The 57,671-nt window shown below is 62.4% G+C and carries 52 protein-coding genes (2 of these 52 cut by a window edge); 33 read left to right on the forward strand and 19 right to left on the reverse strand.

Annotated features, from left to right (window positions below):
* The 6 genes from lptE to HDE77_RS15285 form a co-directional block, all read right to left on the reverse strand.
* A protein-coding gene (gene lptE, locus HDE77_RS15260; protein WP_184418641.1) for an LPS assembly lipoprotein LptE crosses the window boundary here: on the reverse strand, positions 1–282 show its 5' end (the start). It extends 330 nt beyond the left edge of the window; only the first 282 of its 612 coding nucleotides appear in the window; the start codon lies at positions 280–282; its stop codon lies off the left edge, out of view.
* Between the two features lie 5 nt (positions 283–287).
* The gene (leuS, locus tag HDE77_RS15265) at positions 288–3,056 is read right to left on the reverse strand and encodes a leucine--tRNA ligase (protein ID WP_184418643.1); all 2,769 of its coding nucleotides are present in this window, start codon (positions 3,054–3,056) and stop codon (positions 288–290) included.
* A gap of 100 nt (positions 3,057–3,156) precedes the next feature.
* The gene (locus HDE77_RS15270) at positions 3,157–3,807 is read right to left on the reverse strand and encodes a PqiC family protein (protein ID WP_184418645.1); all 651 of its coding nucleotides are present in this window, start codon (positions 3,805–3,807) and stop codon (positions 3,157–3,159) included.
* Positions 3,804–5,498, reverse strand: coding sequence for an MlaD family protein (locus tag HDE77_RS15275; RefSeq protein WP_184418647.1), 1,695 nt, complete (start codon positions 5,496–5,498; stop codon positions 3,804–3,806). Before HDE77_RS15275 ends, HDE77_RS15270 begins: the two co-directional genes overlap by 4 nt.
* Positions 5,491–6,129, reverse strand: coding sequence for a paraquat-inducible protein A (locus HDE77_RS15280; RefSeq protein ID WP_184418649.1), 639 nt, complete (start codon positions 6,127–6,129; stop codon positions 5,491–5,493). Before HDE77_RS15280 ends, HDE77_RS15275 begins: the two co-directional genes overlap by 8 nt.
* On the reverse strand, positions 6,126–6,746 hold the full coding sequence (locus HDE77_RS15285) for a paraquat-inducible protein A (protein ID WP_184418651.1): 621 nt from the start codon (positions 6,744–6,746) through the stop codon (positions 6,126–6,128). Before HDE77_RS15285 ends, HDE77_RS15280 begins: the two co-directional genes overlap by 4 nt.
* A 288-nt stretch (positions 6,747–7,034) precedes the next feature.
* Between HDE77_RS15285 and trxA the strand changes: the two genes are divergently transcribed.
* Entirely contained in the window at positions 7,035–7,904 is an 870-nt protein-coding gene (trxA, locus tag HDE77_RS15290) for a thioredoxin (protein ID WP_184418653.1), read from the forward strand.
* Positions 7,905–8,013: 109 nt separating this feature from the next.
* Positions 8,014–8,466, forward strand: a complete 453-nt coding sequence (locus HDE77_RS15295) for a DUF4442 domain-containing protein (protein WP_184418655.1) — start codon at positions 8,014–8,016, stop codon at positions 8,464–8,466.
* Between the two features lie 33 nt (positions 8,467–8,499).
* On the opposite strand, the gene HDE77_RS15300 is transcribed toward HDE77_RS15295, so the two are convergent.
* Positions 8,500–9,162, reverse strand: a complete 663-nt coding sequence (locus tag HDE77_RS15300) for a hypothetical protein (protein ID WP_184418657.1) — start codon at positions 9,160–9,162, stop codon at positions 8,500–8,502.
* Entirely contained in the window at positions 9,159–9,689 is a 531-nt protein-coding gene (locus tag HDE77_RS15305) for a sigma-70 family RNA polymerase sigma factor (RefSeq protein ID WP_184418659.1), read from the reverse strand. Before HDE77_RS15305 ends, HDE77_RS15300 begins: the two co-directional genes overlap by 4 nt.
* 170 nt (positions 9,690–9,859) lie before the next feature.
* Here HDE77_RS15305 and HDE77_RS15310 point away from each other — a divergent pair, with 170 nt between their 5' ends.
* The 5 genes from HDE77_RS15310 to HDE77_RS15330 all read left to right on the forward strand — a co-directional run bounded on the left by HDE77_RS15310 (position 9,860) and on the right by HDE77_RS15330 (position 18,048).
* Positions 9,860–10,528, forward strand: coding sequence for a DUF502 domain-containing protein (locus tag HDE77_RS15310; RefSeq protein ID WP_184418661.1), 669 nt, complete (start codon positions 9,860–9,862; stop codon positions 10,526–10,528).
* An 89-nt stretch (positions 10,529–10,617) separates the two neighbouring features.
* The gene (locus HDE77_RS15315) at positions 10,618–12,441 is read left to right on the forward strand and encodes a M14 family metallopeptidase (RefSeq protein ID WP_184418663.1); all 1,824 of its coding nucleotides are present in this window, start codon (positions 10,618–10,620) and stop codon (positions 12,439–12,441) included.
* Positions 12,442–12,592: 151 nt separating this feature from the next.
* On the forward strand, positions 12,593–14,746 hold the full coding sequence (locus HDE77_RS15320) for a M13 family metallopeptidase (protein WP_184418665.1): 2,154 nt from the start codon (positions 12,593–12,595) through the stop codon (positions 14,744–14,746).
* A gap of 395 nt (positions 14,747–15,141) precedes the next feature.
* Positions 15,142–17,346 (forward strand): TonB-dependent siderophore receptor, encoded by a 2,205-nt coding sequence (locus HDE77_RS15325; protein ID WP_184418667.1) that lies wholly within the window; start codon positions 15,142–15,144, stop codon positions 17,344–17,346.
* 15 nt (positions 17,347–17,361) lie between these two features.
* Positions 17,362–18,048, forward strand: a complete 687-nt coding sequence (locus HDE77_RS15330; RefSeq protein ID WP_184418669.1) for a Fe2+-dependent dioxygenase — start codon at positions 17,362–17,364, stop codon at positions 18,046–18,048.
* Positions 18,049–18,193: 145 nt separating this feature from the next.
* Here the strand turns inward: HDE77_RS15330 and HDE77_RS15335 are convergent, their stop codons facing one another.
* Entirely contained in the window at positions 18,194–19,168 is a 975-nt protein-coding gene (locus HDE77_RS15335) for a histidine kinase (RefSeq protein ID WP_255482758.1), read from the reverse strand.
* Between the two features lie 457 nt (positions 19,169–19,625).
* Here HDE77_RS15335 and HDE77_RS15340 point away from each other — a divergent pair, with 457 nt between their 5' ends.
* From HDE77_RS15340 to rapA, 7 genes are all read left to right on the forward strand, one after another.
* Positions 19,626–20,093 (forward strand): type IV pilin protein, encoded by a 468-nt coding sequence (locus HDE77_RS15340; RefSeq protein ID WP_304625340.1) that lies wholly within the window; start codon positions 19,626–19,628, stop codon positions 20,091–20,093.
* A complete protein-coding gene (locus tag HDE77_RS15345) occupies positions 20,090–20,701 on the forward strand; it encodes a prepilin-type N-terminal cleavage/methylation domain-containing protein (RefSeq protein ID WP_184418671.1) in 612 nt (203 codons plus the stop codon). The genes HDE77_RS15340 and HDE77_RS15345 overlap by 4 nt, the downstream gene beginning before the upstream one ends.
* A complete protein-coding gene (gene pilV / locus HDE77_RS15350; protein WP_184418673.1) occupies positions 20,698–21,198 on the forward strand; it encodes a type IV pilus modification protein PilV in 501 nt (166 codons plus the stop codon). The genes HDE77_RS15345 and pilV overlap by 4 nt, the downstream gene beginning before the upstream one ends.
* Before the next feature lie 91 nt (positions 21,199–21,289).
* Positions 21,290–22,354, forward strand: a complete 1,065-nt coding sequence (locus HDE77_RS15355) for a PilW family protein (RefSeq protein ID WP_184418675.1) — start codon at positions 21,290–21,292, stop codon at positions 22,352–22,354.
* A gap of 9 nt (positions 22,355–22,363) precedes the next feature.
* On the forward strand, positions 22,364–22,978 hold the full coding sequence (locus tag HDE77_RS15360; protein ID WP_184418677.1) for a hypothetical protein: 615 nt from the start codon (positions 22,364–22,366) through the stop codon (positions 22,976–22,978).
* A 167-nt stretch (positions 22,979–23,145) separates the two neighbouring features.
* A complete protein-coding gene (locus HDE77_RS15365; RefSeq protein WP_184418679.1) occupies positions 23,146–27,165 on the forward strand; it encodes a PilC/PilY family type IV pilus protein in 4,020 nt (1,339 codons plus the stop codon).
* Between the two features lie 138 nt (positions 27,166–27,303).
* Entirely contained in the window at positions 27,304–30,162 is a 2,859-nt protein-coding gene (gene rapA, locus HDE77_RS15370; RefSeq protein ID WP_184418681.1) for an RNA polymerase-associated protein RapA, read from the forward strand.
* 79 nt (positions 30,163–30,241) lie between these two features.
* Here rapA and HDE77_RS15375 read toward each other — a convergent pair whose 3' ends face one another.
* The 4 genes from HDE77_RS15375 to HDE77_RS15390 all read right to left on the reverse strand — a co-directional run bounded on the left by HDE77_RS15375 (position 30,242) and on the right by HDE77_RS15390 (position 34,462).
* The gene (locus HDE77_RS15375; protein ID WP_184418683.1) at positions 30,242–30,892 is read right to left on the reverse strand and encodes a rhomboid family intramembrane serine protease; all 651 of its coding nucleotides are present in this window, start codon (positions 30,890–30,892) and stop codon (positions 30,242–30,244) included.
* A gap of 238 nt (positions 30,893–31,130) precedes the next feature.
* Complete coding sequence (locus tag HDE77_RS15380) at positions 31,131–31,778, reverse strand: C40 family peptidase (protein WP_184418781.1); 648 nt, start codon at positions 31,776–31,778, stop codon at positions 31,131–31,133.
* A gap of 535 nt (positions 31,779–32,313) precedes the next feature.
* Positions 32,314–33,021, reverse strand: a complete 708-nt coding sequence (locus HDE77_RS15385; protein WP_184418685.1) for a YggS family pyridoxal phosphate-dependent enzyme — start codon at positions 33,019–33,021, stop codon at positions 32,314–32,316.
* Between the two features lie 16 nt (positions 33,022–33,037).
* Positions 33,038–34,462 carry a M20 family metallopeptidase gene (locus tag HDE77_RS15390; RefSeq protein WP_184418687.1) on the reverse strand — a complete coding sequence of 475 codons (1,425 nt, stop codon included), beginning with the start codon at positions 34,460–34,462 and terminating at the stop codon, positions 33,038–33,040.
* A 214-nt stretch (positions 34,463–34,676) separates the two neighbouring features.
* Between HDE77_RS15390 and HDE77_RS15395 the strand changes: the two genes are divergently transcribed.
* The 13 genes from HDE77_RS15395 (at position 34,677) to HDE77_RS15455 (ending at position 45,969) form a co-directional block, all read left to right on the forward strand.
* Positions 34,677–35,060, forward strand: a complete 384-nt coding sequence (locus HDE77_RS15395) for a helix-hairpin-helix domain-containing protein (protein WP_184418689.1) — start codon at positions 34,677–34,679, stop codon at positions 35,058–35,060.
* A gap of 132 nt (positions 35,061–35,192) precedes the next feature.
* Positions 35,193–35,666 (forward strand): SET domain-containing protein, encoded by a 474-nt coding sequence (locus tag HDE77_RS15400; protein ID WP_184418691.1) that lies wholly within the window; start codon positions 35,193–35,195, stop codon positions 35,664–35,666.
* Positions 35,667–35,671: 5 nt separating this feature from the next.
* On the forward strand, positions 35,672–36,211 hold the full coding sequence (locus HDE77_RS15405; RefSeq protein ID WP_184418693.1) for a GNAT family N-acetyltransferase: 540 nt from the start codon (positions 35,672–35,674) through the stop codon (positions 36,209–36,211).
* 139 nt (positions 36,212–36,350) lie between these two features.
* Positions 36,351–37,040, forward strand: coding sequence for a response regulator (locus HDE77_RS15410; RefSeq protein WP_184418695.1), 690 nt, complete (start codon positions 36,351–36,353; stop codon positions 37,038–37,040).
* Positions 37,037–38,440: a sensor histidine kinase gene (locus HDE77_RS15415; RefSeq protein WP_184418697.1), complete on the forward strand. Its 1,404-nt coding sequence runs from the start codon at positions 37,037–37,039 to the stop codon at positions 38,438–38,440. The genes HDE77_RS15410 and HDE77_RS15415 overlap by 4 nt, the downstream gene beginning before the upstream one ends.
* Before the next feature lie 173 nt (positions 38,441–38,613).
* Positions 38,614–40,116, forward strand: coding sequence for an efflux transporter outer membrane subunit (locus tag HDE77_RS15420; protein ID WP_184418699.1), 1,503 nt, complete (start codon positions 38,614–38,616; stop codon positions 40,114–40,116).
* Complete coding sequence (locus tag HDE77_RS15425) at positions 40,116–41,246, forward strand: ABC transporter permease (protein ID WP_184418701.1); 1,131 nt, start codon at positions 40,116–40,118, stop codon at positions 41,244–41,246. The genes HDE77_RS15420 and HDE77_RS15425 overlap by 1 nt, the downstream gene beginning before the upstream one ends.
* 5 nt (positions 41,247–41,251) lie before the next feature.
* Positions 41,252–42,004 (forward strand): ABC transporter ATP-binding protein, encoded by a 753-nt coding sequence (locus tag HDE77_RS15430; RefSeq protein ID WP_184418703.1) that lies wholly within the window; start codon positions 41,252–41,254, stop codon positions 42,002–42,004.
* Between the two features lie 98 nt (positions 42,005–42,102).
* Positions 42,103–43,029 (forward strand): HlyD family efflux transporter periplasmic adaptor subunit, encoded by a 927-nt coding sequence (locus HDE77_RS15435; RefSeq protein ID WP_184418705.1) that lies wholly within the window; start codon positions 42,103–42,105, stop codon positions 43,027–43,029.
* Positions 43,030–43,114: 85 nt separating this feature from the next.
* Complete coding sequence (locus tag HDE77_RS15440; protein ID WP_184418706.1) at positions 43,115–43,951, forward strand: alpha/beta fold hydrolase; 837 nt, start codon at positions 43,115–43,117, stop codon at positions 43,949–43,951.
* Positions 43,951–44,331 carry an EamA family transporter gene (locus HDE77_RS15445; RefSeq protein WP_184418708.1) on the forward strand — a complete coding sequence of 127 codons (381 nt, stop codon included), beginning with the start codon at positions 43,951–43,953 and terminating at the stop codon, positions 44,329–44,331. The genes HDE77_RS15440 and HDE77_RS15445 overlap by 1 nt, the downstream gene beginning before the upstream one ends.
* Positions 44,328–44,735, forward strand: a complete 408-nt coding sequence (locus HDE77_RS15450; protein WP_184418710.1) for an EamA family transporter — start codon at positions 44,328–44,330, stop codon at positions 44,733–44,735. The genes HDE77_RS15445 and HDE77_RS15450 overlap by 4 nt, the downstream gene beginning before the upstream one ends.
* Before the next feature lie 22 nt (positions 44,736–44,757).
* A complete protein-coding gene (locus HDE77_RS15455) occupies positions 44,758–45,969 on the forward strand; it encodes a DegT/DnrJ/EryC1/StrS family aminotransferase (RefSeq protein WP_184418712.1) in 1,212 nt (403 codons plus the stop codon).
* A 127-nt stretch (positions 45,970–46,096) separates the two neighbouring features.
* Here the strand turns inward: HDE77_RS15455 and HDE77_RS15460 are convergent, their stop codons facing one another.
* Positions 46,097–46,978 carry an arginase family protein gene (locus tag HDE77_RS15460; RefSeq protein WP_184418714.1) on the reverse strand — a complete coding sequence of 294 codons (882 nt, stop codon included), beginning with the start codon at positions 46,976–46,978 and terminating at the stop codon, positions 46,097–46,099.
* A gap of 30 nt (positions 46,979–47,008) precedes the next feature.
* Entirely contained in the window at positions 47,009–48,091 is a 1,083-nt protein-coding gene (locus tag HDE77_RS15465; RefSeq protein WP_184418716.1) for a GNAT family N-acetyltransferase, read from the reverse strand.
* 68 nt (positions 48,092–48,159) lie between these two features.
* Here HDE77_RS15465 and HDE77_RS15470 point away from each other — a divergent pair, with 68 nt between their 5' ends.
* Both HDE77_RS15470 and HDE77_RS15475 read left to right on the forward strand, forming a co-directional pair.
* Positions 48,160–48,432: a phosphopantetheine-binding protein gene (locus HDE77_RS15470; protein ID WP_184418718.1), complete on the forward strand. Its 273-nt coding sequence runs from the start codon at positions 48,160–48,162 to the stop codon at positions 48,430–48,432.
* A complete protein-coding gene (locus tag HDE77_RS15475; protein WP_184418720.1) occupies positions 48,432–49,667 on the forward strand; it encodes a beta-ketoacyl-[acyl-carrier-protein] synthase family protein in 1,236 nt (411 codons plus the stop codon). Before HDE77_RS15470 ends, HDE77_RS15475 begins: the two co-directional genes overlap by 1 nt.
* A gap of 104 nt (positions 49,668–49,771) precedes the next feature.
* On the opposite strand, the gene HDE77_RS15480 is transcribed toward HDE77_RS15475, so the two are convergent.
* From HDE77_RS15480 to HDE77_RS15495, 4 genes are all read right to left on the reverse strand, one after another.
* Positions 49,772–51,172, reverse strand: a complete 1,401-nt coding sequence (locus HDE77_RS15480) for an aminotransferase class III-fold pyridoxal phosphate-dependent enzyme (RefSeq protein WP_184418722.1) — start codon at positions 51,170–51,172, stop codon at positions 49,772–49,774.
* Between the two features lie 91 nt (positions 51,173–51,263).
* Entirely contained in the window at positions 51,264–51,974 is a 711-nt protein-coding gene (locus tag HDE77_RS15485) for an MtnX-like HAD-IB family phosphatase (protein WP_184418724.1), read from the reverse strand.
* A gap of 173 nt (positions 51,975–52,147) precedes the next feature.
* A complete protein-coding gene (locus HDE77_RS15490) occupies positions 52,148–52,462 on the reverse strand; it encodes a non-heme iron oxygenase ferredoxin subunit (RefSeq protein ID WP_184418726.1) in 315 nt (104 codons plus the stop codon).
* Positions 52,463–52,478: 16 nt separating this feature from the next.
* Positions 52,479–53,024 (reverse strand): GNAT family N-acetyltransferase, encoded by a 546-nt coding sequence (locus tag HDE77_RS15495; protein ID WP_184418783.1) that lies wholly within the window; start codon positions 53,022–53,024, stop codon positions 52,479–52,481.
* Positions 53,025–53,198: 174 nt separating this feature from the next.
* On the opposite strand from HDE77_RS15495, the gene HDE77_RS15500 reads away from it, so the two are divergent.
* From HDE77_RS15500 to HDE77_RS15515, 4 genes are all read left to right on the forward strand, one after another.
* Positions 53,199–55,235 (forward strand): M13-type metalloendopeptidase, encoded by a 2,037-nt coding sequence (locus HDE77_RS15500; protein WP_184418728.1) that lies wholly within the window; start codon positions 53,199–53,201, stop codon positions 55,233–55,235.
* 136 nt (positions 55,236–55,371) lie between these two features.
* Positions 55,372–56,370, forward strand: coding sequence for an ABC transporter ATP-binding protein (locus HDE77_RS15505; protein WP_184418730.1), 999 nt, complete (start codon positions 55,372–55,374; stop codon positions 56,368–56,370).
* Entirely contained in the window at positions 56,367–57,128 is a 762-nt protein-coding gene (locus HDE77_RS15510; RefSeq protein ID WP_184418732.1) for an ABC transporter permease, read from the forward strand. Before HDE77_RS15505 ends, HDE77_RS15510 begins: the two co-directional genes overlap by 4 nt.
* A gap of 50 nt (positions 57,129–57,178) precedes the next feature.
* Positions 57,179–57,671: the 5' portion of an AraC family transcriptional regulator gene (locus HDE77_RS15515; protein WP_184418734.1), read on the forward strand. The gene runs 227 nt beyond the window's last position; only the first 493 of its 720 coding nucleotides appear in the window; it begins with the start codon at positions 57,179–57,181; the stop codon falls past the right edge of the window.

Here is a 57,671-nt window from a genome sequence, read left to right on the forward strand (position 1 = left end):
AAGCGTCAGTGTTTCGGTGCCGAACGCCGCGGTCGGCACGTTCAACTCGGCGATACCGGCACCGCCGTTGTCCTCGATGGTGGCACCTGAAACCTGCAGGGCGCGAGACAGCGCGCGCTGCAGATCGCTACCCACACCGCCGCTGACGGTAAGGTGCACCCGCTTCATCGCTGGCGGCAAGGCCGCGCTCTGACGCAGATGAAAGCCGCAGGCAGCCAGCGCAAGCGCGGACACCAGCAGCAACGAGGCTTGGAACAGGCGACCGGCTTTCATGAAACTCATGGATTTCATCCTGCGACGATGTTGACGATCTTGCCGGGTACCACGATGACCTTACGTACGCTCAGGCCTTCCAGGAAGTGCACCACTTGCGGTTGCGCACGAGCCAGTGCCTCGGCCTCTTCTTTCGAGGCGTTGGTGGCCAGCTCGATGGTAGCGCGCAATTTGCCGTTGATCTGCACCGCCAGCGTAACCGTGTCACGTACCAGTGCAGCGGGATCGGCCTGCGGCCACGGCTGATCTTCCAGCACAGCCTGGGGATGGCCGAGGACTTGCCACAGAGCGTGGCTGATGTGCGGCACCACCGGGTTGAGCAGCAGCACCATCACTTCCAGCGCCTCGTGGCGCACCGCGCGCCCCTGATCGCTCTGGTCGTTGAACTTGTTCAACGCGTTCAGCAGTTCCATCAAGGCAGCGATGGCTGTGTTGAACGCGTGGCGACGGCCGAGATCGTCGCCGACTTTCTGGATCGTCTCGTGCACCTGGCGGCGCAGCGCCTTCTGGCTCGCATCCAGCGCACCCGGATCCACGACAGGATGATCCGGATTCGCGGCATGCGTCGTGACTTCGCGCCAGAAGCGCTTGAGGAAACGCGACATACCCTCGACGCCAGCCTCGCTCCACTCCAGCGATTGCTCCGGTGGCGCGGCGAACATCGAAAACAGGCGCACGGTGTCGGCGCCGTACTTGTCCACCATTGTCTGTGGATCGATGCCGTTGTTCTTCGACTTGGACATCTTCTCGGTGCCGCCGATCTGCACCGGCTGCCCGTCTTCTCGCAGCACCGCACCGGTAACTCGGCCGCGCTCGTCGCGCTGCACGTCCACCGCGGCCGGATTGATCCAGTCCTTCGAGCCGTCGCTGTGATCGCGATAGAACGTCTCGGCAATCACCATGCCCTGACACAGCAGGTTGCGCGCTGGCTCATCGCTACCCACCATGCCCGCGTCGCGCAACAGCTTGTGATAGAAGCGGAAATACAGCAGGTGCATGATCGCGTGCTCGATACCACCGATGTACTGGTCGACCGGCAGCCAGTAGTTCGCGCGCTCGTCGATCTGCGCGTCTGCACCGGGGCTGGTGTAACGCGCGTAGTACCAGCTCGACTCCATGAAGGTGTCGAACGTATCGGTCTCGCGTTCGGCCGGACCACCGCACTGCGGACAAGTGGTTTTGCGCCACTCGGGATCGGCCTTGATCGGCGATTGCACGCCGGAGAACGCCACGTCTTCGGGCAACACCACCGGCAGCTGGTCTTCCGGTACGGGCACCGCCTCGCACTTCGGACAATAGATCACTGGAATTGGGCAACCCCAGTAACGCTGGCGGCTGACGCCCCAGTCGCGCAGGCGCCAGTTGACCCGGCGCGAACCGCTGCCGTCGTGCTCGAAACGCTTGGCCAGCGCGCTCAGTGCCTGGCTGAAATCCATGCCGTCGTATTCGCCGGAGTTCACCAGCAGGCCGCGCGGCGTCCAGGCGGCATCCTGCTGGATGCGTCGTTCAAATTCCTCGACCACGCGAACCGGTGCGGAAATGTCCTGCGCATTGATGTCCCTTGCGCCCAACGCCGCCTGCATGACATCGCTGTCGACGCCTTGTGACAGGTCGTGGTCAATCTGGTTCAACGCATCGATCACCGACTGATCGACGATCACCATCTTGATCGGCAGGCTGTATTTCTGCGCAAACTCCCAGTCCCGCTGATCATGGGCCGGCACCGCCATCACCGCGCCGGTGCCGTAGCCCATCAGCACGAAGTTCGCGATCCACACCGGGATCGGTTCGCCGCTGACCGGATGGATCGCGCGCAGGCCGGTGTCCATGCCGCGCTTTTCCTGGGTCTCCAGCTCGGCTTCGGAAACGCCGCCGTGCTTCAGGTCAGTGATGAATTCAGCGAGCTTTTCGTTATCTTGCGCAGCCTTCAGCGCCAAGGGATGCTCGGCGGCGATCGACAGGAAGGTCACGCCCAGCAGCGTGTCCGGGCGCGTGGTGAACACACTGAGCGGTTCGGGGCTGCCCTCCACGGCAAAGTGGATTTCCAGCCCTTCGCTGCGCCCGAGCCAGTTGCGCTGCATGGTCTTGACCGCATCGGGCCAGCCCGGCAGCGTGTCCAGGCCATCCAGCAGTTCTTGCGCGTAGTCGGTGATCTTCAGGAACCACTGCGGAATCTCGCGCTTTTCCACCAGCGCACCGGAGCGCCAGCCACGACCATCGACCACCTGCTCGTTGGCCAGCACGGTGTGATCGACCGGATCCCAGTTCACCACCGCGTTCTTGCGGTAAGCCATGCCCTTTTTCAGCAGCCGGGTGAACATCAGCTGTTCCCAGCGGTAATAGTCCGGTCGGCAGGTGGCGAACTCGCGGGTCCAGTCGATCGCGTAGCCCAGCGACTTGAGCTGGCTGCGCATGTGGTCGATGTTCGCGTAGGTCCACTTGGCCGGCGCGGTCTTGTTTTTGATCGCAGCGTTTTCGGCAGGCAGGCCAAACGCATCCCAGCCCATCGGCTGCAACACATTCTTGCCGTTCATCCGCTGGTAGCGGCTGATCACGTCGCCGATGGTGTAGTTGCGCACATGGCCCATGTGCAGAGCGCCGGAAGGATACGGCAGCATCGACAGGCAGTAGAACTTGGGCCTGGAGGAGTCTTCCTTTACCTCATAGGCATGCTGCGCATTCCAGTACTGCTGCGCCGCCGCTTCCAGCGCCTGTGGCCTATAACCGCCCTGCTCTGCGGCGTTGCCCTGTTCTGGGGAGTTCGGGTCTTGAGTGTCCTGCATGATTCCGGCGCCGTGGTGCGTTATCGCAAGCCGGCGACAGCCGGCTGCGGTGAACTGATCAGACTAGCCCAGCACGGGCCGGGCGCCAAGCCTGCAACCCTCAGGGAGCCGGGCAGGCCGCCGCCTGACCGCTTTCCAGCGAGTAACCCGCTGCGGCGATCTGCCCCGCCAGCTGCTCGATCGCCCGTTGGTGGCCCTGTACCAGCGCGTCGAAACCGGGCCCGACCGTCTCGCTGATGCTGCTGCTGCAGGCCAGTGCGCCAGCGTGCCCGCCATGCAACAAGCGCACGCTCCAGGTTCCTTCGATCAGCGCGTAGCCACCGGGCTGAGAGTCGAAGCGGCGCAGATCCAGCTTGATCCGCAGCAGCGGCTTGTCGTTGGCGGGCAGCCCGCTGACGTCCTGGCTGTGCAGAGCGCGCGCCAGATCGGCCGACAGCGCGCCGCGTACCTCGTCGGCGAGAGGCGCAATCCAGCGTTCGCCGTCGAGCAACGCCACGCCTTGGCCGCCCTCACGTACCACCAACTGTGGCTGGTCAACCTGGGCCGGCACGCTGACCGGCAGCAGCTCGAACGGCAATGGTGGCCGGTTCGAGCCTGATGCACCGGCTGACTCGCCCGACGCTGCCATCGATCCAGCCTGCGCGATCAGCGTGTAGTAATGCAGCGGCGCCGAGGCACATGCCGTCAGGGCCAACATGGCGCCCACGCCAAACAAGCGCTTTCCTGTGCGTATCAGGCCGGTGCGTATCATGGCTTGCTCCCTGTCTGCGGTTCGACGGCTGGCGGCGGAGTGGTGCCGGGTGTTGGCGCGGCATCCGGGCGACGGCCACGGATCAAGGCTTCCGGATGACCACTCAGATAATCGGTAAGTACGCGCAGCGAACGCGCCGCACGCTGCAGCTCCTGCAGCGTACTGCCCAGGTTCTGCTGCAAGGGTGAATCCCCGGACAGCGCATCGTTGGCCGTACCCATGGTCTTCTGCACGCCCTTCATGGTGTTCTTCAACTCCGGCAAGGTCTTGCCATTGACCTGCTGGATCGTGGCGTTGAGCCCGGCCAGGGTCTGATCCAGGTTCTTGCCGATGCTCTCGAACGGGATCTTGTCGAGCTTGTCGACAATCTCGGCCAGTTGTTCCTGCAACTTGTCGAAGCTGCCAGGCACCGTGGGGATCATCAGCGGCTTTGCGTTGGGATCGAATACCACCTTCGGCGACTTCGGCAGGAAGTCCAGCGCGACATACAGCTGGCCGGTAAGCAGGTTGCCGCTGCGCGCCTGCGCACGCAGGCCGTGATCGATCAGGCGTCCCATCATCTGGCTCAGGTCGGGATTTTCGCCGCGCGACTTCGCCAGCGCCTCCAGCTTGTCATAGGCATTGCCCAGCCGCTGCGGATAGACCACCGCCCCGACGACCACCGGGAAGCGCTGCGTCTGTGCGTCGTAATCGAGGTTGACCGACACCACCTTGCCGATGTTGATGCCCAGGAACTCCACCGGCGCATCCACCGTCAATCCACGTACCGATTGATCGAAGCGCATGCGGAAGTAATGCGGTTCGCCATCGGGCGGCGCCATTGCCGTGGCCTGATCGGCAAACAGCCGATACTCGGTCAGCTCATGTGCCGGCGTGCTGTCGTGAGGTCCACGCGGGTCCAGAAAGGCAATGCCACCGGCCAGCACCGAAGCCAGCGACTGGGTGTTGACCTTGAGCCCATCGGCGCCAAGCGAAAGGTCGATACCGCTGGCGTTCCAGAAGCGCGTGGATACGGTGACGAACTTGTCGTTGGGGCCATCCACGAAGATGCCCAGCGAGATGCCCTTGCCGTCCGGGTCCAACTGATAGGACACCACATGGCCCACCTGGATGCGCCGGTAATAGATCGGCGATCCGATATCCAGCGAGCCGAGGTCGTCGGTATGCAGCACGAAGCTGCGGCCCGGCGCACCGTGATTTACCGATGGCGGTATCTCCAGTCCCTTGAAATCAGTCTGTGGTGCCGAAGAATCGCCCGCATCAGCGCCGATGAAGGAACCCGACAGCAGCGTGTCGATGCCGGAGACACCACCCAGGCCGATACGCGGACGCACCACCCAATAGCGCGTCCCTTCGGTGGCAAAACTCTCGGCACTCTTCTCCAGCGCCACGCCGACCAGCACACTTTTGTGATCGCTGCTGAGTCGGATCTTGTGGACCCGCCCGATCACCACATTCTTGTATTTCACCGGCGTCTTGCCGGCATCCAGGCCTTCGGCACTCTGGAAGTTGATGGTGATCTCCGGGCCAGCCTGCAGCCAGTAATTGACCACCAGCGAAAGACCCACCAGCGCAGCCAGCACCGGCACCAGCCAGATCAGCGATGCATTGATACGGGGACGCCTGACCACCGGCTGTGGCAACTCGTCGCCATCCAGCGGGCCCTGTCCAGTGCGGTTGTCGTCAGTCATTGGTATCCCTGCCATCCCAGATCAATCGTGGGTCGAAACTCATCGAGGCCAGCATGGTCAATACCACGGTCAGGCCGAAGAAAATCACACCGGGCAACGGTTCAACCAGGCTCAGCAAGTTGAAACGCACCAGTGCCGTCAACAAAGCCACTACAAACACATCCAGCATCGACCAGTAGCCGATCAACTCGACCAACCGAAAAAGTTTTGCCCGCTGCGGCAGCGCCCAGTTGCTGCGAAAACGGCTGCTGATCAGCAGCACAGCCATCACCAGGAATTTCAGCATGGGCACCACAATGCTGGCGGTGAACACGATCACCGCCAGATCCGGCGAACCCTTGACCCACAGCTCGACGACGCCGCTGAGGATGGTGTTGTCGTCGATGTCATTCAAGCTGGCGGTGCGCATGATCGGCAACACGTTTGCCGGTATGTACATGAGAAACGCGGCAATCAGCAGAGCCCACGTACGCGCATAACTGGCCGGTTTGCGCCGATGCAACACACTGCCGCAGCGCGGACAGGCAACCTCGCCGTCGCGGCCAGCATCGTCGGCGGCAGCACGGCACACCAGTCCGCAGACATGGCAGCTGATCAGACCGAGGTCGGCGGCGCGCGGCAGTGCACTCATATAGCCGTCTCGGGCGTCGTGACGTCCCACAGCAGGCGCAGGTCGACACTGGCGAAAATGGTGATCAGCAGGGTCAGCACCGCATAGGCGTAGATGCCCGGATCCGCCACCACGTCGAAATAGATGCGCGCCTTGACGATCGCCACCAGCGCGCCGAGCACGAAGACCTCGCTCATCGTCCACGGCCCGATGTAATGCAGCGTCACCATGATCCGCACGAAGCCCGGAGCGCGCCGGCCCTGGCGGGCAAACCACAGCAGCCAGCCGAGCGACATCATCTTGAACAGCGGAAAAAAGAACAGCGTGGCGGCGGCCAGCACCGAGACGACCTGCGCCTGTTGCTGCCACATCTGGATGATCGTGCCCCACAGCGTGGCACTGCTGTACTGACCGTTCAGACCCAGCGTGACGATCGGCCACACGTTCGCCTGCACAAATACCACCATCGCCGTCATCACCAGCGCCAGCATGGCATTCACGCTCAAACCGTGATGGCGCTCCAGCACGGCCTGGCAGCATAGACAATGGGCTACTTCACCACGGGTCAGCGTGCGACGGCGGTAGACCGTGTCGCAGTATTCGCAGATAAGCAGTGCTTCTGGTGACGTCTTGCCCATGCACTCGATGCCTTGCCCGGAGGGGGCGATCTGCGGATTCTCGCAAATCTGCCGTGAAGGCGCTGAACCACGGGAATCCCCTGCCTTGTTCAGCGCCGGCGCCATGATGTCTCAAAAGACCGCAAGGTATGGTGTACCTCCGCGACAGCGCAGCCCGGATCTGGGGACAGGCAGCGTCGATGACAACCGTGTTGAACAGACAAGAGCAGCTCGATGCGACTGCGTACGGGCTTGATATGCTGGCCAATGCCCTGATCTGAACCGGCATCTGCCGAGCTGGAGTTACCCGTGACTGATGCCACCGCCACCGCCCATGTCTTCGACGTGGATCAGCAACGTTTCGAAACTGACGTGTTGCAGGCCTCTCTGACCACACCCGTGCTAGTCGATTTCTGGGCGACCTGGTGCGAGCCCTGCAAGACGCTGGGGCCGATGTTGGAAAAGCTGGCCGCCGAATACAACGGCGCGTTCCGGCTCGGCAAGGTCGACGTCGACAAACAACAGGAACTGGCCGGCATGTTCGGCATCCGCAGCATCCCGACTGTGATGCTGGTGAAAGATGGCCAGGTACTCGATGGTTTCTCCGGTGCGCTACCGGAAGGCCAGCTGCGCGAATTCCTGTCGCGCCATGTGCAACCGCTGGAAGCGCTGCCCGAAGATGAAGCCGTCGACGAAGCCCCGCTGGAAACGCCCGAAGAGGCGGTCAACCGGCTGCAACAGGCGATCGCCGCCGAGCCGGCCAAGACCGAGCTGAAACTCGAACTGGCGCTGGCGTTGATGCGCGCTGGTCAGACCAGCGCCGCCGAAGCGGAGTTGACAACCCTTCCGGCCAACCTCGCTACCGATGCGCGCGCATTGCGTCTGCGCAGCGAACTGGATCTGGCACATGCGCTGAAAGACGCACCCACGCTGGCTGTGTTGCAGCAAAAGGTGCAGGCCGACGGCAACGACTGGGCAGCCCGCGATCAGCTTGGCGTTCGGCTGCTGCTGGAAAGCGACCCGGCCGCGGGACTCGAACAGTTCCTGGCAATCCTGCAAAACGCCCGCGACTGGAATGACGGTCAGGCCAAGAAGCGCCTGCTCGCCGCGTTCGCCACCATCGACGATGCCGAGCTGGTCGGTCGTTACCGCCGCAGGATGGCCTCGCTGCTGTTCTGAACCCCACCGCGCCACACCCTGTGGGAGCGACTTCAGTCGCGATGCTTTTCTGCCCGCTCAAGAGCATCGCGACTGAAGTCGCTCCCACAAGAAACGGATTCCGAACCTCATGCGCGCCTCTACCTTTCGCCGTCTGCTGAACCTGTGGCCGCCGTTCCTGTGCAACAGCATTCGCGTGCAATCGCTCAGTGCCGACTGGAGCGAGGCACACGTGGTACTGCGACTGCGTCCATGGAACCGCAACTATGTACGCAGCCAGTTCGGCGGCAACCTGTTCGCGATGACCGACCCGTTCTGGATGTTGCTGGTGATGCACCAGCTGGGCAACGATTACTTTGTATGGGACAAGGCCGGCGCGATCGATTTCGTCGCACCGGGCCGCGAGGACGTCTACGCCCACTTCAAGCTCGAAGACAGTGTCGTCGACGAACTACGTGCGGCGGCCGCCGGCGGTGAGAAGGTGCTGCGCTGGTTCGAGACGGAAGTGAAAACTGGATCCGGTGAAGTGATCGCCCGCGTGCGCAAACAGATCTACGTGCGGTTGAAGCCGAAGGCGCGTTGATCGGTCCGGCAACGTCGCGCAGGCTTCGCATGCTCACTCTTTCGTAAAGCGGGTGATTTCATCGAGATGAGTTTGTGCGCGTCGAATGCTGAAGCCGGCGAAGCTGTCTTCGAGATACTTCGCAAGCCTGCTGCGACGCGGATGCCTCGACCAGCGAATCAACCCGAAAGCCAGCCCCAGGCAAGCGAAGCCGCTGGCGATCAGCGTATAGACGACCAGTGGCGCCGCTGCCCATACATCTGCTCCGAGCCAGTAGAAGAACAGCAACAACAGCGGCACCCAGAACAAGCACCAGACCACGCCAAACCACAGACTGCAGCGAATGCACCATGTGCGCAGTTCGCCCAGCTGCTGCTGGATGATCAGCACGGGCGCGGCGTAGTCGACACGGTTGATCAGAGTCAGCGTGCGCGCGGCAAACAGGATCGACATCAAGCCGTACCCATGCACCAACAGGCCATAAATCAGCAGGTGCACGGTATCCCGGTGCTGGACCCAGAACGGCACGGCCAACAGCATCAGCATCGCGCCCACAAGTAACTGCACGCCCTGCCCGAGTTTCAGCGGACGCAGTCCACGACGCGTCTTGTCCAGCTTGCCGTCCTTGAACAGTTGCAGGTTCAGCACCTGCTGCTGTTCCAACCGGCGATCGAGTGATTGCCAGGCCTGCTTGAAGTCATCCAGTTCCATGGTCATGCCCTCACGATGGTGGTCGCGCCGGTCATCTGCCCGCGCAGCTTCTGCTTGATGCGATTGATCTTGGTCGCCACGTTGGTTTCGCTGATGCCGAGCACCTCGGCGATCTCGCCGTAGCTGCGGTCTTCCAGGTACAACAGGATCAACGCGCGGTTGAGCGAGTCGAGCTGGCCGATGAATGCGTACAGCGCCTGCAACCGTTCGTCTTGTTCCCGGATGGGTTCACCGCCGCCGACCGTTTCCAGATGATGCAGCTCCAGCGGTTCGAACCGGCCGGCTTCGGACCAGCGTTCACGCCGCGCCTGCGAGATCGCCACGTTCAGTGCGATGCGATACATCCAGGTGGAGAACTTCGCCCGCGCTTCGTCATAGCCGGCAAACGAGCGCCACAGCTGTGTGCTGATTTCCTGCATCAGGTCGTCGCGATCGGCGGTACTGCGGCTGTACAGCGCAGCCACCTTGAAGACGATCCTGCGATGTTCATGCAGGAGGGACTCGAAGCGTTGCTGAAGTTGTCGGGCTGTCATGGCCGTCTGCGTTCTCCGCCCTGTACCTGATGATTCGCATCACCGCGAAAAAAATCACAGTGGCCTACGGTGAATCGCAACACCCGACCATCGGTAGCTGCAGGATCCGAGCGACGGGTCGCCGTCGTCCTCTAGAATGACTGACTCCCACCCCCGACTGAACTCCAGCCATGCCACCGCTGCGCCTCAAACGCTACCTCCTCACCGGACTGCTCACCTTCATTCCGCTGTGGGTGACCTGGACCGTGTTCAAGCTCGTGCTGGGCATGCTGGCCGGCATCGGAGCCCCACTGGTCAACGCGCTGCTTGGGGCGCTGGCACTGGTGGCACCGCGTGCGGCAGCCACGCTCAACACTGAGTGGCTGACCTTCATCATCGCCTTGTTGATCACACTTGGGGCGCTGTATCTGCTTGGCTGGGTAGCCAACCGGGTGATCGGCCAGCGCTTCATCAATGGTTTTGACGCGTTGCTGGCGCGCATCCCGGTGGTGCAGACGATCTACGGCGGCACCAAGAAGTTGATGGCCGTGCTGCAGAACAAGCCGTCCGGCGTGCAGCGGGTGGTGCTGGTGGAGTTTCCCCGTCGCGGCATGCGCGTGGTCGGTTTCGTTACGCGGGTGATGCTTGAGGAAGGCACCGGCCGCGAGATGGCCGCGGTCTTTATTCCCACCACGCCCAATCCCACCGGCGGCTATCTGGAAGTCGTACCTCTGGACGAACTCACGCCGACCGACTGGACGATGGACCAGGCGATGGCGTTCATTATCTCCGGCGGCGCGGTGGCACCCGACGTGCTGCCCGCCTCGCCCTCGCCACGCCTGCCCACCGACAACCCGTAGGAGCGCACCCTGTGCGCGAAAGCTCTGCCGAGATGCCGGCAAGAGCCATCGCGCACAGGGTGCGCTCCTACCTTTAATCAAGGCTTGCCATGATCAGATTGCTGCTTACCGCCCTGCTGGGTGTCGCCACGATGAGCGCGCACGCAACCACGTCAAGCGCTACCGACTGGGTCACTCCGGCCGAATCCACGCAGTTCCGCACCACGCCCAGCTACGCCGATACGCTGGCCTATCTTGAGCGTCTGCAGCAGGCGGCACCGGATGTCATTCACCTGGCAACCTTTGGCACCACGCCCGAGGGGCGACCGATGACCGTGGTGATCGCCAGTGGCGATGGCACGTTCGACCCCGCCGCCGCGCGAGCTGCCGGCAAACCGGTGGTGCTGGTGCAGGCCGGCATCCATCCCGGTGAGATCGAGGGCAAGGACGCCGGACTGATGTTGTTGCGCGATATCGCCATCACCCAAAAATATCCGCACGTGCTCGATCATCTGGTGCTGGTCTACATCCCGGTCTACAGCGTGGACGGCCACGAGAACTCGTCGCCCTACCATCGCATCAACCAGAACGGCCCTGAGAGCATGGGCTTTCGCGGCCAGTCGCAGTACCTCAATCTCAACCGCGACTACGTCAAGGCCGATGCGCCGGAGACGCTCGCCTGGTTGAAGTTGTGGCAGCGCTGGCAGCCGGATTTCCTGATCGACGTGCACACCACCGACGGCGCCGACTACCAGTACGACCTGACCTGGTACACCGAGGACCCGCACAAGCTCGACCCCGCCGTCAGCGCGTGGCAGCACGATGCGATCGTCAACCATGCGATGCCCGCGTATGAAAAGCGTGGGCACCTGGGTTCGATCTATCTGGAGTTCAAGGACGGTCGCGATCCGCGCCAGGGCATCGAGAACTTCGGCTCCGGTCAGCGTTTTTCTACTGGCTACGCGGCACTGCAGAACCGCCCCGCGCTGTTGATCGAAACGCATATGCTGAAGTCGTACGCGAATCGCGTGCATGCGGTGTACGACCTGGTCGAGCTGATGCTGCAGCAGATCAACCAGCACCCGGCTGCGTTGCTCGCCGCCGACGCAAAGGCTGACGCCGACACCATCGCACGCGCCCATGATGCACACGCGCTGGTGCCACTGACCTTCAAACCGGATCCGCAATCGACAAAGTTCGAGCTGAAGGGCTACACGTTCACGCTTACCCACAGCGACATTTCCAACAGCAACTGGATCCAGTACGACCCGCGCCAGCCAAAGACTTACACCATCGACAACTGGAATGGGCTGCTGCCGGATCTGTCGATCAGCCCGCCGGCAGCCTACGCGGTGCCCGCGCAGTGGACGGCGATCATCGACAAGCTCGACGCGCACGGCATTCACTACCAGCGTCTCGAGCATCCCTTGAAGATCCAGGCCGAGGGCTACCAGCTTGATCATCCGCAGTGGGGCAGCCAGCCGTTCGAACGTCATCTGATGCTGCGCACGTTCACCCTGAAAGATGTGCCGTCGCATAAGGTGGAACTACCGGTCGGCTCGGTGATCGTGCCGCTCGATCAGCCTGCCGCCAATGTGGCGATCAACCTGCTCGAGCCACAGGCGCCCGACTCGTTGCTGCGCTGGGGCTTTCTCAATGCGATGTTCGAGACCAAGGAATACGCCGAGCCGCGGGTACTGGAAAAGCTGGCGCGCGACATGCTGGCTCGGGATCCCGCACTCAAGACCGAGTTTGAGCAAAAGCTTCACGACGACCCGACCTTCGCCGCCGATCCCGGCGCACGTCTGGAGTTCTTCTTCGAGCGTTCGCCCTGGCATACCGCGCAGAAGATCGGCGCTTACCCTGTCCTGCGGCTGGACGCCGTGCAGCTGCAGAACTTTTCCACGAATCCGGGGCGGCCGGCGAAACCGTGAACCCCTGACCTTTGACACTGTCTGACCCGTGACGTTTGACCTAGCGTGAAAAGGCATGGCCGCGTTTTGGGGGGTGTCTGACAACCCGCGGCCTGGTGAAAAACAACCACTGCATCGCCCAAAGGGCGAAACCACTTACAGAGGGATATCCATGACCAAGCAGTATCTGAAGCCCCTGGCACTGGCGGTAAGCCTGGCCCTGTCGCTGACCGCCTGCGGCAAGAGCGAGCAAGCCGCTGCTCCAGCCCCCGCTCCGGCAACCACTGCGCCGGCGCCGAGCGCGAGCACCGCCCCAGCCGCAGCCAGCACGACCGCCGCTGCAGACAGCACGGGCAAGAGCGTGTTCGACATCAGCGAACTCGGTGCGAGCACCCAGGCCTGCCAGGACTTCAACGGCTTCGTCAACGCCAAGTGGGTCGCTGCCAACCCGATTCCCGCTGACCAGAGCAGCTGGGGTGCGTTCAACATCCTCAATGAAAGCAGCCTGAAAACCCAGCACGACATCGTCGAGGCTGCCAGCAAGAACGCCGACGGCGCCAAGGCCGGCTCGATCGATCAGAAGATCGGCTGGCTGTACCGCTCAGGCATGGACGAAGCCACCATCGAGAAGAACGGGTTTGAGCCACTGAAGCCCCAGCTCGATGCCATTGCCGGCTTGAAGACCGGCGCCGACATCGCCGATTTCATCACCAAGCGTTTTGCCGAAGGCAACCCGCAGGTGTTCAATTTCGGCTCTGGCGCCGACTTCCAGCACGCCGATATGCAGATCGCCTTCGCCAACGAGGGTGGTTTGGGCCTGCCGACCAAGGACTACTACACCAAGCCGGACTACAAGAAGATTCGCGACGCCTATGTCGCCTACATCGCCAAGGCACTTGAGCTGACCGGTGTCGCCGACGCCGACGCCAAAAAGCAGGCCGATGATGTTCTGAAGTTCGAGACCCAGCTCGCCGCCGCGTCGCTGACGCCAGTCGAGGAACGCGATACGAAGAATGAGTACCACTTCGTCAGCGTCAAGGACGCCGACAAGGTCACCCCGCATTTCAACTGGGAAAAATTCTTCGACGCCCAGGGCGTGAAAATCGACAAGGGCTTCTCGCTGTCGCAGCCGAAGTTCTTCGCCCAGTTCGACAAGATGCTGACCAGCACGCCGGCCAGCCAATGGCAGGCGTATCTGCGCTTCCACGCGATCGACGACGCCTCGCCGTACCTGAGCAATAATTTCCAGGACAATAAATTCGCGTTCTACGGCACCACCCTGGCCGGTCAGCCGCAACAGCGTCCACGCTGGAAGCGTGTGCTGAGTAGCGTCAACGGCGGCATGGGCGAAGCGCTGGGCCAGCTGTACGTCGCCAAGGTATTCACGCCCGAAGCGAAGCAGCGCGCCGAGGAACTGGTCACCAACGTGCGCGATGCACTGAAGGCACGCATCGAGAACCTCGACTGGATGAGCGCCGACACCAAGGCCAAGGCCATCGACAAGTGGAACAAGTTCCTGCCGAAGATCGGTTATCCCGATAAGTGGCGTGACTGGTCCGGCCTCGACATCAAGCCGGACAACTACTACGCGAACATCGAGGCGGCTGACAAATTCAACTACCAGTACGACATCGCCAAGATTGGCAAGCCCACCGATCGCAAGGAATGGGGTATGACCCCGCAGACGGTCAACGCCTATTACGATCCGACCACCAACACGATCAACTTCCCGGCAGCGATCCTGCAGCCGCCGTTCTTCGATGCCAAGGCTGACGACGCGATCAACTACGGCGGCATCGGCGCGGTGATTGGTCACGAGTCGAGCCACGGCTTCGACGACCAGGGCAGCCAGTTTGACGGCGAAGGCAATCAGAAAAACTGGTGGACCAAAGACGACAAGGCCCAATTCGATGCCCGTACCGACAAGCTCGTACAGCAGTTCAATGCTTACGCGCCGCTCCAGGACAAGCCGGACCTGCACGTCAACGGCAAGCTGACCCTGGGCGAGAACATCGCCGACCTGGGCGGCCTGAATGTTGCCTATGACGCGCTGCAAGCCACGCTGAAGCAGCATCCGGAAGAGGCCACCAAGCAAATCGACGGCTACACGCCGGACCAGCGCTTCTTCCTGAACTGGGCAAGGGTGTGGCGCGGCAGCATGCGCGAACAGCGTGAGGAGGTCTTGATCAACTCCAATGAGCACGCTCCGGAATCCATCCGCGCGTTCGCAGCGCCATCCAACATGCCTGCCTTCGCGACGGCGTTCCAGTGCAAGCCGACCGACCCGATGGTGCGTTCCGCCGACAAGCAGGTGAAGATCTGGTAAGTCGCTTCCGCTGACAGTCGCGCCAAGAGCGCGGCACAGAAGCCAGAGCCCCGCATGCAAATGCGGGGCTTTTTGTTTCTCCCCTAGACAAGCCATGTCGGCGTTCACGCGGGGACAGTGGCGGAGCACGCATCGGTTTGGAGGCACCGTGGGCAGCGGATGCCTCACGCAAAAATTGCGGTCGGCCAGTCCATCAAATGCGGCCAATCCAGCGGGTCAATCCTGGGGCAACGCAAGGGCCAGTTGGCGCCTAAGCAACTTCACAGATTCCTAACTACGTGTGATAATAGTAACGATTCGCATTTGCAATGAATGCCAGCAGCGGCCAGCGGCATTGCGACGAAGTGCGCCAACCCACTGTTTCCAAAAAAAATTCATACAAGGCCGCCCCTTTCATGCCCCGCTATTTTCGCGCCAATCCGCTGCATGCTGCCCTGATGGTTGCCTTTGCGATTCCATTGACCGCGCTGGCCCAGACCACCCCCTCCTCCGCCGACGCCGCGTCGACCGTCGACACCACCGCCTCATCGACAACGACTCCGTCCCCAAAGACGAAGACACTGGACACGGTCAAGGTCACCGGCAGCGTGATCGGCAATCACTACGATGTCGACAGCTCCAGCATTGGCGCCAAGGTGCCGGCGGCGCTGCGCGACATTCCGCAATCGGTGGTCGTGGTGAACCGTGACCTGCTGGATGCCCAAGGCGCGACGTCCTTCCAGGATGCGCTGCGCAACGTACCGGGTATCACCATCGGCGGTGCCGAAGGTGGCCAGATCGGCAATAACATCAACCTGCGCGGGTTCACTGCACGTACCGACATCTATATGGATGGCTTTCGCGACCCGGGCCAGTACTACCGCGACATATTCGACCTGTCGGCGATCGAAGTGCTCAAGGGACCGTCGTCGATGATGTTTGGCCGCGGCTCCACCGGCGGCGTGATCAACCAGGTCAGCAAGGTGCCCGAGCTCAAGGCGTTTGGCACCGTCTCCGCCACCGTCGGGACCGATGATCGCTACCGCACCACCGCCGACGTCAACCAGCCGCTGTCGGATACCGCCGCGATGCGTGTGAATGTATTCGGGCAGGACCTGCATTCCACCCGCGACGTGGCGTCGAACCAGGACTACGGCATCGCCCCGTCACTGCGGCTGGGCATCGGTACACCGACGCAGATCACGCTGTCGGCCTTGCTGCAACGCAATGACGACAAGCCCGACTACGGCCTGCCGCCGATCAACGGCCGGCCGGCGGACGTGAGCCACAGCAACTGGTACGGGCTCACCGATGACCACACCGACCAGACCGTCAACAGCTTCAACGCGCGCCTGGAACACACCTTCAACCCCGACGTCACCTTGCGCACCCAGCTGCAATACAGCCAGTACACAACCAATGCGCGCGAGACGGCAGCGAACAGCGTGGTGACGGCGGCTGGCGTAACGTTGAACAAGACAGCCGGCAACCCCACCAACTTGCCGCTGCAGGATCTGTATGTGCAGCTCGCCAGCCATGATCGCCTGATCCACGACGATATCCTGGACAGCCAGACCGACCTGGTCACGAAGTTCGATACCGGCAGTTTCCAGCACACCCTGATCACCGGCATTGAACTGGCTCACGAGACCTATAACAACCAGGGCTATACCCGCAACGGATTGCCGCTGCTGTCCCTGCTCGACCCGGTCGAAGAGGCGACGCCCGCCAACGTGACCACGACTGTCGGCAACCATGCACAGTCCAGCGCCGACACGGCATCCATCTATGCCAATGACACGATGCGGATCAACGATCAGTGGATTGCCGTGGGCGGCCTGCGGCGGGATCGTTTCAGCGCGGATATCACCAACACCGTATCCCTGCCCGGCTATGCGGCACAGACGGTGTATTTCACCAGCGTGCGCGGCGGCCTGATCTACCAGCCGAGTGAGGCGCAGTCCTATTACGTGTCCTACGGCACCTCGTTCGATCCTTCGCTGGAAGCGCTGACGCTGACCAGCGGCACCCAGAATCTGGCGCCGGAAAAGAACTACTCCTACGAAATCGGCGGCAAATGGAATCTGCTCGACGATACACTGCAGATCACCTCGGCCCTGTTCAACCTGGAACAGACCAACGCACGTACCCAGACCTCCAGTGGCGAGTATGTGCTGGACGGCAACATCCGCGTTCGCGGCGCGGAGTTGGGCGTCGGTGGGCATATCACCGAGCACTGGCAGGTGTTCTCCGGCTATACCTTCATGAATGCCAGGATCGTCAAAGCGCTGGATGGCACGCAGGGCAACGTGCCGGCGAACACGCCGCGCAACACCGCCACCGTCTGGAGTACGTACACCTTTGCCGGTCATTGGGAAGCAGGTGGCGGTGCCAGCTACATGTCGCAGCGCTACGCCGCGAATACCGATGTGGTCAGCGTCGGCGGCTACACCCGCTGGGATGCCACGCTGGCTTACCATCAGCCTCTTTACGATGTGCGCCTGAACGTGATCAACCTCACCAACAAGCAGTACTTCGACGCGCTGATCCCGTCGGATGGCGGCCGCTCGGTCCCCGCGATCGGCCGTACGGCGATGGTGACCTACACTTACAAGTTCTGACGGAGAACGCCGATCATGCTGGTGCACGTGCCCGCCCTGCTGAGCGGCGAACAACTGAAGTTTTTCCGTGCCAGGCTTGATGCCGATGACGCGCCCTGGACGGACGGGCGCGTCACCGCCGGACACCAGGGCATGCATGTGAAGCAGAACCAGCAGATCGCCGAAGGTTCGGCGCTGGCGCTCGAACTGGGCGACCGTGTGCTCGCCGCACTTGAGCGGCACCCGCTGTTCATCAGCGCGACGTTGCCGAACCGGGTGTACCCGCCGATGTTCAACCGCTATCAGGGCGGCATGCATTTCGGCAGCCATGTCGACGGTTCGGTGCGACTGGTGCCGGGCAGCGGCGCGAAGTTCCGCACCGATGTCTCCGCCACCCTGTTCCTCGCGCCGCCAGAAAGCTACGACGGCGGCGAGCTGCTGATCGAGGACACCTACGGCGCGCAATCGGTAAAGCTGGCCGCAGGCGACATGGTGGTCTATCCGGCCAGCAGCCTGCATCGCGTGACGCCGGTTACCCGCGGCGCCCGCCTGGCCTGTTTCTTCTGGGTGCAAAGCATGGTACGCGACGATGCTCGGCGCGCACTGCTGTTCGACCTGGACAATGCCATCCAGCGGCTCACCGCCACCAGTGCCGACGAGTCGGCGCGTGTCCATCTCACCGGCTGTTATCACAATCTGCTGCGGATGTGGGCCGAGACCTGAGCCACCTGTCTGCGTCCCCGGACAAATACGGCGAATGCGACGCGCATGACGAACTCCGCGTCAACCGGCACAACCGTCAGTTCAGGTGCATGCGATGATTGGCGAGCTGCCGACGACAGTCAGCATGTCGATCACGAAATGTCGATCACGCAGTCGGCCTTGGCAATTGCAGGAGTACCACAAAATGGTCGTCATGTGGTCCAGCCTGTACTTTCGCCAGCGGCCCATACCAGAAGGCCACGCGTTGTCGCACGCTGTCCAGCCCATGGCCGTTACCGGCCTCGGACAATGTGGCTGGCAACGGATTGATGATCTCGACACGCACTCCCTTGCCATCGCGCTGTCCGCGCAAGATTATCTCACCGCCTTCGCGCAATGGCTGGATGCCATGGCGCACCGCGTTTTCCACTAGCGGCTGCAGCAACAGTCGCGGCAGCGGAAAGTCGGCAGGAAGATCATGCAATTCGCGTCGCACGTGCAGGCGCGCGCCCAGGCGCAGCTGCTCGATCGCGAGATAGCGCTCGATCAGTGCCAGCTCTTCGCCGAGCGTGCCATCACCGGTATCGTGGTGCCCCAGTGCAGCGCGAAAAAGTTCGGACAGGTCCTCCACTGTACGCTCGGCAGCGGCTGGGTCGACCCGGATCAGCGCGGCCACCGTGTTCATGCTGTTGAACAGGAAATGCGGTCGGATGCGCGCCTGCAATGCCTCGACCTGCGCCCGCGTGACGGCCGCCAGCCGCAGCTGCCATTGGGCCAGTACGTAGAAGTAACGCAGCATCGCAGCGCCAAGTAGGCCCGCGATCGCCACGTTGTCGCGGACGAAGGTACCGAGGTCAGTGTGGACTAACTGTAGTTGCAGTGCGTCGTCAAATTCATGTGCCACCATGCTGGCACCGGCAACAATCGGCATGATCACCAGCCACGCTGCTACATAAGGCATTTGTCTGGGCAATCGCTGCAGCAGCGAACGCGACATGCATAGCGCCAGCCCGATCACCAGGGCCAGCCATGTCACGAACAGGATGCTGATGCTGTAGCTGCTCCAATCTCGTCGGTTATCCGATGCCAACCACACCGTAGTCGCGGTAAGCGTTGCAATCACGAGCAGCGCGAACATCATGGGAAAACTGCAGAAATACGGCAAAGGACCGTGTTCGGAAGGACGGCGCGGGCCGCTGACAGGGCGAGAGTCTTGCATGCGCGCAAGTATGCCGTATTTGCAGGCATGGCCCGGAGCAAGCCGCCACGACAGTGCATTCAGTATGCTCGCTTCCTCGTCAACGACGGAGGTCACGTTATATGTTGTATGTGTTTTGAATCAAAAATGCTCTGGAAAAATGCCTGCGCATATCTCCCCTCACGGCTATCGCAAGAACGTGCGACATTTTGTTGACCTGCATTGCGCTTTTGCGACGAGCGGCTATTTTCTCCCGACAAGCGGTAGTTCAAATCGGATTGCCTGCATGTGAGAATGAATCAGCGACCCAGCATGCGTGCGGGTTGAAGGGGCAGTAGGGGTTCATCGGAAAGCATCCGATGAAAAATCACTGAAGTATCGACGCCATACGGGGCAATCCATGAACACGATGCATATGCATCGCAAACCGGTCGGCGGCTTTACGCTGATCGAATTGATGATCGTGGTCGCGATCGTCGCGATCCTCCTCGCCATTGCCGTCCCCAGTTACTTGGACTACATCACTCGCGGCAAGCTCACCGAGGCACAAAACAACCTCGCGGCCTATCGGGTGAGCATGGAGCAGTACTATCAGGACAACCGCAATTACGGCGGTGCTGCATGCGGTGCGCCGGTACCAGCGGGCAGCACCCTCCAATATTTCACGATTACATGTGCACCTGCTGGTGGCGGTTCGACAGCCCAGGCGTATCTGGCAACGGCTACCGGAGATGCCGGCACGTCCGTGTCAGGTTTCACGTTCACTGTCGACAACAACAATATCCAGAAGACCACGACTGAGCCGGCAGGCTGGGGTACCGGCACGATCAATTGCTGGGTGATGCGCAAGGGCGGAAGCTGCCAATGAGGCCGGTGCCACCACGCGGCTTCAGCCTGATAGAGCTGATGACGACCCTTACGGTGCTCGCGATCCTGATCCTGATCGGCATTCCCTCCTATGAGCAGTGGATGCTGAATACACGTATCCGCACCGCCACGGAATCCATCCAGAACGGTCTGCGGCTGGCGCGTAGCGAAGCGTCGCAGCGGGCGACCTTTGTCAGGTTTCAATCGACCTCGGCTACCGATGCCACTTGGACGGTCTGCCAGCTCCCGGCCACGGCGGCCAGTGCGGCCGCGGTTACCAGTTGCACCGGCCAGACAACGATCCAGCAGGTACTCGCTGATAATACGAATGGCGTACAGATAGGCGCCACAACGGTCGTAGCTGATATCGCCGCCGGCACTGGCATTTATGGCACTCCCATTACTGGCGGCGTGCCGGCCGGCATTACCTACACCGCGCTGGGTCGCCCTTCCGATTACGGCAACACTTCCATTGTCCGTATCGATATAAGCGCGGCGCAAGCGGGCAGTCGGCGCCTGGTCACCACGATTTCGGCCGGCGGCATGGTGAACATGTGCGACCCGGCCATTCCCTTCAACGCCACCAGCAGTACGCAGGGGTGCCCGTGAAAGCCGCGCGCATTGTCAAGCTTGGCCACGCTCCACAACAACTGTATTTCCAACAGGGCTTCATCTTGCTGGATGCACTGATCGCCGTGGTGATCTTCTCGATCGGCATCCTTGGTCTGGTGGCCCTGCAAAGCTCGGCAATCAAACTCGCCGGCGATGCGAAATACCGCACCGATGCGGCCATGCTGGCGGATCAGGTCATCGCCGAGATGTGGGCAAACAATGCCGTCAGCCGAGCCGCTTTTGTCACCCAATATTCCGGTGGCACTGGCACGAATGGCGCGGCCTATACAACTTGGGCCAATACCGTCGACTGCACGTCCAAAACCGCTGCCACAGGATGCCTTCCTGGAGTAACAGCCAACCCTCCCGTCATCACGGTAACTCCCATCGCCAGCGATACCAACGATTCGCTGGTTAAGGTCACCGTCAAATGGCAGGCCCCGAACGATACCGGTCCCCACAGCTATGTCTCCATTACACAAATCGGTATCTGAGCCCCTTCGCGATCGCCGACGCGGTGCCGCTGCCCGCAGCTCGCGCTGCGCGCTTCCAGCAGGCAGCGGAGGATTCTCGCTGATCGAGCTGATGGTGGGCATTCTGGTCAGCCTCATCGGCACGCTGGCCATCATGTCGGCTTTCTCGGTATACGAGGGCAAGAAGCGCACCACGACCAGCGGCGACGATGCGCAGCAGAACGGCAGTTACGCGCTGTATGAGCTGGAACGCCAGGTCCGTTCCGCCGGCTCGAGCATTGCGCAAGGCAAGAGTTACAGCGTCTGGGGCTGTCCGATCACGGCGCTCAAGGCTGCCGCCATGCCTGCGCCGTTCAACAACGCGGCCCTCGGCCTGCCAGCCATCACGCCGACCGTGCCGGTACTGATTGCCGCGGGCGGCGCCAGCCCGGACGTAATCAGCGTGATCGGTGGCAATTCTTCGCAACAGGTGTTCAAGATCGGCGTGACCTCGGCCACCGCTGGGAACCCGGTGGTGGTGGGCAACTCGTTCGGCATTCTGCCGAACGATTATCTGCTGGGCACTCTTGCCAACGGTACCTGCCAGCTCGGCCTGGCCACCGCGGTGAACACGGCGAGCAACAGCATCACCGTGGCAGCACCCACCCCCAGGGTCCCCGGCCTGGTCAACTCGGTCAACCTGTTCGATCTGGGTCCCGGGCCTGTGTTCACCCTGTTCGGCGTTGATTCAACCAGCAATTCGCTGGTGTCGTTCGATCAATTGCAGCGGACCGCCAACGGCGCCGCAGGCACCCTGCCGATCGCCGATGGCGTCGTACAGATGAAAGCCTTGTATGGCATCCACGATGGCACTGGACCTGCCGGTGAATCCGTCTACGCGATCGACAAGTGGGTGCAACCGGTGGGTGCCACCTGGGGCATCGGCGCACTCACGGCGAGCACTGTCACGGCAGCTGCGGCAGCGACCCAAATCGTCGCCATTCGCGTGGCTGTCGTGGCGCAAAGCCGCTTGCCGGAACGCACAAGTGACTACTTAGGGGGGAATACGACGCTGACCCTGTTTCCCGATCTCCCGGCAGCAGAGCAGTACAGCGTCGCCACGCAAACGCAATACCGCTACAAGGTCTACGACACCACCATTCCGATTCGCAACTCGATGATCGTCCAATATTACTGAGCAACCGACATGAGCATGAAAAGCCTGGGCATCGGAAATCGGGGCAATCTGCGCCGCCAGAAGGGCATGGTGTCGGTCCTGATCGCGATCATCGTGCTGGTAGTGTCGTTGCTGGCCGCGGTGGCATTGATGCGCTCCGTGGATACCAGCAACACAATCGCCGGCAGCCTGTCCTTCCGACAGGGCGTCGTGCAGGAGGCCGAGCGCGCCTACAGTGCCGCCAAGGACAGCGCCACCCTGTACCCCGAGCCATCCAGCGACGGCAATCAGCCCACCCTCGGCTACTACGCTACACCGCAGGCGGCAACTGTCCGCCCCGACAAGGACATACCCGACATCCTTGTCAATGCGACATGCCCGTCAACTGCCGTCGTTTGCCTGCCGGGATTGAACACCAACAATACAGTGCTCTATGTAGTCGAGCGACTCTGCCCGGCAATCGGTCCTGCCAATCCCGGCACCTGCGTCGTGCCAGGCGCATCGATCCAGGGCGGCTCCGTTTCCAACCAGACCAAGGACAATGGCCCGCCCTTTTCATCGGGCGCCTATGCGGCGTTCCGATTGAGCGTAAAGGTGATAGGTCCGAGGGGAGCCATCGGGTACGTGCAGACCGTCATGCGCTGAAGACCGCCGCAACCAGAAGCGCACAGGAACACTCGCCGGCACACGACATATTCGCGCTCACGGCTCAGGGGTAATTCATGCAACCGAACCAACGATCTCCTTTCAACCGCTGGCATGAACCGGGTGTTCATGCCACCAGTTTCATCACTCGCAAGTCGGAAACGGCCATGTCCAAGTCATCTCGTTCACTCCGCTCCACGAGTCTCGGTTGCATGCTGCTGACCTGCATGTTGACCTTGATGGGTGGCGGTAACGCAAAGGCGCAGACGGTATTGTCGGATAACCCGTTGTACAGCGCCTCAAACGTGCCGGCGAACCTGATGCTGTCGCTGTCGGTGGAATTTCCCACAGGTGTCGTTGCCGCCTATTCGGGAGCCACATGGGCTACGGGGACTTATTTGGGTTATTTCGACAACGCCAAATGCTACACCTACGACAACACCAATAATTACTTCTACCCCGTCAAGGTGGCCTCTGACTGCACCGGGTACTGGAGTGGCAATATGCTCAATTGGGCGAGCATGACGGCGCTCGACGAATTTCGGCAAGCACTCACCGGCGGCTATCGCGTTACCGATACAACGTCCTTGACTGTACTGGAGCGCGCACGCCAAGTCACACCTTCAACCAACCCGAATTACACCTTCCCGGTTAAAGCGATTTCCACCACCAGCACAATCAGTAAGCTGGTTGGAGAAGCCCCTTTCAGCACAGCAAGCAACCTGTACATACAGTCTCACACTGGTGGTACCGGCGGAAACGAGATCACGAACGGCACGGATAATGGTATTTTCATTGAGGTTGCTGACAATTCCACCTTTATCAACAGCGGCACCAACCATGACAAGAAGTATTATGTACGCGTCAAAGTCTGCTTAGCCGGCCTGCTCGAGAGCAATTGCAATTCAGCGCACAATGCCACCGACTATCCAGGTGCTGGCCAATATGCCAAACCCGAAGGGCTGATCCAGCAAAATTACACCAAAATCCGCGTCGGCGCTGCCGCCTATGCGTTCGCAAATGGAAGCAGCCAGCCAAATGGCGCCGTGCGCGCGCTGTTGCGCGATAACGGCCCGACGACATACAACGGCTACGGCACTCGCACAACCAATCCGTACACCGAATGGGACCCAACCACCGGCATCTTCATTGCAAATCCGGATCCGGCCACCGATACCACCGGCACCGCACCCGGCGGCGGTAACGCGACCCAGAGCGGTGCCATCAACTATTTGAATCAGTTCGGCTATGCCAATGGTTACGAAATCTACGACAATGTCGCCGATCTTTACTGGGCAACGCTTGCTTATTTCATGAAGGTCCCTGTCGCCGCGAGCTACACCAGCGGCCTGACATCCAGCAACAGCCTCGACACCAATTTTCCAGTCCTTACTGGCACCAATCTCAATGATCCGATCAGTTATTCCTGCCAGTCCAACGCGATTGTCATGATCGGCGATGCGCATACCAATTACGACACAGCAGTACCTGGCGGCACCGTCGTCACAACTGGCAGTCAAGCTGGCTTGCCCCAAATCCCTGCAAACGGGACGGTTCCTGCGGTTAATGCAGCCACGTACACGACGACGTTGGGAAATTACCCCCTGATCGAGGGCACTACGCCGGCTACGGAAAGCATGGCCACATATGCGGGAGCAGCCGGCTCTGCTCTGGGCAATAAAGCTTGGTCAGGGGGAACTAGCGCAACCTACTACATTGCCGGTCTAGCCTACTATGCGCATACCAACGATATCCGCAACGACGTTGCCCTGACTCCAACGCAGGGCAAGCAAACCGTCACCACCTACGCGGTCGATGTACTGGAACCCACTACGTATGACGGCGACGCAGCCGACGCCTTTTTTGGCGCCGGTGCCGTCAGCAACGGCACTACAAATCAGTCAAAGATGGGTCCCGATATCTATTGGCTGGCGGCCAAATATGGCGGCTTCAACGATGTCAACAATAATGGGACTCCCGCCAGCGAGCTGACCTGGCATACCAACTCAAGCACCGGAACCGGTCTGATACCAGACAACTATTTCCCCGGCAACCAGCCAAACCTGATCCAGTCCGGACTGAAGCAGATCTTCAACAACGTGGCCTCGACCGCCTCGCAAAACGCGTCGGCACCGAGTGTGTCGCCGACCCGTGCACTCAGCAACGTCACCGCCAATGCCGCCCCCTACTATTCACCGGTCGCCGGTTTTCCGATCTATACCACTTCGTACGCGCCAGTCACCTGGACGGGCGATGTGGAAGGCTATGTGGGGGCGGATACTGCGGGTGCCGCTGTCACGCCCGTCACTGGCAGCACTCCGTGGCATGCGCAGTTCCAGCTGGATAACCTGACCCAGTACGTGTCCGGAGTAAACGTGGGCTGGAATACTGTCGGTCGCCGCATCATCACCTGGGATGGTTCGAAAGGCGTGCCGTTCCGTTACGGCAATCTGTCCGCCGCCGAAGTGACTGCGATGAACAGCGTGACTACCGGTGGTGGCGCCGGGGCGAGCCTGGTCAGCTATCTGCGGGGCGACAAGAGCAACGAAGGGAGCGTTTACCGCACGCGCACCCATATCCTTGGCGATATCGTGAATTCCACGCCGGTACTGGTACAGGGCGCCACTTCACCGTCGTACACCGAAACCGCGAATCCCGGATATTCCCTTTTCTCCACGACGACTGTGGCGAACCGCCAGCCAGTGGTCTATGTGGGCGCGAATGACGGCATGCTGCATGCGTTTGAGGCCGACTTCCAGACGGCCCCTCCCGTCTCAGGTGGCGGCAGCGAACTGTTTGCCTATGTGCCGAGCCTGCTCTTCAACGGCCCCACAAATACGCCCCTGGTGAACGGTCTACCCGCGCTGGCCAACCTCAATGGCGTTTCCACGAACAACTACGCACACCACTTCTACGTGGACCGCACGCCACAGGTTTCCGATGTCGACTTCACCTATACCAGCAATGGCACGGTGACACCCACGACCACAGCCGGCACGTCCAGCTGGCACACGATGCTGGTGGGTGGACTCGGCAAGGGCGGCATGGGCATCTACGCACTTGATGTCACCAAGGTTCCGGCCGCAGTCGATACCACCACCAACAGCACGACCGTTGAGACATCGCAAGCCGCGAATGTGAAGTGGGAGTACACCGATTCCGACATGGGTTACAGCTATGGCGCCCCACTGATCGTGAAGACCCGCAAGTACGGCTGGGTCGTTGTGATGACCTCCGGCTACGACAATACCGGCAGCGGCCAGGACGGCCATGGGGTGCTGTATGTCCTGAGCATCCAGACCGGTGCGCTCCTGCAGAAGATCGACACGGGAGTAGGCACCACGGCAAGTCCCGCCGGCCTCACCCAGGCCACTGCCTATACACAGAACGTTGCCGACGGCACTATCGATCAGGTCTATGCTGGTGACCTGCTGGGCAACGTATGGCGTTTCGACCTGTCCGAAGGCGCCGTGAATGCCACTGGCAACCCAACGGGTCCCTATCCGACACCGACACTGCTGGCCACGCTTACCGATTCGTCGGGCAAGGTCCAACCCATAACTACCGCGCCACGTGTGGAGGAAAGTGTCGACTCCACCGGTCTGGGCACGCTGCGCTGGGTCTTCGTAGGCACGGGCCAGTTCCTCGATATCAGTGACCTGACCACCACGCAGCAGCAGACCATGTATGCCTTGCGCGATGGCACTGGCGCAGTGCCATCGACTACCGGACTGCCGCTGAAGCGGAGCACGTTGACAGCCAATACCAACTTGCTGACTGGCCTGAATCTGAGCGATTCGTCCACCGGCTGGTACTACGACCTGACGGGGACGGCTGGAACCAACGGTGGCACCGAACGAATCGTGATCAACCCCGACGCTGCAGCAGGTGTCTCCCTCATCGCATGGACAACATTGACGCCATCTAGCGATCCGTGTTCGCTCCTGGGCAACGTCTATGCCACCAACTTCAGTGGCCAGTCACAGCTCCTGAATGGTTCGAATACCGTGATGACCTCCATTACTACCACTTCGGCAACAACCGGAATCCAGATCGTTCAGTTGCCTAACGGCGTCTATGCCCTGCTGTATGGCCAGACCGGCGGCGCGCCCCAGACGGCAACCATCCAACAGCCTGGTGGTGGCAACGCGCTACAGCGTACAAACTGGCGCGAGATACTCAACTGAGTTTTCCGTGTCCCATTAACTGGCTGCCCGGGCGAGCGCATCGCCCGGGCAGCATCGGTAAGCTGGATAGCATTTTCCCTAGGCAGCAACAGCCACTCGGCGGATAATCGACGGCCCTCGACGCTACACGGCTGTGCAATGTTCGTACCTGGTCAACGCTGGATCTCCTCTGCTGAACCCGAGCTCGGTCTCGGCACGGTGCTACGCGTCGAAGGACGTGGTGTGCAGGTGCTGTTCGCCAAGGCCGGGGTGCTGCGGCCTTACGCGGTGGATTCGGCGCCGCTGCTGCGCGCCGAGTTTCGCGCCGGCCAGCGGGTCGCCGGCAAGGGCATCGCGTTCCTCGTCGAGCGGGTCGAGATACGCAATGAACTGCTGATCTATCGCGGTGAAGGCCGTGAACTGGAAGAAGGTCAGCTCGACGACGAACAGAGCGTGAGCCAGGCCGACGATCGTCTGATTGGCGGGCGCACCGACCCCGTCGCACAATTCGAGTTGCGGCTGGAAGGCCTTACGCGCCGCGCCGAAGCACGCCGCTCTCCGGTATGGGGACTCGGTGCGGCACGCATCGGCCTGGTGCCGCATCAGTTGCGCGTCGCCGGCATCGCCGCCGCGCGTCGACCGCCACGCGTGCTGCTGGCTGATGAAGTGGGCCTGGGCAAGACCATCGAAGCGGGCATGATCATCGCCCGCCAGCTCGCCACAGGCCGCGCCTCGCGCGTGCTGGTGCTGCTGCCGGACACCCTGGTCTATCAGTGGTTTGTCGAACTGCTGCGCCGTTTCAATCTCAGCTTTGCGATCTATGACGAGGAGCGCTGCGAGGCGCTGCAACCGTCCGCTGAAGATGAGGATGCAGGCAATGTCAGCAACCCGTTCGAGGACGAGCAACTGGTGATCGCCGATTTCAGCTTTCTCGAAAACTCGCCGAAATACGCCGCGCAATTGCTCGCTGCGCCGTGGGATCTGCTGGTGGTCGACGAGGCGCACCATCTGGCGTGGTCGCCGGAAACGGCCAGTCCCCGCTACACCATGGTGGAGCAACTGGCAGCCTCGACCCCCGGCGTGATCCTGCTTACGGCTACGCCGGAGCAGCTTGGTCGCAGCGGTCACTTCGCCCGCCTGCGTCTGCTCGACCCGCAGCGCTACAGCGATCTGGACGGCTATCTGGCGGAAGCCGATACCTTTCAGGAACTATCGAAAATCGCCGACCGGCTGCTCGACGGCGAAGCGCTGAATGATGCGCAGCGCCACATGCTGGCTGAAGCGTTTCAGGGCGACGAAACGCTCACCGCACAACTGGCGGAATCGACGAACGCGGTCAACGCGCGCGAACTGCTCGCCGCACTGATCGATCGCCACGGTACCGGCCGCGCCATGTTCCGCAATCGTCGCGCCGGTATCGGCGGGTTTCCCAAACGCTTGCCGCAATGGCATGTCCTCGCTGCCGAATCACTCGCAGAGAGCACCCGCCAATCGTTGCTGGCCGAATTCCACGCCGATATCCAGCAACCGCCGGCCCTGATCGAGGTCGACTACAGCAGCGATCCGCGCATCGACACCCTGATCACCCTGCTCGAACAGCACCCACAGGATAAATTCCTGTTGATCTGCCGCAGCCAGGCCAAGGTACTCGCGTTGGAGGAAGCGCTGCGCACGAAGAGCGGTGTTGGCGTGGCGCGTTTCCATGAAGGCCTTGGCATCGTGCAGCGCGATCGCAATGCGGCGTACTTCGCCCAGCCCGATGGCGCACGATTGTTGCTGTGCTCGGAGATCGGCTCGGAGGGACGCAACTTCCAATTTGCCCATCGGCTGATCCTGTGGGATCTGCCGCTCGATCCGGACCTGCTCGAACAGCGTATCGGTCGATTGGATCGCATCGGCCAGAAGCACGACATCAGCATTCATATCCTCGTCGTCGCCGACAGCGCGCAACATGTGCTGGCACGCTGGTACGACGAAGGCGTCGATGCGTTCCGTGTGAGCCCGGCCGACGGCCGGGAGCTGCTGCGCCGCTATGGCGAGCCGCTGGCCCGACTCGCCGACGAGCATGCCCGCGGCGACGACAATCGCGACCAGGAGCTGGACGCGCTACTCACCGATACCCGCGCCAGCCACCAGGAGATGGCGGAGCTCATTCGCGGTGGTCGCGATCATCTACTGGAGTTGGCTGCCAGCCGTGACTTGCACGCCGATGAGCTGCAGCAGGCGTTTGCCCGCGAGGATCACGACCCGGGTCGTGACGCGTTTACCCAGCGCCTGCTGGAGGCGTTCGGCATCCATGCCGAAGAGCTTGGCGGCCAGGTGCTGCTGCTCGATCCGCAATACCTGGCCACCGATGCCTTGCCGGGCTTCGCCGAAGGCCCGCAATCGGTGACGTTTGCCCGCGCCGTGGCGCTGGCGCGCGAAGAGTTGCCGCTGCTGCGACTTGATCATCCGCTGGTCGCCGGCGCGGTGGATCTGGCCTTGTCGGGCGAACAGGGCAACGCCGCGTTCATGGTCGAAGACGAACTGCCGGTGCGCACTGCGCTGCTGCAGGCGGTCTATGTGCTCGAATGCGTGGCCGATCGCCGGCTGGATGCCGAGCGCTTCCTGCCAGCGCTGCCGATTGTCGTCACCATCGATACCAAACTGACCGAACGCGTTGACTTCCGACCGAGCGACGGATCGCTGCGCCGTGCTGCCAGCCGTACCATCGAAGTAGCGCGCTATCGCAAATTTCTCGGCAAGCTGGTGCCACCCATGCTGGAGCGCGCGGAAACGCTCGCCGAGGCGCGTGGACAAGCAACCATCAACGATGCACTGGCCCTGGCCACCAGCACGCTGGACGGCGAACTGTCCCGCCTGCTGGCGTTGCGCGCGGTGAATCCGTCGATCAGCGAGGCGGAAATCGCCGCCATCGTCAGCGAACGAACCGAACTGCTGGCCGCACTGCCGCAATCACGCCTGAGACTGGACGCGGTGCGCTTCGTGGTCAGCCCGGATTTCCTCGTGCTGCGCTGAGACTGGCCTGCGCTGAGACTGGCACAGTCTGGCCGGGTCAACCGGCCAGTGAGCACTTCAGCGCGACCGCGGCGCCGGCTTACCGCAGCAGCAGCCGCTTCGGTTTGAGCGGCAGGTGTCCACGCCAGTATTCGATCAGCACATAGCCGCCGAGCATGCCGCCAAGGTGGGCGAAATGCGCAACGCCGGCCTGGGTGCCGGTCACGCCCAATCCCAGTTCCACCACGGCGTAGCCGGTCACGAACAGCCACGCCGGCATCGGCACCGGCAGAAAGATCAGCATGACTTTCTCATGCGGGTACAGCATGCCGAACGCGAGCAGCAGGCCGAAGATGGCACCCGAAGCGCCCAGCGTGGGATAGAAGCCGTGGGTGAACCACTGCACCACAATCAGCTGCGATATCGCCGCTACGATCGCACATACAAAGTAATAGATGGCGAAATTGCGCGCGCCAAACGTGCGTTCGATGGTTCCGCCGAACATGTACAGCGCGATCATGTTGAACAGAATGTGGGTGAACCCACCATGCATGAACGCATACGTGATCACCTGCCACGGCCGGAACCCGATCGACACCAGCCCCTCGCTGGCCTGGAGCACCTGGTCAGGCCCCCACGGCCATAGTGCGAAGTATTGCAACAGGGTATCGCCCACCACCTGTTGCAGCAGAAACACGACCACATTGGCGATCAGCAGATTGCGCGTGACTGGCGGCAAATCAAAAGGCATCAGGCTAGTTCCAAAAGACAGGCGGCAAGCGTAGCGACTGTGATGTGCGGATGCCATCGGGGCGAGCTGCGACACGATGACCGGGGCTGCCGGGGGTTAAATGCATGTGCTGACATTCGGGATGACGAATCGCTCCGCCATCGCTGGAGTTGTCGGCGACCGGGACGAGCCATGCAAGCCCCACGAAAAAGCCGCCTCGCGGCGGCTTTCAGCGGCAACGGAACCGGCGACAACCAGCTCAACCGTTGTGCGTCACCATCGCCAATTCCATTGCCGGACGCTTGGCCCCGGCGAAGTGCTTCGCCCAGTAGGCATCGTCCAGGCTGGAAATCTGCACGGTCTGACCGCTGGCCGGCGAATGAATGAAATTGCCATTGGAGATATAGATGCCGACGTGCGAAATGCCGCCCTTGCCGCGGGTATGGAAGAACACCAGGTCACCCGGCTTCATGTCTGCCCGATTGACCTTGAGACCGGACAGGAACTGTGAAGCGGAGTTGGTCGGCAACTGCATGCCGATCGCATGGGCGAACACGTAACGAACGAAACCGCTGCAATCGAAGCCGGTCGCCGGATCGTGGCCACCACGCACATAGCGGATGTCGCGCAGGCCCATCGCCATCGCGATCAACGCCTTGCGCACGTCGGTCATCCTTCCGGACACCGATGTGTTCGTGCCGGTCTGCTCGGAGGACGGGGTCGCCGCGACATGGTCTGCCGCGCCGCTCGCTGCCAAACCACCGAAATAGGTGGGTTCGCTGGACTGCACCAGCACCTGTGCCGGGTTGAACACCGGCGCATGGCCCAGCCATGCGGGACTGCCTGCGACGACCGAAGAATCGTCCGCCGTAAAGGATTTGGCCTGAAGCAGGCTCGATACCGTCAGCTCGGGCTTCGGCTCGACGGCCGCTACGGCAGTCGCGGTGCTGAGGTCTTCGTCATCATCGATGCTGGATGGTGCAGGTGCAGAGTGCTGCGACTTGTGGGTCGTTGCTGCCAGCTTGCCGTTGCCATGTGCCGGTTTGCCATGGGCGACTTTGCCGTGGGACTGCTTCTGCGCCACATGCTTAGCTTGAGGCGTCTTGCTGTGGGGCTGGGTGGTGTCGGCCTGCACGGGTGCAACTACGAGCAAGGCAGCAGCAAGCACAGTGAGGGCGGTCAATCGCTTGATTGGCATGCGGGAGAAATCCCCTAGGGAACACAGGATTAGCCGCCTACAAAGCTGACGACGTGACTATGGTGTGAAGTTAACAAGAAGGCGCCCCCGGTATGTTCGATTGCGGTTAACTAAACTCGATCGTTGCATAAACCCGTATTCTGCCTGTCACACAACATAACTAATTAATTTAAATACATAAAATAACCATGCCTAGGCAGCGAACAGGCATTTCAGTCCCGATTTTGTGACACAGATCAAGTTATCAGGCAGCCTGATAGGGGCGCAGACCGAAGATTGCCGTACCGATGCGTATCTCGGTGGCACCCTCGGCAATGGCCAGCGGGAAGTCCCCGCTCATGCCCATCGAAAGTCGCGGCAGATCATGACCTTGGGCCCCCACTCGGTCACGGAGCTCGCGCAAGAGGCGGAAACACCCGCGCACCTCGGTGGCCTCGGTGGTTTGGGTCGCCAACGTCATCAGGCCGCGCACGCGCAGAGTGTCGTAGCCACGCAGGGTGTCGAGGAACGCTGGCAGCTGCTCGGGCGGCAGACCGTATTTGCTCGGTTCGTGCGAGGTTTTGACCTGCACCAGCACGTCGATCGCACGCCCCTCGGCCTGCAGTCGGCGATGTAGCGCCTCGGCCAGTTCCGACCGATCCAGCGATTGCACCTCGCTGGCCAGCCGGGCCACCTCCCTGACCTTATTGGTCTGCAGGTGGCCGATCATCACCCAATCGATGCCGCAGTCCGCCAGCTTCGCGGACTTGTCACGGATTTCCTGCACCTTGTTTTCGCCGAAGCGATGCTGACCCAGGGCCACCGCGGCCCGGATCAGCGACGGGCCGAACGTCTTGCTGACCGGCAGGATATTCACCGAGGCCGGATCGCGCCCGGCGGCGTGGCAGGCCGCATCGACGCGTTCGCGGATCTGCGACCAGTTGGCGGCCAGGCTGGCGGTATCAGCGTTCATGCGCCGAAGCCCGGACTCAGGTCTTGCTTCCCTGCTGATGGTGTTGCGCCACCACCTCGGCGACCACCATGGTGACCTTCTTGCCGGTGGGGATGTGCAGGAATTCATTCGGACCGTGTGCGTTGGAATGCGGACCCAGCACGCCGGTGATGAGGAATTGTGCCTTCGGAAACTTCTCGCCCAGCATGCCCATGAATGGGATGCTGCCGCCTTCGCCCATGTAAGTGGGCGGCGCGCCAAAGTAATGCTGCGAGGCATCGGCAACCGCCTGCTCCAGCCAGGGCGACAGCTGCGGCGCGTTCCAGCCGCTGCCATCCTTTTCCAGCGCAAACGTGACCTTGGCGCCGTACGGCGGATCCTTTTCCAGCAGCTGCTTGAGAAACTCACCGGCTTTCGCGCCATTCAGCGTGGGCGGCACGCGCAGACTGAGCTTCACCGACGTCAGTGGTCGCAAGACGTTGCCAGCACTATCCAGCGGCGGCATGCCACCGATGCCGGTCACGGCCAGCTGCGGCCGCCAGGTTCGGTTGAGCACGAGTTCGGCCAGATCGTGGGTGACCGGCTGCATGCCCTCGACCCAGGGAAACTTGTCATAAATATCGGCTCCCAGAACTTCAGCGGAAAGCTTGGCCTGGGCGACCCGCTGCGACGGAATCTCCACGTACAGTTCCTTCGGCTTGATCTGGCCGGTGGCCGGATCCTCCAGCCGCGTCAGCAGTTCACGCAGGATGCGGAAGCTCGACGGCACCACGCCGGAGGCATCTCCCGAATGCACGCCCTCTTCCAGCACCTGCACGGTGAGGTTGCCGCCGGTCATGCCACGCAACGACGTGGTCAACCACAGCTGGTCGTAGTTGCCGCAACCGGAGTCCAGACATACCACCAGCGATGGACTGCCGATGCGCGCGGCCAGATGATCGACGTAGTACGGCAGGTCGTAGCTGCCCGATTCCTCACAGGCCTCGATCATCACCACGCAACGCGCGTGCGGCACACCTTGTTCATGCAGCGCCAGCAGAGCGGCGAGCGAGCCGAAGATCGCATAGCCATCGTCTGCACCGCCGCGGCCATACAGCCTGTCGCCCTTGATCACCGGCGTCCACGGACCGAGCCCTTCGGCCCATCCGGTCATTTCCGGCTGCTTGTCCAGATGGCCGTACAACATCACGGTGTCGTCGCCTTCACCGGGCACCTCGATATAGATCAGCGGCGTGCGCCCTTCCAGTCGCACCACTTCGAGGGTTGCGCCTGGCAGCTGGCTCAGCTTGGATCGCGCCCAACTTTCCATCAGCTTCACCGCCGCATCCATGTAGCCATGTTCGACCCACTTGGCGTCGAACATCGGCGACTTGTTGGGGATGCGGATGTATTCGACCAGCTGCGGCACGATTTCGTCGTCCCACAGACCGCTGACAAAGTGGGAAAGGCGGGCAGTATCCATGGTCAAACTCCGGCAGCCGGTCAAATTCACATTGTAGCAGCGCCGTTCGACCCTGCCGCAGGCGCCCACACCCGCTCGGGCTGCACCCACGGCTGCCCGCGCACATGCCGCACGCCAGCATTGCGGCCACCCCTACTGCGCCGCTTGCCGCCGCTCGACGATAGTGAGTTCGCGGCACCGGGGCTGCCGCCATCACCACTCAAGGAAGAAGGCCATGTTCAAGAAACTTGCCGTAATTGCGTTTGCACTCACTCTCGCGCTGCCTGGATGGTTGTTGGCGGCCACGCCGGTCAACATCAACACGGCCGATGCCGCCACGCTGGCCAAATCGCTGGACGGCATCGGTAACTCCAAGGCACAGGCCATCGTGGCCTGGCGCGATGCCCACGGACCCTTCAAGAGCGTCGACGATCTGAGTCAGGTCAAGGGTTTCGGCCCGAAGACGCTTGAACGCAATCGTGCGGCCATCCTGCTGACTGGCGGACCCGCCGATCCCGCTGCAAAGGCGGACAGCAAGCCAGCCCAGAGCAAGCCCGTTAGTCAAAAGAGCAGCCAAAAAAAGTCGGTGGCCAAGACTCCAGCTGCCACTGAAGAGTAATGAACAGGAAAAGTAGTCAACGGGCTGCCTGCCCGGCGAGAACTTGCACTGACTAAAGCGGACGGCGTGACCCTGGTAGGTCGCGCCGCTTGCGGTACACTCGCGCGCCCAACCTGCCATCCGCAGATCGCCATGATTCTTCCGCGCTATCACGTCGCCGATTCCTCCATCCGGGGCGCTGGTCAGGGGCTGTTTCTCGACGAAACCGTCACTGCCGGGCGCGTGATCACGGCACCGGACGGCATCGACAGCACCTTTCGGCATGCCGAAATCGCCGCCTCACCGGAGCTCAGCGCACAGTTCCATGCCAGCGCGCGCTGGTTCGAGGATTACTACACGCTGTCGCCCGACTGGCCGGACGAGTGCTACATCAACCACAGCTTCACGCCGAACGGGCTATGGCATCTTGGCTTCGTGTTTGCACTGGCCGAACTCCCCGCCGGCACCGAAATCACGGTCGACTACCGGCACCTGCTGCCACCCGGCCAAGCCGAGGATTTTGTCGATTCGGTCACAGGTGAGACAATAAGGGGCTTATCCTGGTCCGAGAGTCTTGCCAGCAGCACTCATGCGCTGGCCCGACTGCTGGATGCCACCCACAGCTGATTGCGATGTTTGATATTCCTATCCTTGAAACGGCGCGACTGCGCCTGACGGCGCTGACAGAACGGCACTTCAACGACTACGCCGCGATGCTGGCCGACCCGGACAGCACGCGCTGGATCGGCGATGGCGAGCCGCTGGACCGCACCAATGCCTGGCGCTCGCTGGCGATGTTGCTGGGGCATTGGCAGCTGCGCGGCTGTGGCATGTGGGCGCTGGAGCTGAAATCCACCGGCGAATTCATAGGCCGTGCCGGCCTGATGTACCCCGACGGCTGGCCGGATCTGGAACTGGGCTGGATGCTCAAGCCGGAACATCGTCATCACGGCTACGCTACCGAGGCCGGTAACGCTGTGCTGGACTTCGCCTGGAATCATCTTCAGGCGCCGCGCGTGATCAGCCTCGTGCGTGTCGGTAACGAAGCCTCCGATCGGGTGGCCGAACGCCTGGGTGGGGAACATATCGAGGATATGGATTTCTACGGCAGTCACAGCCACGTGTTTGCGTACTACCCGCCGCATCGTGAGCGTCGCCAGGCCCGGGCCTGAACCCACAAGCCAAAGACCGGGCGGCGGCACACGCGCCCTGAGCGCATTCCTCGTGGGCGCCTGCGCCACCATGCATCCAGCAGCGTTCAGGAAGCAACCCGATAAACTGCGCAACTTACGCCGTCCACCGGAATCCATCATGCGCATCCTGCTTGCCGAAGATGACCTGTCCATCGCCGAAGGCATCTGTGCGTCGCTGCGGCAAGGTGGTCATGCGGTGGATCATGTCGCTGCCGGCAATCTGGCCGACGGGGCGCTGCGCGATCACGACTATGACTTGCTGGTGCTGGATCTCGGCCTGCCCGCTCTCGATGGCAGTGAAGTGTTGCAGCGCCTGCGCAGCCGCGGCGCCGGCCTGCCGGTGCTGGTAGTGACCGCGCGAGACGGTTTGCCCGAGCGCATTCGCGTGCTCGACCTGGGCGCCGACGACTATCTGGTCAAGCCCTTCGCACTGTCCGAGTTCGAGGCACGCGTACGTGCGCTGCTGCGGCGCGCAAGCAGCCGTGGCGTACCGGAATTGCAGCTGGGTCGATTGCGGCTGGACCTGCCCGGACACCGCGCCTGGATCGACGACACCCCGCTGGAGCTGACCGCACGCGAGTTTGGCCTGCTGGAGGCACTCGCCCTGCGCGCTGACCGCGTCACCAGCCGTGCGCAGCTGATCGAGGCGCTGTGCGACTGGGACCAGGAGTTGACTGACAACGGACTGGACATCGCCATCCACCGCTTGCGTCGAAAACTGCACGGTAGCGGTACGGGCGTGCGCACGATCCGCGGTCTTGGCTACCTGCTCGAGGAAGCCAGCGAATCCGTGGACGATCCGGCATGAACCACGCACACGCTCGTCATCTGCGCCCCAGCCTGCGGCGCCGGCTGCTGATTTTCCTGCTGATTCCGATGGCTGCGCTGCTGCTGCTGGATGCGCTGCTGACCTACGGCGTCGCCTTGGCCTATGCCAATCGAGTGCACGACCGCGACCTCAGCGACGATGCGCTGACGCTGGCGAAAATGCTGGGTAACGACCAGCTCGGCAGCGAACTGACGCCGCAGGCGCGCTTCCTGCTCGAATACGATCCGGATGGCCGCAGTTATTTCAGCGTGAGCAGCGCCAAGCATGGCCTGCTGGCCGGCAATGGCCGGCTGCAGCAACTGGCGCAGACGATTGCACCCAATGGTCCCCCCACGCTGTATGACTCCCGACTGGATCAACACGAACTGCGCGCGGCAACGGTTCACACCATGGCCAGCCGCGACCCTAGCGATACCTTGACCATTACCGTCGCCGAAACCCTGCGCGACCGCCATCTGCAGGCGCGGGAAATCCTGCTGCTGGCGAGCCTGATGCAGACACTTTTGCTGGTCAGCGTGCTGTCGCTAGTGTGGTTCGGCGTCAACCATGGCCTGCGCGTGCTCGATCCGCTGACCGCCCGGCTGGCTGCCAGATCGCACGAATTGACGCCGATAGGGGGCGCCGACGTGCCGCAGGAAATCCTGCCGCTGACCCGCACCATCGACGCATTGTTCGCTCGCCTGCGCAGCATGCTGGCGTTGCATGACCGATTCATCGCCGATGCTGCGCACCAGCTGCGTACCCCGCTGGCGGGACTGAGCCTGCATGTCGACCGCGCGTTGTCCGACCAACGGCCAGAAACGGTGGCCGATGCGCTCTCCCATATCCAACGCCTGACCCGCCGTGCGGCACGCACCTCATCGCAACTGCTGGCGCTGACCCGCGCGCAGGCGGCGCCGGTTGACGCCCTGGATCGCAGCCTGCTCAACCTGAGCCGACTGATTCCCGACGCGGTGTCGCTGCGTGTGCACGAGGCGCTCGGCGCCGGCGTGGATCTGGGCTATCAGGGGCCTAAGCAACCGCTATGCATCGTTGGCGATGCTTCCTGTGTGCAGGACATGCTCGACAACCTGATCGACAACAGTTTGCGCTACGCCGGTCGCGGCAGCACCGTTACCGTCAACTTGCATGCGCAAGCCGACGGTGGTGCCAGCCTTATCGTCGAAGACAACGGCCCCGGCGTACCGCCCGAATTGTTGCCGCGCCTGAGCGAGCGCTTTTTTCGCGCCCCCAACAGCGGCGAGGAAGGCAGCGGACTGGGGCTGGCGATCGTGCAGCGGATTGCCGAGCGGCATCACGCCGAAGTGATCTACCAACTTGGCGAAGAGCACGGTCTGTGCGTCGAGGTGCGCTTCCCGCCTGCGACGCACGCAGCATGACACCCATAACCACCCTGTTTGCTCCGCGCCGGCGTGTACGCTTGTTCAGTTCAGCTATTGTGCGTGCGCACTTCGCCTCCAACCTAGTTATGGATCAAGTCGCCTCAACGACCAACAACAACCGCCACAGGTACCGACTGGGCGCACCTGCGTCAGAACTTCGTCATGGAAAAATGCAGACCGTGCCAACCGACATCCTGACCAGGGCGATCCCCGGCAATCTGCTACGTGGCTGCCTGATCGGCGCACTGATCTGCGGGATGGCCGGCTGCGCCGCGCCGCTGCCCAAGCTGGCAGCGCCGCTGCCTGCACAATGGCAGCATGCCGTGGCCTCGGATCCGGCCAGGGCGACCGACCTGCATGGCTGGTGGCATGCGTTCGGCGACCCCGAACTCGACGCGCTGGTCGATCGTGCATTGGCCAACAATCTCGATGTGGCCCAGGCCATCGAGCGGTTGCGCGCGACGCGTGCGCTGCACGATCGTGCCTCAGCACGCTACCTGCCCTCGCTGGTAGCGCGCACCGATGACGTGATCGACCCGGACGCCAGCGCCTCGTACGAGGTCATCGGCTTCGATGCAAGTTGGGAATTCGGATTTTTTGGTCGCGCCGAAGGCACTCGACGCGCGTCGCAGGGCGCGCTGGATGGCAGCGTTGCCGATCTGCAATCAGCACGAGTGTCGTTGGTCGCCGAAGTGGTGCGCGAATGGATCGAGCTGCGTACAGCACAACAACAGGAACTTCTGCTGTCGCAGATCAGCGATACCCGCCTGCGTCAGTGGCAATTGCTGCAGACGCGTCAGCGTCTGCAGCTGGTGGCGCCCAGCGCGGTGGATCAGGCACAGGCGCTCGTTGCACAGTCCGATGCCGCATTGACCGTGCCCCGGCAGGCGGTCAACGCCAGCGCGCAACGCCTGGCCGTACTGCTCGGTCAGAACCATCCCGATCCGACATGGCTGCAGCCCGGCACACAACCCGAACTGGGTGCCTGGCAACTGGACAGTACCCCGGCCGACCTGTTGCGGACGCGTCCGGAGATTGCGCGCGCCGAGGCTGATGTACTGCAAGCCGCTGGCGAGCTGGCGCTGACCCACGCCGACATGTTTCCCAGCATCGGCCTGGGCGGCTCGATCGACTGGGCTACTGATATCAACAACAACCACAAGCGCGTAACCACCCCCAATGCCATCGATTCATTGGGACCTGTACTGAATATTCCACTGTTCGACTGGGGCATTCGGATCGCAGCCACACACGCCAAGGGATACGAGCTGCAGGCCAGCGTGCTGGCTTACCGGCAAGCCGTACTGCAAGGCGCGGCCGAGGTGGAAACCGCGCTGGGCAGCCTCCAGCAACAACAGCAACGCGAACTGCACAGCACGCTCGCCTGGCAGGCTCTGCAACATAGCGACCTGGCAGTGCAAACCCGGGTCGGACTGCAACTAGGCAGCCCGCTCGAGCTTGCCGAGAGTAAGGTTGCCGTCGATCAGGCAGCCATCGAACTGGCTGATGCTCGCGCCGGACACAGTCTGGCCTACGTGGCCCTGTTCAAGGCCCTCGGTGGCGCGCCGTTGCCGTCGGCATCCAACGAGTCAAAGGTGGCGCCGGAATTGTCATCGACACCGCCGTCTGCAGGGTCCGCAACCTCCAGCGCGAACGGCGAGGCCAATCGCTGATGGTGGCACTCGCGCGCAAGACACTGATCTACGAATGGCGACGTTTTCTGCCGGCCATGCTGGCAGTGGGTTTCGCTGGCCTGCTGCAGCTGCTGCAGCTAGCTCTGGTGCTGGGCATCTTCGGCAGCACCAGCCTGTACATCACCGGTTCGTCGGCCGACGTGTGGGTGGGCTATCCCGGCACCCAGAGCGTGGGCTCGGGACGAACGATCGATGCTGACGTGGAATCGCGTGTGCTGATGGATCCGGCCGTGCTGCGCGTCGAGCCCTATATCTGGGTCGACGGTGACTGGCGCGGGCCGGCCGAGACCGGCGGGGTCTCGGTGTTTGTGTCCGGTATCGACCCCAGCCCCGATGCCCTGATGTTTTCCAAGGCATTGCCGCCATCCTTGCGCGCACGGCTGGCGGAACCGGATGCAGTCGTTGTCGACCGTTCCGTGCTGAATCAGCTGGGCGTCGACATCGGCCAGACGGCCACCATCAATGGCCACCAGGTGAGAGTGGTGGGGATCAGCAGTGGCCTGCGTGCACTGGGCGGGGTCAACGTACTCTGCTCGCTGGACACGGCGCGGGAGCTGGACGAGGATCCAGCGGACATTGGTCCGACCTACCTGGTGGCCAAGCTGCGCGACCCGCGCCAGGCCAATGCGGTGGCTGCGCGCCTGCGCGGCGACACGGCATTTGGCCCTTACACGACCTGGAGCGCCAAGGATTTCGCACGCCGCTCGGTGCTCTACTGGCTGTTCGATACCGGCGCGGGCGCCGGTGTACTGTTCCTGGCTGGGATCGTGTTCCTGGTGGGCGCCGTGATCACCAGCCAGACCCTGATCGCCGCCGTGAACGGCTCGGTGCGCGAGTACGCGACGCTCAATGCGCTTGGCGTCGGCGTGGCAGCGTTGCGCCGGGTCGTACTGGAACAGGCGTTCTGGGTCGGTGCGCTGGGCCTGCTCGGCGCCGGACTGCTCGGTATCGTGCTGATGCTGCTGGCACGCAGCCAGGATGTGCCGGTGGTGCTGACTCTGCCGGCGGTATTGGTCTGCATCGTCCTGGTCATGGGCCTGGCCGCGGTTTCCGGGCTGGCCGCCATGCGCAGCCTGCATCGCGCCGACCCCGCCACGTTGTTGAGGTAGTCGCGATGCAAACTGCCACTGCCGCCGAACCCTTGCGCACACCTGCCTTGCTGGCCGAAAACATCAGCAAGGCGTTTGTCTCCGGCCAACAGCGCACGCAGGTGCTGGACGGTCTCTCGTTGAGTCTCGATGCCGGCGAACTGACCCTGATCTCCGGCCCTTCCGGCTGCGGCAAAAGCACGCTGCTGGCCATCCTGAGCGGCCTGCAAAAGGTCGACAGCGGCCGCGTGCATGCCCTCGGCAGCGAGTTGGGCCAACTTGATATGCGTGCGCTGGAACGTTTCCGCCTGCAACACACCGGCTTTGTCTTCCAGGGCTTCAATCTGTTCCCCGCACTGAGCGCGTTCGAGCAGGTTGAGTTGCCGTTGAATCACATGGGGCTGTCGCGCAACGAAGCGCGTGCGCGCGCGCAAAGCTCCCTGGAGGAAGTCGGTCTGGCCCATCGCATGCGACTGCGACCATCGGAGTTGTCCGGCGGCGAAAAGCAGCGCGTAGCAATTGCCCGTGCGCTCGCGAAGAAGCCGGAGCTGCTGTTTGCCGATGAACCGACCAGCGCGCTTGACGCGGCCAATGGCCAGATGATCATCGACATCCTGCACCGTATCGCCCGCACGCACGGCACCACGGTACTGTGCGTCAGCCACGATCCTCGTCTGGTCGTGCATGCCGACCGCGTGCTGGCGATGGAAGACGGGCGCATTCTCAGCGACTGGCGCACGCATGCGCCGGTCATCGACAGCAAGGAACTTCCTTTGTGAGTCCGTCCTTCGTGAATCCGTCTATCCGTCAGTCCGTCAGGCGACCGCCCATCTTGAAGCCGTCTGCACCCCATTCGCAGCGTCGCTCGCGGGCCGCGATGTTTGACCGCCTCGCATGTCTCACGGTCTCGCTGCTGTGGTTGTTGACCGCCTGCTCAAAGTCCACCGATACGCCGACCAGTGGCCCAGCGAAACCTGTCGCCACCTATGCCGCAGTGGCGCGCGGCAAGATCGACATAGAAGGTGGTCTGCTGACGCTTTCAATGCCGCGTGAAGGCACCATCGCAAGGGTCGCCGTGCATGAAGGCGATCGCGTCAAACAGGGGCAGCTGCTGGCCGCGCTGGACACCGAGCCGGCCACGCTGGCCGTGGACGGCGCGCAAGCGCAACTGGAACAGGCACAGGCGCAGCTGAAACTGCTCGACATCCAGCAGCCTGTGGCAAAACAGCGTGCGCAGCGGTTGACAGCAGCCGTGGCCGCCGGTGCCGGCGACGGTCAGAGCGCCGACGACGCACGCGAAGCCTCGGCCCAACTCGAAGCGGGACGTGTGGCGGCTGATGCAGCCGTACGCATGGCCAGCCAGAAACTGGCCGAAGCACGCTACGAGTTGAAACAGCGCAATCTACTCGCGCCCTTCGATGCCGACGTGGTGCAGGTATCGGCCCAGCCCGGCGCCAGCGTTTCGCCCTCCTCCGGCCCGTTGTTCACCTTGCTGCCGGAGAAACCGCGGATCGTGCGCGCCGAGCTCAATGAGAGTTTTGTCGGAGTGATCCAGCCTGGCATGCATGCCGACGTGGTCGCCGACAGTGGCCCCGGTGCAGTGCAGTGGAGTGCGCACGTGCTGCGCATTGGCCAGGTATATGGCCCGGCCACGCTGGAGAACGACCCGCAGATACGCGCGAACGCGCGTACGGTGGAGTGCGTGCTGGCCTTCGACCAGCCGCAGGACCTGCGCATCGGACAGCGCGTGATTGTTCGCTTCGGCACCCCCAAAGCGCCCGCCGCCGTGACCCCGAAAGACTGAGGAAACCGCGATCTGCGACCCTGTAAGGCATCAAGGACCGCTGTGGGTTGCATGACACGCGGCCCGCTTTCTACAGGGTAATTGCGTGATCCAGCAGACTGAATTTTTCTTCGAGGGTGGCCGCAGCGGTGTGCTGCTGATCCACGGCCTCACCGGCACGCCGACGGAAATGCGGCTGCTCGGCAAGGGGCTGAACCGCGCCGGCTTCACCGTGCACGGCATGCAGCTGGCCGGCCACTGCGGCAACGTCGAGGATCTGCTCGCTACGAGCTGGCAGGACTGGTACGCCAGCGTCGAAAATGCCGCGGACGACTTGCTCGGCAAGGTCGATCATCTATTCGTCGGTGGCTTGTCGATGGGCGCACTGCTGGCACTGAAACTGGCCGCGGATCGGCCGGATCAGATCGCCGGTGTTGGCGTGTATGGCGCCACGTTCCGCTATGACGGCTGGAGCATTCCGTGGGCCGCGCGCCTGTCGTTCCTGCTGCCATGGTTCAAGAAACTCGGCATCGGCCGCAACCGCAGCTTCATGGAACAACCGCCTTACGGCATTCGCGATGAGCGACTTCGCGCGCAGGTCAGCTCGGCGATGCTCGGCGGTGACAGCGCCGCCGCCGGTCTGCCCGGCAACCCCTGGTATTCGCTGGCCGAGATGTATGGCCTGGCCGCCGAAGTTCGCAGCCAACTATCGCAGGTGACGGCACCGTGCCTGGTCGCGCACGCGAGCGAAGACGATGTCGCAAGCCTGAAGAATGCCGAGCTGGTGATGCGCGAAGTCAGCGCGCCAGCCGAGCTGCTTTTGCTCAAAGACAGCTACCACATGATCACTATCGACAAGGAACGCCGTACGCTGATCGAGCGGTCGGCCGCGTTCTTCGACAGCATTGCGGCCGCCGACACCATGCAGCGCGTCGCCGCCTGATGACACCGGCAACGGGTTCCATCTCGACCCTGGTCGCCGGCCTGTGGCTGTTCAACATAGTGCTCGACACCGGTGGCCAGCTCGCCTTCAAGGCAGCTGCCGGCGATGAAGAAGCCGGCGACGGCCTGGCGCGCTGGAAGCACATGGCCTCGCGTCCATGGCTGTGGCTTGGCATCAGCTGCTATGTCATCGAATTCCTGGTGTGGATCGCGTTTCTGTCGCTGATCCCGCTATCCGAAGGCGTGCTGCTGGGCTCGATCAATATCGTCGCCATCATGGTCGCCGGCCGTTTCCTGTTTGGCGAAAAACTGACCCGGCTACGGGTCGCCGGCATCCTGCTGGTGACGCTCGGCGTGGTGATCGTGGGAGTCGGCGGATGAAACGCTTCTATCTGATCGGCTTCCTGCTGCTGATGACGTTCGACACGCTGGCGCAGATCAGCTTCAAGTACGCCGGCACACATGCGTTGCCGGTCGCGGCAAGTCTTGCATGGGTGCTGCGCGTGTTCGGTCAGCCCTGGATTTACGGTGCCGTGGTGGGTTACGTCGGGGCATTCTTTACCTGGATGAGCCTGCTCAAGCACGCACCCATCGGCCCCGCTTTCGCCGCTTCGCATCTGGAAGTGGTGTCGGTAATGCTGTTGTCGGTGTGGCTGTTCAACGAGCATCTGAACCTGGCCCGCGTGCTGGGCGCGATCGCGATCATCGCAGGCATCATCTGCCTGGGCCTGGCTGAAAGCCGCGAGCACCCGGCCGAAGTCGAACCCGAGCCGGCGCAAGCCTGAGCCATCACGGTACGCTGCGCGCATGCTTCCACGTCGCCACCAGGAACTGCCACCAACCGCTGGCCTGCCGTTACGGCTGAGTGATCTGCGTCCCGGCCCGGCGACGCTGGCTGCTGACATCGCGGCGCAGCTGGGCGTGTCAACATTGCAACTGGAATGCTCAGGCACCGCCTGTCTGCTGATCACGCTGACCGCACTGCGCACCTTGCAGCCGCAGCGCCGTCGCGTCGTAGTGCCTGCCTACACTTGCCCCTTGGTTGCGATCGCGGTGCAGCAGGCCGGGCTGGAGCTGCAACTATGCGATCTGCGTGCAGGCCACTATGACTTGGATCCGGCTGCACTACGCGCAGCCTGCGACGAACGTACGCTGGCAATCATTCCCACTCATCTCGCCGGTCGCGTCGCCGACGTTACCGACGCCTTGGCGGTTGCAAACAACGTCGGCGCCTATGTGGTGGAAGACGCCGCACAGGCTCTTGGTGCACGTTGTGATGGCGTCAGTGTCGGCTTGCTCGGCGACATCGGTTTTTTCAGCCTGGCAGCGGGCAAGGGGCTGTCGATCTATGAAGGCGGTCTGCTGCTCGCGCGTGACCCTTCGCTGCGCGAACTGCTCGCACAGACCGCTGCGCGCATCATGCCGACGAGTGCATGGATGGAGTGCCGCCGCAGCATGGAGTTGATTGGATACGCCGCACTGTATCGACCCGGCGGGTTGCGGCTGGCTTATGGCAACCCCTTGCGCAATGCACTGCGCCACGGCGACCCGGTCGCCGCCGTCGGTGATGATTTCCCTTTGACGATCCCACTGCATCGGGTCGGTCGCTGGCGACAAAGTGTCGGCGCGCACGCGGCAGCGCGCCTGCCGGAGTTTCTCGATCAGCTGTCAGCGCAAGCGCAGCGTCGATTGCCGCGACTGCGTGCGATCGATGGCATCAAGGTGCTCGATGATTCGCCAGGCGCACAGGGCACCTGGCCCTTCCTGCTGCTGCTGTTGCCCAACCAGCAACGCCGCGATGCCGCGCTCGAACAGCTGTGGCAATCGGGCATGGGAGTCAGTCGCCTGTTCATCGACGCCCTGCCCGACTACGCCTATCTCGGCGAGATCGTGCCCGCGCAGGATGTGCCGAACGCGCGTGATTTTGCCGCGCGCAGCATGACCATCAGCAACAGCCCGTGGCTGGATGACGAGGACTTCGAGACGATCTGCCGCACGCTGGAAGCCGTGCTGGCCTGAGCGCGTGGCTTTCCTGTGGGAGCGACTTCAGTCGCGATGGTACGAGAAGCCCTGGTAGTGCAATCGCGACTGAAGTCGCTCCCACAAGAGCATCGCGCACAGGGTGCGCTCCTACACCAGTGCGGAGTCAACCGGATTTCGTCGCAATCGCCTCCAGCAATTGCAGGTTCAGCGCATGCTGCTGCGCCTGCCAGCCGGCCAGTTGTGCCGAATCAATCTCGGGCTGCTCATCCATCGCGGACAGCCGGCGTTTCCACCAGCTTTGATAGCGGTACTGCGATACCTCACCATTGATATCGCTACCGACCAGCCCGTTGCGCAGACTGCCGATCAACGCCAATGCATGCCCGGTCAGCAGACGTCCCTGATCCCAGTTGGTATGTGCCACCTCGGGCGAGAACGCATCCTTGTCAATCGACAGGTAGCTCGGCGCGGTCTGCGTACGTTGCGATTCAACAAACGCGTCCACCAACGCCTCAGGCGTGTCAAAGCCACGAAATGCGCGCGCCAGGCCGAGATGATTCGCCCAGCCGGTGTCCACGCCCATCGACCAGTAGGTCAGCTTTTTGCGCAGCAGCGGGGTCAGGTAGTTTTCCCAGGCATGACCTGCGCCGATGTCGGCCGAAGTGATGCCGAGCACATGCACCTGACTGACCATCGGCAGCATCGCCACACGGCGCACCCATGAACCGCAATGCACACCAAACGGGAAGCGCATGTTGTCCGGGTGATTGTCCAGCACCACCACCTGGAACGGTGTGCGCGGTCGCAGGCGTGCGATCAGCGGCCAGCTCAGATGATGGAAATCGCCGCTGCCCATGAACACCGTGCCGTACTGCGCGGGCAGCAGCTCATCCAGCATCGTGCTGAAACGCCGCATCGTCGCCAGCGAACACCCGAAGCGGATGGATTCCTGCCAATGCTCCAACGGCAATACCAACCGATCAGGCAGCGGTCCGACCGAACGGTCGATGTCGAGCACGACCGGTCGGTTCGCAAGGTCATTCATCGGGTGCTCTCCGCCACGGCTTCACCTGCTTCACGATTTATGACCTGCACTGTCTTCCAGCTGCGTTGCCTGCCAGCTGCGGTCGCTTTCGAAATGACCGCCGAGGCGGCGCAACAGCGCGCGCAGCAGCGGGTTGCGTGCATATACCGCATGGCGGGTGAACGTCATGCGTGCGCCGAGGAAGGATTTCACTTCGGGATCCGTCCAGCCAGCCACGTAATGGGTCAGCGCCCGCTGCCGCGCGTAATCCAGGTTGTGCATCCAGCTGACGAAATAAAGGTTGTGCTCGCGTGCCTGCGGGTAGGCGAAGCCGACGTATTTGTCGATCAGCTTGCCGCCATGTTCGTAGCAGAGATTCCAGCCGATCATCTGCCCTGCGTGACGATAGACGAATACCACGCCGCCGCTGTCGGCATCCTGCAACAAGGCGCGGAAAAACGCCGCACTCAGCTGATCGAAGTGGACTTCACTTTGCGCATACACGTTGTCGAACAACGCCTGAAACTGCGCCAGTGTGGCCGCGTCGTTGAAGCGCGCTTCGCCCGTGCGCACCGCTTCGATCTCCAGATCGGCGCGCGAGCGCAGCTTGCGCCGGATATTCTTCCGTCGCCCGGACGACAGCCTTCCCAGATACTCATCGTCTGACCCGAAATCAATCGGCAGCCACGCCAGCGCCTGTCCTTCCAGCAGCACATAGCCCTGCGCTTCGCAGGCATCGGCGAACGCGCGCGCATAAGTGTTTTCGGCGTCACTGAGCAACGGCGAATCCTGCGCGATGTCCTTGACGATCAGCAACTTGCATTCCCGCCCATAGGCGGCCTTCAGCCCTTGTGCCAGCTCAACGGGTGACACCGCGCGCGGCAAGGGCGCATATTCGGACACGGTTGTACCGGCGAAGCGCGTACGCCATTGCAACAGACGCCCCCACCAGCGGTACAGCGGAAACCGGGTGATCCGTCGCCGCAGCGTATCATCCGCCGTGGTCAGCAGATTGAACGGCGCCAGAAAGCAGGGCATGCCCTGCGGTGACTCGTCCACCGCGAATCCCAGCGGTGGATGAGCCGTGAAGGCCTCGAGCAGGGCATCCGGTTCCAATTGGGCAATGAAAGACATGGGTAAGCAAGTTCGCCTAGACTGATTCATACGTAACATTGTCGCGCGCAGCCAGGAACCGACCCGTCATGACCGATACGACCCAGCAACAAGTCTTCGACATCATCGCCAAGCAGGCCAAGCTCGACGTGGCCACGATCAAGCCGGAGTCCACGTTGAAGGACCTCGGTATCGAATCGCTGGAAGCGATCGAAGTGATCTTCGACATTGAGGAACACTTCAACATTACCTTCCCTGACCAGCAAGGTGCCAATTTCGACACCGACACGACGCAGAGCCTGGTCGATGCGGTGCAGAAAGCGCTGGACGAAAAAGCTGCTGCAGGCGAAGGATCGAAGTAATGCCTACGGTTCCACAGATGCGCCGGGTCGTGATCACCGGCATGGGCGCGATCAGCCCGCTTGGCGTTGGCGCCGAGGCGCTGTGGCAAGGGTTGCGCGAAGGTCGCAGCGCAATCGGTCCATTGCGCCATCCCGATGCCCACCGCCTGCGCGTGAAAGTTGCCGCCCAGGTGCCGGACAGTTTCGATCCGGCCGCAAATATCGAAGAACGCACCCTGATCATGCTCGATCGCACCTCCGAATTCGCGCTGCATGCGGCACGTGAGGCGATCACGCAATCCGGGCTGGACTTCAGCCAGAACGAACTCGGCGTGCGCACGGCGGTGGTGGTCGGCACCGGCGTCGGTGGCGAACATACCCAGGATGAACAGAGCAAGCGGCTGTACGGGGAGAATTCCCCGCGCGCGCACCCGCTGACCATCGTGCGGGTGATGACTAACGCGTCGGCCAGCCAGATCAGCATTGCCTATGGCCTGCGTGGACCGACCTTTGCGGTCGCCAGCGCCTGCGCCTCGGCAAACCACGCCATCATCCAGGCAGCGCAGCTGATCCGCTACGGCATGGCGGATGTCGCCGTTACCGGCGGCACCGAAGCCTGTCTGACCTATGGCGCCTTGCGCGCGTGGGAAGCCATGCGTGTACTGGCTGACGATACCTGTCGCCCGTTCAGCATCAACCGTCGCGGTCTGGTACTCGGCGAAGGTGCCGGCATCTTCGTGCTGGAACTGCTGGAACATGCGCAGGCGCGCGGCGCCGTAATCCTGGCCGAAGTGGCCGGCGTCGGCATGACCGCGGACGCCACCGACATCGTGATGCCCAACGCGACCGGTGCGGCTGCCGCGATGAGTCAGGCGATGGCCGATGCTGGCCTGTCGCCGGAGGACGTCGACTACATCAATGCCCACGGCACTGGTACGCAGGCCAACGATTCGACCGAGACCCGGGCGATCCGCCTCGCGTTCGGGACACACGCCGATCGCCTCGCCGTGTCGTCGACCAAGTCGATGCACGGTCATGCGCTGGGCGCTTCCGGCGCGCTGGAACTGGTCGCCGTGGTCGGCGCGCTGCGTGACAGTGCGGTGCCACCCACCGCGAATCTGGACGAGGTAGACCCGGCTTGCGATCTGGATTACGTGCCGAATGTCGGCCGGGATATGCCGGTGCGTGCGGCGCTGAGCAACTCGTTCGCGTTCGGTGGACTCAACGCGGTACTCGCTCTCAAACGCGCGCCCTGAATCTCGCTCCGAACGGGGCCGCTCCAACCACACGCGCTCCAAATAGAAGAACCCGGCGGTAAACCGCCGGGTTCCTTTTGCGCATGGCCGACGCGCGGCCGACATTACGCCTTCTTGGCTTTGGTCAGCAACTGATCAAGCAGCGAAATCGCAAGGTCGATTTCCTCATGGGTGATGTCCAGTGACGGCGCGAACGTGATCACGTTCTTGTACCAGCCGCCCACGTCCAGCACGAGGCCGATCTTCTTGCCGTTGTGCTCGAGGTCGCCGGCCAGGCCGATGTCGACCATCTTGTCGAGCAGCGCCTTGTTCGGCGTGAAGCCGTCCTCGGTGCAGATCTCGGCGCGCAGCGCCAGACCCAGCCCGTCGACGTCGCCGATTTCCTTGTGGCGCTTCTGCAGATCGCGCAGACCTTCGAGGAAATGCGCACCCTTCTTCGGCACCGTGGTCTCGTAGTCCAGCTCGTAACCCATCTTGATCACTTCCAGACCCAGCGCGGTGCCGAGCGGGTTGGAGTTGAACGTGGAATGGGTCGAGCCCGGCGGGAACACGGTCGGGTTGATCAGCTCTTCGCGCGCCCACAGACCGGACAGCGGATTCAGGCCATTGGTCAGCGCCTTGCCGAACACCAGCACGTCCGGCGTCACGCCAAAATGCTCGATCGACCACAGCTTGCCGGTGCGCCAGAAGCCCATCTGGATTTCATCGACCACCATCAGGATGCCGTACTTGTCGAGCACCTTCTTCAGGTCCTTGAAGAAGTTCATCGGCGGAATCACGTAGCCGCCGGTGCCCTGGATCGGCTCGACGTAGAACGCAGCGTATTCAGCCTGCTGCACTTTCGGATCCCACACACCGTTGTATTCGGTCTCGAACAGACGCTCGAACTGGCGCACGCAGGCGTCGGAATATTCTTCCGGCGTCATGCCCTTCGGGCGACGGAACGGATACGGGAACGGGATGAACATCGCGCGCTCGCCGAAGTGGCCGAAGCGACGACGGTAGCGATAGCTCGAGGTGATCGCCGAGGCGCCCAGGGTACGGCCGTGGTAGCCACCCTCAAACGCGAACATCAGGCTCTTGCCGTTGCTGGCATTGCGCACGATCTTCAGCGAATCCTCGATCGCCTGCGCACCGCCCACGTTGAAATGCACGCGGCCGTCCAGACCGAATTTCTTCTTCGCATCCTGCGCCACCGTCTTGGCCAGCTCGATGCGGGTCTGGTGCAGGTACTGGCTGGCCACCTGCGGCAGCCGGTCGATCTGCTCTTTCAGCACATTGTTGAGGCGCTGGTTGCCGTAGCCGAAATTGACCGCCGAGTACCACATCTGCAGGTCGAGGAACGGCACGCCGGCCGTGTCGAACATGTAGCTGCCTTGACCGTGGCGGAAGATCTTCGGTGGATCCACGTAATGCACGGTGTCGCCGAACGAGCTGTACTTCGCCTCGTCGGCAAGCAGCTGCGCGTCGTCGATGAAGCCGGGCGCGTTCTTGTCGATTTTCATGGGGAATGATCCGGAGTGATTCAGGAGTATTTGTTCAATGCAGGACGATCATGCCGGCTGGATGCAGCCGGCACGATCAAATACAGACTCATCAAACCAGCGCAGGCACCGCCGCGTGGTGATGATGGTGGGCATGGCTGGCGAGACTACCGTCGAGCAGCATCGGCAGGAACTCGAGCGCATCCTCGAAGCCGGTGATCGGCACATAGTCGATGCCGGCAGCGCGGCAATGTTCGATCAGGCGATGCTTGGCGAACACGAAATCGACGCGATCGGCGGCACAGAAATCCGACGCGCCATCGCCGATCAGCAAGGTCTTGGCGCCGGTCTGGCTGGCCTGTGCCACGCAGGCACACTTGCAGGTACCGCTGCGGCAACCGTCAGCCTGGAACGGCGAGGTCAACTGCCACTGCTTCGGCGGCTCGGCGGGTGCAAGATGGTTCGCAGCCAACGGCAAGTCGTCCAGGCCATAGCGGCCGAGAATTTTGTGGATCGCATAGTCGAGCCCGTCGCTGACCACGCGAATCGGCACGTTCAGTTCACGCGCCTTCGCCACGAAGCCCGGAAACGCATGATCGATCCACAACCCGGCCAGATGGGTGTCGAGCTCAGCACGGGTCATCTGCAGCAGGCCGACCTGCCCGGTCATGCATTCGCGCGAACCAATGCGGCCGGCGCGCCAATCCTGCTCCAGCACTTCCCAGCCGGAGCGGCCAAAACGGTCGAGCAGGGAGTCGATAACGTCTTCGACGGAAATCGTGCCGTCAAAATCACAAAGGATGGTCCAGCCAGATACAGACATCGGAATCACTCTTGTAACGATGCCTTACAGGGTAGGAAAACTGCCTTTCGGCGCCCTTTCCCTTTTCCTAACGCAGGCTGAGCGAAAAGCTGCAATATCGCGCCAAAGCTAGCTCCAGAGCCAACGGGGTGAGACAGCAACCGGTTGGCAGAGTTCCCTGCAGGACAACAAGCTCAACGATCGTCCCGTGTCCAGATCACCCCATCTTCCTCGCGCACCGGAAAGCTCGCGATCGGCTCATAGGCCGGCGGACGAGTCACGGCCCCGTCACGCAGGTCGAAGCGTGCACCATGCCTCGGGCATTCCACTTCAAAGCCATGCACATCGCCGCCGGCCAGCTCACCACCGTCATGCGTGCACACGTCCTCGATCGCATACAGCGCGCCGTCGATGTTGTACACCGCGATCGAGGTGTCGCCGTCCCAAACCACCCTGAATTCGCCCGGCAGCAATTCGCTGCGCGTGCCGACTTTCACCCAGCCGTTCATGTCGGCTGCCCGGGGATCATGAGCCGGCTCCCAGATCCTTGATCAGCACTTCGAAGCGCAAATCATCACGGCGGGGAATGCCGAAGCGCTCGTCGCCATACGGAAATGGCTGATACTCGCCGCTGCGCCGATACCCGCGGCGCTCGTACCAGGCGATCAGCTCGGAGCGCTGCTCGATCACTGTCATGCGCATCGCACGGCAATGCCACTGTTCGCGTGCAAGTCGTTCCGCCTCGGCCAACACCGCCTTGCCGAGGCCACCGCCCTGTTGATCGGGGTCCACGGCAAACATGCCGAAATAACCGGACTCGCCTTGCTGCTCCACGTGGGCGCTGGCGATCAACTGCCCGTCCCTTTCGGCAAGCAGCACGCAGCTGCCGGGGCGGTCCACCAATTCGCCGACGGCCGGCTCGTCAGTGCGACGGCCGTCCAGCAACTCCGATTCGGTCGTCCAGCCACGCCGGCCCGAATCACCGCGATAGGCCGACTCGACCAGGGCCACGATGGCGGGAACGTCAGCGGTCCCGGCCGCACGAAAAATGAGAGAGAGAGGCTTATTCATCTGCCGATGATAATGCCCGTGCAGCTTGCTCACCACGACCTTCAGCAGATATACGGCCGCCGCACGACCGTGACCTTCGACACTGTTTGCCACATGACTTCCTGCCTACGGTTCAGGATCGTCATGCCCGGCATCGGGTCATCCGGCTCACCAACGCGCACCGAGGGGAAATCCATGAAGCACCGCATCGTGAAACCGCTGGCCTTTGCCGTCGGTCTCGCCCTGTTCACCAACGCAATCGCCGCGCCCTCCGCCGTTTTCGACGTGAAGGAGCTCGATGGCAAGATCAACGCGTGCACCGACTTCAACGGCTTCGTCAATGCGCAATGGGTGGCCAAGAACCCGATTCCCGCCGATCGCACGCGCTGGGGTTCGTTCGATGCGTTGCGCGAAGCGAGCCTGAACGTACAGCACAAGATCGTCGACGATGCCGCCAGCAACGCCGCCAAGGCAGCCCCTGGTTCGATCGAGCAGAAGATCGGCTATCTGTATGCCTCCGGCATGGACGAGGCCGCCGTCAATCGCGCCGGCTTCGATCCGATCAAGCCGAAATTGGCACACATCGATGGTTTGAAGAGCAGCGCCGACGTCGTCAGCTACGTTCGTGACAGCTACGCGCAGGGAGAACCGGTGCTGTTCCGTTTCTCCGGCAACGCCGACTTCAAAGACTCCAACCAGGAGATCGCCTACGCCAACCAGGGCGGCCTCGGCCTGCCGACTGCCGACTACTACAGCAAGCCGGATTACGAGAAAATCCGCGCTGCCTACGTGGCGCATATCGCCAAGCTGCTCCAGCTCACCGGGGTCAGCGCTGCCGATGCACAACAACAGGCCACCGCGGTGTTGGCGTTCGAGACCCGTCTGGCGGCCGCCTCGCTGGTGCCGGTGGAAATGCGCAAGCCGGAGAATCGCTACCACTTTGTGAGCATTGCGGACGCCGACAAGGTGACGCCGAGCTTCGAGTGGGCGGCGTTCTTCAAGGCTCAGGGAGCCGACGTGAAAGATGGCTTCTCGCTGTCACAGCCGAAGTTCTTCGCCGAGGTTCAGAAGATGCTCGGCGACGTGCCGGTCGCGCAATGGCAGGCGTATTTCCGCTATCACGCGATCGCCAATGCGGCACCCTACCTGTCCGCGCCATTCCAGCAGGAGGACTTCGCGTTCGAGGAGCAAACCCTCAACGGCCAGAAGGAAATGGAACCGCGCTGGAAGCGTGTACTGAGCACCACCAACGACGGCATGGGCATGGCGCTGGGCCAGTTGTACGTGGCCCACAATTTTTCGCCGGCCTCCAAGGAGCGTGCCCAGGAACTGGTCAACAACCTGCGTGCGGCCTACAAGACGCGCATCGAGAACCTGCCCTGGATGAGCGATGCGACCAAGCAGAAGGCGCTCGAGAAATGGGCCACCTTCGTACCGAAGATCGGTTACCCGGACAAGTGGCGCGAGTGGTCGGGCCTCACGCTGACCCCGGACAACTACTACGCGAACGTGCAGGCTGCGGACAAGTTCAACTACGACTATCACATCGGCAAGATCGGCAAGCCGGTCGACCGCACCGAGTGGGGCATGACTCCGCAGACGGTGAACGCCTATTACAACGCACAACAGAACGAGATCGTGTTTCCCGCCGCGATTCTGCAGCCGCCGTTCTTCGATGCGAAGGCCGATGACGGAATCAACTACGGTGGTATCGGCGCGGTGATCGGACACGAGATGGGCCATGGCTATGACGACCAGGGCAGCAAGTTCGACGCCCAGGGCAACAACATCAACTGGTGGACCGACGCTGACCGCCAGGCGTTCGAGGCGCGTACCGCCAAGCTCGCCGCGCAGTTCGACAGCTATGAGCCGCTGCCTGGCAAGCACGTCAACGGCCAGCTGACCATGGGTGAGAACATCGGCGATCTCGGTGGTTTGAACGCCTCGTATACCGCGCTGCAGATGGCACTGCTGAAAAATCCAGCCGAAGCGAAGAAAAAGATCGACGGCTATACCGAGGATCAACGCTTCTTCCTCAACTGGGCGCGCGTGTGGCGCGGCAACATTCGTCCGCAAGCACAGATCACCCTACTCAACACCGATCCGCACGCCCCAGCACAGTTCCGTGCGATCGGTGCGCCCTCGAACATGCCCGAGTTTGCCATGGCATTCCAATGCAAGCCGGGCGATGCGATGGTGCGCTCACCGGAAACGCAGGTGAAGATCTGGTAGGTCGGCACGACCGGCGTTCACAAAACCACCGCTCCCCGGTTGTGGTTTTTCATGCATGATGACCGGTGGCAACAGCAGGCAGGTGACACGCGTCACCTGCCTGGGCCGGAACCCACTCATGTGAAACGGAGACAACATGCAAAGCGCAGCGCGATTGCCCGATGAAGTGACCGGCGCCGCGTCGCCGATCGTGCGGGTCTCCGGCCTCGGCAAAACCTACGCCTCCGGGCATGTGGCGCTCAAGCACATCGACCTGGATATCCGTCGCGGCGAAATCCTGGCCCTGCTGGGCCCGAACGGCGCCGGCAAGACCACGCTGATCAGCATCATCTGCGGCATCGTCAAGCCGACCAGCGGCACCGTGCTGGCCGATGGTCACGACATCGTGCGCGACTACCGCGCCGCACGCGCGAAGATCGGCCTGGTTCCACAGGAGCTGTCCACTGACGCGTTCGAAACAGTGTGGGCCACGGTGACATTCAGCCGCGGCCTGTTTGGCAAGCCGGCGAATCCGGCGCACATCGAAAAAGTGCTGCGCGATCTGTCGCTATGGGACAAGAAGGACAGCAAGATCATGGCGCTGTCCGGCGGCATGAAACGCCGCGTACTGATCGCCAAGGCGCTCGCGCACGAGCCACAGATCTTGTTCCTGGACGAACCGACCGCCGGTGTCGACGTGGAGCTGCGCCATGACATGTGGCAGATGGTGCGCGGCCTGCGCGACAACGGCGTCACCATCATTTTGACCACGCACTACATCGAGGAGGCCGAGGACATGGCCGACCGCATCGGCGTGATCAGCAACGGCGAATTGATCCTCGTCGAAGACAAAGCCGTACTGATGCGTAAGCTCGGAAAAAAACAGCTGACCCTGCAACTGCAGAACCCGCTGCAACAGATACCCATCGAACTTGAGGCCCTGCCGCTGGAGCTGACCAACGACGGCCATGCGCTGGTCTACACCTTCGACACACAGGGCGAGCAGACGGGCATCGCGCCATTGCTGCGGCGACTGGGCGAACTCGGCATCGACTTCAAGGACCTGCATTCGAGCGAGAGTTCGCTGGAGGAGATTTTTGTGAGCCTGGTGCATTCCAACGGCAAGCTGCCTTCCGACAAGGGACCGCGCGCATGAACGTCTACGCGATCCGCGCGATTTACCGCTTCGAGATGGCACGCACGTTCCGCACGTTGATGCAGAGCATCGCCTCACCGGTGCTGTCCACCTCACTCTACTTCGTGGTGTTCGGCACGGCGATCGGCTCGCGCATGGGCCACATTGGCGGCGTCAGCTACGGCGCCTTCATCATCCCCGGGCTGATCATGCTGTCCCTGCTCAACGAAAGCATCTCGAACGCCTCGTTCGGCATCTATCTGCCGAAGTGGTCGGGAACGATCTACGAGCTGCTGTCCGCGCCGGTGTCGTACGTCGAGGTGGTGCTTGGCTACGTCGGCGCGGCCACCACCAAGTCGGTGATGCTGGGCGTACTGATCCTGGCCACCGCACGACTGTTCGTGCCCTACGAGATCGCGCACCCCGTGTGGATGGCCGCCTTCCTGTTGCTCACGGCGGTCACCTTCAGCCTGTTCGGTTTCATCATCGGCCTATGGGCGGACGACTTCCAGAAACTGCAGGTGATCCCGCTGATGGTCGTCACGCCGCTGACCTTTCTCGGTGGCGCGTTCTACTCGATCAACATGTTGCCGCCGCTGTGGCAGAAGATCACTCTATTCAATCCGGTGGTCTACCTCATCAGTGGATTCCGCTGGAGCTTCTACGGTGTAGCCGACGTCAACATGGCAGTCAGCCTCGGCATGACACTGGCGTTCATGGCGCTGTGCCTCGCCGTAGTGTGGTGGATTTTTCGCACTGGCTACAAGCTGCGCACCTGAGATATCCGGACCAGATACAGACGACAAAACATCCCGAGGCGAGCTGACTCATGCACGCATGTCCATCGATGTTTGCGAAGGCGCCGATCGGTCGCCAGCGACATGCCGCCAATCAGCGGCTGGAGCGGCATTGCCATGACAGCGCTTTCGCCACCGTCGTGCTTGGCGGCGGCTACCTCGAAGCGGGTGACGAGGGACGCCGCACCATCGGGGCAGGCGACGTGCTGATCCATCGGGCCTACGAGTCCCACCTCGACTGCTTCTCGCGCTGTGGCGCGCACGTGCTGATCCTTCCTGTGACGAACGCTGCCACGCTGCCGGTGTTCGGCCAGATCGTTGATCCGGATCAACTGGCGCGCATCGCAAGGCGCTCGCCACAGGACGCCTGGGCGGCACTGGTCGACGGCCTGCTGGCGGGCGACCGTCGGCACCAGGATTGGCCGGACCTTCTTGCCGAACAGCTTCGCTGCCAGCCTGCGCTGTCGCTACGTCAGTGGGCAGAAGAGACCGGGCTGCGTGCTGAAACGGTGAGCCGCGGCTTTC

This window comes from Rhodanobacter sp. MP7CTX1 (assembly GCF_014205795.1).
Classification (GTDB): Bacteria; Pseudomonadota; Gammaproteobacteria; order Xanthomonadales; family Rhodanobacteraceae; genus Rhodanobacter.

What these genes read in the sequence shown, in the direction of transcription:
- HDE77_RS15495 (WP_184418783.1), bottom strand. Translation starts at nt 53,024, where the DNA reads ATGAATAAGCCTCTCTCTCTCATTTTTCGTGCGGCCGGGACCGCTGAC.
- HDE77_RS15445 (WP_184418708.1), top strand. Translation starts at nt 43,951, where the DNA reads ATGACACCGGCAACGGGTTCCATCTCGACCCTGGTCGCCGGCCTGTGG.
- HDE77_RS15450 (WP_184418710.1), top strand. Translation starts at nt 44,328, where the DNA reads ATGAAACGCTTCTATCTGATCGGCTTCCTGCTGCTGATGACGTTCGAC.
- HDE77_RS15490 (WP_184418726.1), bottom strand. Translation starts at nt 52,462, where the DNA reads ATGAACGGCTGGGTGAAAGTCGGCACGCGCAGCGAATTGCTGCCGGGC.
- HDE77_RS15360 (WP_184418677.1), top strand. Translation starts at nt 22,364, where the DNA reads ATGAGCATGAAAAGCCTGGGCATCGGAAATCGGGGCAATCTGCGCCGC.
- HDE77_RS15345 (WP_184418671.1), top strand. Translation starts at nt 20,090, where the DNA reads ATGAGGCCGGTGCCACCACGCGGCTTCAGCCTGATAGAGCTGATGACG.
- leuS (WP_184418643.1), bottom strand. Translation starts at nt 3,056, where the DNA reads ATGCAGGACACTCAAGACCCGAACTCCCCAGAACAGGGCAACGCCGCA.
- HDE77_RS15325 (WP_184418667.1), top strand. Translation starts at nt 15,142, where the DNA reads ATGCCCCGCTATTTTCGCGCCAATCCGCTGCATGCTGCCCTGATGGTT.
- HDE77_RS15340 (WP_304625340.1), top strand. Translation starts at nt 19,626, where the DNA reads ATGAACACGATGCATATGCATCGCAAACCGGTCGGCGGCTTTACGCTG.
- HDE77_RS15480 (WP_184418722.1), bottom strand. Translation starts at nt 51,172, where the DNA reads ATGAAAATCGACAAGAACGCGCCCGGCTTCATCGACGACGCGCAGCTG.
- HDE77_RS15365 (WP_184418679.1), top strand. Translation starts at nt 23,146, where the DNA reads ATGTCCAAGTCATCTCGTTCACTCCGCTCCACGAGTCTCGGTTGCATG.
- HDE77_RS15385 (WP_184418685.1), bottom strand. Translation starts at nt 33,021, where the DNA reads ATGAACGCTGATACCGCCAGCCTGGCCGCCAACTGGTCGCAGATCCGC.
- HDE77_RS15295 (WP_184418655.1), top strand. Translation starts at nt 8,014, where the DNA reads ATGCGCGCCTCTACCTTTCGCCGTCTGCTGAACCTGTGGCCGCCGTTC.
- HDE77_RS15305 (WP_184418659.1), bottom strand. Translation starts at nt 9,689, where the DNA reads ATGACAGCCCGACAACTTCAGCAACGCTTCGAGTCCCTCCTGCATGAA.
- HDE77_RS15415 (WP_184418697.1), top strand. Translation starts at nt 37,037, where the DNA reads ATGAACCACGCACACGCTCGTCATCTGCGCCCCAGCCTGCGGCGCCGG.
- HDE77_RS15420 (WP_184418699.1), top strand. Translation starts at nt 38,614, where the DNA reads ATGCAGACCGTGCCAACCGACATCCTGACCAGGGCGATCCCCGGCAAT.
- HDE77_RS15405 (WP_184418693.1), top strand. Translation starts at nt 35,672, where the DNA reads ATGTTTGATATTCCTATCCTTGAAACGGCGCGACTGCGCCTGACGGCG.
- HDE77_RS15315 (WP_184418663.1), top strand. Translation starts at nt 10,618, where the DNA reads ATGATCAGATTGCTGCTTACCGCCCTGCTGGGTGTCGCCACGATGAGC.
- HDE77_RS15300 (WP_184418657.1), bottom strand. Translation starts at nt 9,162, where the DNA reads ATGACCATGGAACTGGATGACTTCAAGCAGGCCTGGCAATCACTCGAT.
- HDE77_RS15425 (WP_184418701.1), top strand. Translation starts at nt 40,116, where the DNA reads ATGGTGGCACTCGCGCGCAAGACACTGATCTACGAATGGCGACGTTTT.
- HDE77_RS15390 (WP_184418687.1), bottom strand. Translation starts at nt 34,462, where the DNA reads ATGGATACTGCCCGCCTTTCCCACTTTGTCAGCGGTCTGTGGGACGAC.
- HDE77_RS15465 (WP_184418716.1), bottom strand. Translation starts at nt 48,091, where the DNA reads ATGTCTTTCATTGCCCAATTGGAACCGGATGCCCTGCTCGAGGCCTTC.
- HDE77_RS15275 (WP_184418647.1), bottom strand. Translation starts at nt 5,498, where the DNA reads ATGACTGACGACAACCGCACTGGACAGGGCCCGCTGGATGGCGACGAG.
- HDE77_RS15500 (WP_184418728.1), top strand. Translation starts at nt 53,199, where the DNA reads ATGAAGCACCGCATCGTGAAACCGCTGGCCTTTGCCGTCGGTCTCGCC.
- HDE77_RS15375 (WP_184418683.1), bottom strand. Translation starts at nt 30,892, where the DNA reads ATGCCTTTTGATTTGCCGCCAGTCACGCGCAATCTGCTGATCGCCAAT.
- HDE77_RS15455 (WP_184418712.1), top strand. Translation starts at nt 44,758, where the DNA reads ATGCTTCCACGTCGCCACCAGGAACTGCCACCAACCGCTGGCCTGCCG.
- HDE77_RS15505 (WP_184418730.1), top strand. Translation starts at nt 55,372, where the DNA reads ATGCAAAGCGCAGCGCGATTGCCCGATGAAGTGACCGGCGCCGCGTCG.
- HDE77_RS15285 (WP_184418651.1), bottom strand. Translation starts at nt 6,746, where the DNA reads ATGGGCAAGACGTCACCAGAAGCACTGCTTATCTGCGAATACTGCGAC.
- HDE77_RS15330 (WP_184418669.1), top strand. Translation starts at nt 17,362, where the DNA reads ATGCTGGTGCACGTGCCCGCCCTGCTGAGCGGCGAACAACTGAAGTTT.
- HDE77_RS15355 (WP_184418675.1), top strand. Translation starts at nt 21,290, where the DNA reads ATGGTGGGCATTCTGGTCAGCCTCATCGGCACGCTGGCCATCATGTCG.
- HDE77_RS15410 (WP_184418695.1), top strand. Translation starts at nt 36,351, where the DNA reads ATGCGCATCCTGCTTGCCGAAGATGACCTGTCCATCGCCGAAGGCATC.
- HDE77_RS15485 (WP_184418724.1), bottom strand. Translation starts at nt 51,974, where the DNA reads ATGTCTGTATCTGGCTGGACCATCCTTTGTGATTTTGACGGCACGATT.
- HDE77_RS15400 (WP_184418691.1), top strand. Translation starts at nt 35,193, where the DNA reads ATGATTCTTCCGCGCTATCACGTCGCCGATTCCTCCATCCGGGGCGCT.
- HDE77_RS15335 (WP_255482758.1), bottom strand. Translation starts at nt 19,168, where the DNA reads ATGATGTTCGCGCTGCTCGTGATTGCAACGCTTACCGCGACTACGGTG.
- HDE77_RS15395 (WP_184418689.1), top strand. Translation starts at nt 34,677, where the DNA reads ATGTTCAAGAAACTTGCCGTAATTGCGTTTGCACTCACTCTCGCGCTG.
- HDE77_RS15510 (WP_184418732.1), top strand. Translation starts at nt 56,367, where the DNA reads ATGAACGTCTACGCGATCCGCGCGATTTACCGCTTCGAGATGGCACGC.
- HDE77_RS15460 (WP_184418714.1), bottom strand. Translation starts at nt 46,978, where the DNA reads ATGAATGACCTTGCGAACCGACCGGTCGTGCTCGACATCGACCGTTCG.
- HDE77_RS15280 (WP_184418649.1), bottom strand. Translation starts at nt 6,129, where the DNA reads ATGAGTGCACTGCCGCGCGCCGCCGACCTCGGTCTGATCAGCTGCCAT.
- HDE77_RS15270 (WP_184418645.1), bottom strand. Translation starts at nt 3,807, where the DNA reads ATGATACGCACCGGCCTGATACGCACAGGAAAGCGCTTGTTTGGCGTG.
- HDE77_RS15430 (WP_184418703.1), top strand. Translation starts at nt 41,252, where the DNA reads ATGCAAACTGCCACTGCCGCCGAACCCTTGCGCACACCTGCCTTGCTG.
- HDE77_RS15310 (WP_184418661.1), top strand. Translation starts at nt 9,860, where the DNA reads ATGCCACCGCTGCGCCTCAAACGCTACCTCCTCACCGGACTGCTCACC.
- HDE77_RS15435 (WP_184418705.1), top strand. Translation starts at nt 42,103, where the DNA reads ATGTTTGACCGCCTCGCATGTCTCACGGTCTCGCTGCTGTGGTTGTTG.
- HDE77_RS15470 (WP_184418718.1), top strand. Translation starts at nt 48,160, where the DNA reads ATGACCGATACGACCCAGCAACAAGTCTTCGACATCATCGCCAAGCAG.
- rapA (WP_184418681.1), top strand. Translation starts at nt 27,304, where the DNA reads ATGTTCGTACCTGGTCAACGCTGGATCTCCTCTGCTGAACCCGAGCTC.
- HDE77_RS15320 (WP_184418665.1), top strand. Translation starts at nt 12,593, where the DNA reads ATGACCAAGCAGTATCTGAAGCCCCTGGCACTGGCGGTAAGCCTGGCC.
- HDE77_RS15475 (WP_184418720.1), top strand. Translation starts at nt 48,432, where the DNA reads ATGCCTACGGTTCCACAGATGCGCCGGGTCGTGATCACCGGCATGGGC.